Source organism: Lactobacillus sp. ESL0785 (assembly GCF_029395455.1).
GTDB lineage: Bacteria > Bacillota > Bacilli > Lactobacillales > Lactobacillaceae > Lactobacillus.
This window is the reverse complement of record NZ_CP113916.1, coordinates 230,685-288,355: the sequence shown is the minus strand read 5'-3', so window position 1 is coordinate 288,355 and position 57,671 is coordinate 230,685. Positions and strand designations below refer to the sequence as shown.

57 protein-coding genes and 1 riboswitch (2 of these 58 cut by a window edge) are annotated in these 57,671 nt (G+C 36.3%); of the genes, 7 read left to right on the top strand and 50 right to left on the bottom strand.

Annotated features, from left to right (window positions below; translation table 11 throughout):
* The 3 genes from tnpA to OZY43_RS01440 form a co-directional block, all read right to left on the bottom strand.
* Positions 1-110 carry the 5' portion of an IS200/IS605 family transposase gene (gene tnpA, locus OZY43_RS01450; RefSeq protein ID WP_277165302.1) on the bottom strand. It extends 355 nt beyond the left edge of the window, so 110 of the gene's 465 nt are visible here — the first part of the coding sequence; its start codon is at positions 108-110; its stop codon lies off the left edge, out of view.
* A 192-nt stretch (positions 111-302) separates the two neighbouring features.
* On the bottom strand, positions 303-4,466 hold the full coding sequence (gene cas9, locus OZY43_RS01445; RefSeq protein ID WP_277165300.1) for a type II CRISPR RNA-guided endonuclease Cas9: 4,164 nt from the start codon (positions 4,464-4,466) through the stop codon (positions 303-305).
* Between the two features lie 143 nt (positions 4,467-4,609).
* The gene (locus tag OZY43_RS01440) at positions 4,610-5,521 is read right to left on the bottom strand and encodes an L-lactate dehydrogenase (RefSeq protein ID WP_277166311.1); all 912 of its coding nucleotides are present in this window, start codon (positions 5,519-5,521) and stop codon (positions 4,610-4,612) included.
* 202 nt (positions 5,522-5,723) lie between these two features.
* On the opposite strand from OZY43_RS01440, the gene OZY43_RS01435 reads away from it, so the two are divergent.
* On the top strand, positions 5,724-6,755 hold the full coding sequence (locus OZY43_RS01435; RefSeq protein WP_277165286.1) for an acyltransferase family protein: 1,032 nt from the start codon (positions 5,724-5,726) through the stop codon (positions 6,753-6,755).
* Positions 6,756-6,778: 23 nt separating this feature from the next.
* On the opposite strand, the gene OZY43_RS01430 is transcribed toward OZY43_RS01435, so the two are convergent.
* The 3 genes from OZY43_RS01430 to OZY43_RS01420 all read right to left on the bottom strand — a co-directional run bounded on the left by OZY43_RS01430 (position 6,779) and on the right by OZY43_RS01420 (position 9,314).
* Entirely contained in the window at positions 6,779-7,273 is a 495-nt protein-coding gene (locus OZY43_RS01430) for a cupin domain-containing protein (protein ID WP_277165284.1), read from the bottom strand.
* A gap of 81 nt (positions 7,274-7,354) precedes the next feature.
* Positions 7,355-8,203 carry a carboxylating nicotinate-nucleotide diphosphorylase gene (gene nadC / locus OZY43_RS01425; protein WP_277165282.1) on the bottom strand — a complete coding sequence of 283 codons (849 nt, stop codon included), beginning with the start codon at positions 8,201-8,203 and terminating at the stop codon, positions 7,355-7,357.
* 4 nt (positions 8,204-8,207) lie between these two features.
* Positions 8,208-9,314 (bottom strand): MFS transporter, encoded by a 1,107-nt coding sequence (locus tag OZY43_RS01420; protein ID WP_277166308.1) that lies wholly within the window; start codon positions 9,312-9,314, stop codon positions 8,208-8,210.
* A gap of 363 nt (positions 9,315-9,677) precedes the next feature.
* Between OZY43_RS01420 and OZY43_RS01415 the strand changes: the two genes are divergently transcribed.
* Complete coding sequence (locus OZY43_RS01415; RefSeq protein ID WP_277165280.1) at positions 9,678-10,619, top strand: aldo/keto reductase; 942 nt, start codon at positions 9,678-9,680, stop codon at positions 10,617-10,619.
* Between the two features lie 388 nt (positions 10,620-11,007).
* Here the strand turns inward: OZY43_RS01415 and OZY43_RS01410 are convergent, their stop codons facing one another.
* From OZY43_RS01410 to OZY43_RS01390, 5 genes are read right to left on the bottom strand one after another with little or no spacing between them, the layout of a single operon-like run.
* Positions 11,008-11,778, bottom strand: a complete 771-nt coding sequence (locus OZY43_RS01410; protein ID WP_277165278.1) for a class II aldolase/adducin family protein — start codon at positions 11,776-11,778, stop codon at positions 11,008-11,010.
* Positions 11,775-11,987, bottom strand: a complete 213-nt coding sequence (locus OZY43_RS01405) for a hypothetical protein (protein WP_277165276.1) — start codon at positions 11,985-11,987, stop codon at positions 11,775-11,777. The genes OZY43_RS01410 and OZY43_RS01405 overlap by 4 nt, the downstream gene beginning before the upstream one ends.
* 9 nt (positions 11,988-11,996) lie before the next feature.
* On the bottom strand, positions 11,997-13,361 hold the full coding sequence (locus tag OZY43_RS01400; RefSeq protein ID WP_277165274.1) for a PTS transporter subunit IIC: 1,365 nt from the start codon (positions 13,359-13,361) through the stop codon (positions 11,997-11,999).
* Positions 13,362-13,387: 26 nt separating this feature from the next.
* Positions 13,388-13,705, bottom strand: a complete 318-nt coding sequence (locus OZY43_RS01395) for a PTS galactitol transporter subunit IIB (protein ID WP_277165272.1) — start codon at positions 13,703-13,705, stop codon at positions 13,388-13,390.
* On the bottom strand, positions 13,702-14,160 hold the full coding sequence (locus tag OZY43_RS01390) for a PTS sugar transporter subunit IIA (protein ID WP_277165270.1): 459 nt from the start codon (positions 14,158-14,160) through the stop codon (positions 13,702-13,704). Before OZY43_RS01390 ends, OZY43_RS01395 begins: the two co-directional genes overlap by 4 nt.
* A 165-nt stretch (positions 14,161-14,325) precedes the next feature.
* Between OZY43_RS01390 and OZY43_RS01385 the strand changes: the two genes are divergently transcribed.
* Complete coding sequence (locus OZY43_RS01385; RefSeq protein ID WP_277165268.1) at positions 14,326-15,069, top strand: DeoR/GlpR family DNA-binding transcription regulator; 744 nt, start codon at positions 14,326-14,328, stop codon at positions 15,067-15,069.
* Between the two features lie 20 nt (positions 15,070-15,089).
* Positions 15,090-16,043 (top strand): hexose kinase, encoded by a 954-nt coding sequence (locus OZY43_RS01380; RefSeq protein WP_277165266.1) that lies wholly within the window; start codon positions 15,090-15,092, stop codon positions 16,041-16,043.
* A gap of 119 nt (positions 16,044-16,162) precedes the next feature.
* On the opposite strand, the gene OZY43_RS01375 is transcribed toward OZY43_RS01380, so the two are convergent.
* The 5 genes from OZY43_RS01375 to OZY43_RS01355 form a co-directional block, all read right to left on the bottom strand.
* Positions 16,163-17,212, bottom strand: coding sequence for an aldose epimerase family protein (locus tag OZY43_RS01375; protein ID WP_277165264.1), 1,050 nt, complete (start codon positions 17,210-17,212; stop codon positions 16,163-16,165).
* A gap of 81 nt (positions 17,213-17,293) precedes the next feature.
* A complete protein-coding gene (araA, locus tag OZY43_RS01370; protein ID WP_277165262.1) occupies positions 17,294-18,715 on the bottom strand; it encodes an L-arabinose isomerase in 1,422 nt (473 codons plus the stop codon).
* A gap of 76 nt (positions 18,716-18,791) precedes the next feature.
* The gene (locus OZY43_RS01365) at positions 18,792-19,526 is read right to left on the bottom strand and encodes an L-ribulose-5-phosphate 4-epimerase (RefSeq protein ID WP_277165260.1); all 735 of its coding nucleotides are present in this window, start codon (positions 19,524-19,526) and stop codon (positions 18,792-18,794) included.
* Entirely contained in the window at positions 19,526-21,130 is a 1,605-nt protein-coding gene (locus tag OZY43_RS01360) for an FGGY-family carbohydrate kinase (RefSeq protein WP_277165258.1), read from the bottom strand. Before OZY43_RS01360 ends, OZY43_RS01365 begins: the two co-directional genes overlap by 1 nt.
* A gap of 15 nt (positions 21,131-21,145) precedes the next feature.
* Positions 21,146-22,537: a sugar porter family MFS transporter gene (locus tag OZY43_RS01355; RefSeq protein ID WP_277165255.1), complete on the bottom strand. Its 1,392-nt coding sequence runs from the start codon at positions 22,535-22,537 to the stop codon at positions 21,146-21,148.
* A gap of 316 nt (positions 22,538-22,853) precedes the next feature.
* On the opposite strand from OZY43_RS01355, the gene OZY43_RS01350 reads away from it, so the two are divergent.
* A complete protein-coding gene (locus OZY43_RS01350; protein WP_277165253.1) occupies positions 22,854-23,933 on the top strand; it encodes a GntR family transcriptional regulator in 1,080 nt (359 codons plus the stop codon).
* Between the two features lie 156 nt (positions 23,934-24,089).
* Here OZY43_RS01350 and ribH read toward each other — a convergent pair whose 3' ends face one another.
* The 17 genes from ribH to rsmG all read right to left on the bottom strand — a co-directional run bounded on the left by ribH (position 24,090) and on the right by rsmG (position 41,392).
* The gene (ribH, locus tag OZY43_RS01345; RefSeq protein ID WP_277165251.1) at positions 24,090-24,563 is read right to left on the bottom strand and encodes a 6,7-dimethyl-8-ribityllumazine synthase; all 474 of its coding nucleotides are present in this window, start codon (positions 24,561-24,563) and stop codon (positions 24,090-24,092) included.
* A gap of 1 nt (position 24,564) precedes the next feature.
* On the bottom strand, positions 24,565-25,791 hold the full coding sequence (gene ribA, locus OZY43_RS01340; protein ID WP_277165250.1) for a GTP cyclohydrolase II: 1,227 nt from the start codon (positions 25,789-25,791) through the stop codon (positions 24,565-24,567).
* Positions 25,792-25,801: 10 nt separating this feature from the next.
* Complete coding sequence (ribE, locus tag OZY43_RS01335) at positions 25,802-26,407, bottom strand: riboflavin synthase (protein ID WP_277165248.1); 606 nt, start codon at positions 26,405-26,407, stop codon at positions 25,802-25,804.
* Positions 26,408-27,454 carry a bifunctional diaminohydroxyphosphoribosylaminopyrimidine deaminase/5-amino-6-(5-phosphoribosylamino)uracil reductase RibD gene (gene ribD / locus OZY43_RS01330; RefSeq protein WP_277165247.1) on the bottom strand — a complete coding sequence of 349 codons (1,047 nt, stop codon included), beginning with the start codon at positions 27,452-27,454 and terminating at the stop codon, positions 26,408-26,410.
* A gap of 116 nt (positions 27,455-27,570) precedes the next feature.
* Positions 27,571-27,710, bottom strand: a riboswitch (FMN riboswitch).
* Between the two features lie 123 nt (positions 27,711-27,833).
* A complete protein-coding gene (locus tag OZY43_RS01325; protein WP_277165246.1) occupies positions 27,834-28,580 on the bottom strand; it encodes an amino acid racemase in 747 nt (248 codons plus the stop codon).
* A 12-nt stretch (positions 28,581-28,592) separates the two neighbouring features.
* Complete coding sequence (locus tag OZY43_RS01320; protein ID WP_277165245.1) at positions 28,593-30,164, bottom strand: UDP-N-acetylmuramoyl-L-alanyl-D-glutamate--2,6-diaminopimelate ligase; 1,572 nt, start codon at positions 30,162-30,164, stop codon at positions 28,593-28,595.
* A gap of 45 nt (positions 30,165-30,209) precedes the next feature.
* A complete protein-coding gene (locus OZY43_RS01315) occupies positions 30,210-31,364 on the bottom strand; it encodes a HAMP domain-containing sensor histidine kinase (protein ID WP_277165244.1) in 1,155 nt (384 codons plus the stop codon).
* A gap of 4 nt (positions 31,365-31,368) precedes the next feature.
* The gene (locus tag OZY43_RS01310) at positions 31,369-32,055 is read right to left on the bottom strand and encodes a response regulator transcription factor (RefSeq protein ID WP_277165243.1); all 687 of its coding nucleotides are present in this window, start codon (positions 32,053-32,055) and stop codon (positions 31,369-31,371) included.
* 164 nt (positions 32,056-32,219) lie between these two features.
* Positions 32,220-34,082, bottom strand: coding sequence for an ABC transporter ATP-binding protein (locus OZY43_RS01305; RefSeq protein WP_277165242.1), 1,863 nt, complete (start codon positions 34,080-34,082; stop codon positions 32,220-32,222).
* Between the two features lie 9 nt (positions 34,083-34,091).
* The gene (locus OZY43_RS01300; RefSeq protein WP_277165241.1) at positions 34,092-35,816 is read right to left on the bottom strand and encodes an ABC transporter ATP-binding protein; all 1,725 of its coding nucleotides are present in this window, start codon (positions 35,814-35,816) and stop codon (positions 34,092-34,094) included.
* 143 nt (positions 35,817-35,959) lie between these two features.
* Positions 35,960-36,742 carry a DUF1129 family protein gene (locus OZY43_RS01295; RefSeq protein WP_277165239.1) on the bottom strand — a complete coding sequence of 261 codons (783 nt, stop codon included), beginning with the start codon at positions 36,740-36,742 and terminating at the stop codon, positions 35,960-35,962.
* Positions 36,743-36,751: 9 nt separating this feature from the next.
* A complete protein-coding gene (gene ychF / locus OZY43_RS01290; RefSeq protein WP_277165237.1) occupies positions 36,752-37,852 on the bottom strand; it encodes a redox-regulated ATPase YchF in 1,101 nt (366 codons plus the stop codon).
* Between the two features lie 31 nt (positions 37,853-37,883).
* On the bottom strand, positions 37,884-38,153 hold the full coding sequence (locus tag OZY43_RS01285; protein WP_277165235.1) for a DUF951 domain-containing protein: 270 nt from the start codon (positions 38,151-38,153) through the stop codon (positions 37,884-37,886).
* The gene (locus OZY43_RS01280; RefSeq protein ID WP_277165233.1) at positions 38,146-39,033 is read right to left on the bottom strand and encodes a ParB/RepB/Spo0J family partition protein; all 888 of its coding nucleotides are present in this window, start codon (positions 39,031-39,033) and stop codon (positions 38,146-38,148) included. Before OZY43_RS01280 ends, OZY43_RS01285 begins: the two co-directional genes overlap by 8 nt.
* A complete protein-coding gene (locus OZY43_RS01275; protein ID WP_277166305.1) occupies positions 39,011-39,790 on the bottom strand; it encodes an AAA family ATPase in 780 nt (259 codons plus the stop codon). The genes OZY43_RS01280 and OZY43_RS01275 overlap by 23 nt, the downstream gene beginning before the upstream one ends.
* 15 nt (positions 39,791-39,805) lie before the next feature.
* On the bottom strand, positions 39,806-40,654 hold the full coding sequence (noc, locus tag OZY43_RS01270; RefSeq protein ID WP_277165231.1) for a nucleoid occlusion protein: 849 nt from the start codon (positions 40,652-40,654) through the stop codon (positions 39,806-39,808).
* A gap of 15 nt (positions 40,655-40,669) precedes the next feature.
* Positions 40,670-41,392, bottom strand: coding sequence for a 16S rRNA (guanine(527)-N(7))-methyltransferase RsmG (rsmG, locus tag OZY43_RS01265; RefSeq protein ID WP_277165229.1), 723 nt, complete (start codon positions 41,390-41,392; stop codon positions 40,670-40,672).
* A 159-nt stretch (positions 41,393-41,551) separates the two neighbouring features.
* Here rsmG and OZY43_RS01260 point away from each other — a divergent pair, with 159 nt between their 5' ends.
* A complete protein-coding gene (locus OZY43_RS01260; RefSeq protein WP_277165227.1) occupies positions 41,552-42,088 on the top strand; it encodes a CvpA family protein in 537 nt (178 codons plus the stop codon).
* A 60-nt stretch (positions 42,089-42,148) separates the two neighbouring features.
* On the opposite strand, the gene OZY43_RS01255 is transcribed toward OZY43_RS01260, so the two are convergent.
* The 13 genes from OZY43_RS01255 to yaaA all read right to left on the bottom strand — a co-directional run bounded on the left by OZY43_RS01255 (position 42,149) and on the right by yaaA (position 52,231).
* Positions 42,149-43,102, bottom strand: a complete 954-nt coding sequence (locus OZY43_RS01255; RefSeq protein ID WP_277165225.1) for a DUF3324 domain-containing protein — start codon at positions 43,100-43,102, stop codon at positions 42,149-42,151.
* Between the two features lie 71 nt (positions 43,103-43,173).
* On the bottom strand, positions 43,174-43,437 hold the full coding sequence (locus OZY43_RS01250) for a hypothetical protein (RefSeq protein WP_277165223.1): 264 nt from the start codon (positions 43,435-43,437) through the stop codon (positions 43,174-43,176).
* 166 nt (positions 43,438-43,603) lie between these two features.
* Positions 43,604-44,533, bottom strand: a complete 930-nt coding sequence (locus OZY43_RS01245; protein WP_277165221.1) for an FAD:protein FMN transferase — start codon at positions 44,531-44,533, stop codon at positions 43,604-43,606.
* Positions 44,534-44,542: 9 nt separating this feature from the next.
* Positions 44,543-45,316: a tyrosine-protein phosphatase gene (locus tag OZY43_RS01240; protein ID WP_277165219.1), complete on the bottom strand. Its 774-nt coding sequence runs from the start codon at positions 45,314-45,316 to the stop codon at positions 44,543-44,545.
* Between the two features lie 84 nt (positions 45,317-45,400).
* Complete coding sequence (locus tag OZY43_RS01235) at positions 45,401-45,949, bottom strand: NADPH-dependent FMN reductase (protein WP_277165217.1); 549 nt, start codon at positions 45,947-45,949, stop codon at positions 45,401-45,403.
* A gap of 11 nt (positions 45,950-45,960) precedes the next feature.
* Positions 45,961-46,500, bottom strand: coding sequence for an NAD(P)H-dependent oxidoreductase (locus tag OZY43_RS01230; RefSeq protein WP_277165215.1), 540 nt, complete (start codon positions 46,498-46,500; stop codon positions 45,961-45,963).
* Positions 46,501-46,626: 126 nt separating this feature from the next.
* Entirely contained in the window at positions 46,627-47,256 is a 630-nt protein-coding gene (locus OZY43_RS01225; protein ID WP_277165213.1) for a TetR/AcrR family transcriptional regulator, read from the bottom strand.
* Positions 47,257-47,682: 426 nt separating this feature from the next.
* The gene (locus OZY43_RS01220; RefSeq protein WP_277166302.1) at positions 47,683-47,901 is read right to left on the bottom strand and encodes a hypothetical protein; all 219 of its coding nucleotides are present in this window, start codon (positions 47,899-47,901) and stop codon (positions 47,683-47,685) included.
* A gap of 508 nt (positions 47,902-48,409) precedes the next feature.
* Entirely contained in the window at positions 48,410-49,084 is a 675-nt protein-coding gene (locus OZY43_RS01215) for an ABC transporter ATP-binding protein (protein ID WP_277165211.1), read from the bottom strand.
* Position 49,085: 1 nt separating this feature from the next.
* Entirely contained in the window at positions 49,086-50,147 is a 1,062-nt protein-coding gene (locus tag OZY43_RS01210; RefSeq protein ID WP_277165209.1) for an ABC transporter permease, read from the bottom strand.
* The gene (locus tag OZY43_RS01205) at positions 50,147-50,668 is read right to left on the bottom strand and encodes a TetR/AcrR family transcriptional regulator (protein WP_277165207.1); all 522 of its coding nucleotides are present in this window, start codon (positions 50,666-50,668) and stop codon (positions 50,147-50,149) included. Before OZY43_RS01205 ends, OZY43_RS01210 begins: the two co-directional genes overlap by 1 nt.
* A gap of 127 nt (positions 50,669-50,795) precedes the next feature.
* A complete protein-coding gene (locus OZY43_RS01200; protein WP_277165205.1) occupies positions 50,796-51,398 on the bottom strand; it encodes a histidine phosphatase family protein in 603 nt (200 codons plus the stop codon).
* A gap of 65 nt (positions 51,399-51,463) precedes the next feature.
* On the bottom strand, positions 51,464-52,231 hold the full coding sequence (gene yaaA / locus OZY43_RS01195) for a peroxide stress protein YaaA (RefSeq protein ID WP_277165203.1): 768 nt from the start codon (positions 52,229-52,231) through the stop codon (positions 51,464-51,466).
* 63 nt (positions 52,232-52,294) lie between these two features.
* On the opposite strand from yaaA, the gene OZY43_RS01190 reads away from it, so the two are divergent.
* The gene (locus OZY43_RS01190; protein WP_277165202.1) at positions 52,295-52,951 is read left to right on the top strand and encodes a hypothetical protein; all 657 of its coding nucleotides are present in this window, start codon (positions 52,295-52,297) and stop codon (positions 52,949-52,951) included.
* A gap of 46 nt (positions 52,952-52,997) precedes the next feature.
* Here OZY43_RS01190 and OZY43_RS01185 read toward each other — a convergent pair whose 3' ends face one another.
* From OZY43_RS01185 to OZY43_RS01170, 4 genes are all read right to left on the bottom strand, one after another.
* On the bottom strand, positions 52,998-54,398 hold the full coding sequence (locus OZY43_RS01185) for a glycoside hydrolase family 1 protein (protein ID WP_277165200.1): 1,401 nt from the start codon (positions 54,396-54,398) through the stop codon (positions 52,998-53,000).
* Positions 54,385-56,295 carry a beta-glucoside-specific PTS transporter subunit IIABC gene (locus OZY43_RS01180; protein ID WP_277165198.1) on the bottom strand — a complete coding sequence of 637 codons (1,911 nt, stop codon included), beginning with the start codon at positions 56,293-56,295 and terminating at the stop codon, positions 54,385-54,387. Before OZY43_RS01180 ends, OZY43_RS01185 begins: the two co-directional genes overlap by 14 nt.
* 76 nt (positions 56,296-56,371) lie before the next feature.
* Positions 56,372-57,067 carry an L-ribulose-5-phosphate 4-epimerase gene (locus OZY43_RS01175; RefSeq protein ID WP_277165196.1) on the bottom strand — a complete coding sequence of 232 codons (696 nt, stop codon included), beginning with the start codon at positions 57,065-57,067 and terminating at the stop codon, positions 56,372-56,374.
* 12 nt (positions 57,068-57,079) lie between these two features.
* Positions 57,080-57,671, bottom strand: partial view of an L-ribulose-5-phosphate 3-epimerase gene (locus OZY43_RS01170; protein ID WP_277165194.1) — the 3' portion only. 290 nt of this gene lie beyond the right edge of the window; 592 of the gene's 882 nt are visible here — the last part of the coding sequence; its start codon lies off the right edge, out of view — the gene reads right to left on this strand; it ends in the stop codon at positions 57,080-57,082.

The following is a 57,671-nucleotide window of genomic DNA, read 5'->3' as shown; positions in this document are numbered from 1 at the left end:
TCGCGCCGATATTGATTATAAATTATTTTTCTTCTATACTTTGGTGTAAACACAATATGGTATTTACATAACCATTTGGTATGAGCTAAACTATTTAGTTTTTGTGCCATTGTTCTCCTCTTCTTTTTAGATTTTGACTTCGACAATCATATTCTAAAACAAAAGAGGAGTTTTTTGTGGTAACTTTGTGGCTTCCACCTGCATAGCGGGTGGTTTTTTGTTTCGCACGCTACGCGTACTCAACTGGGTCTAAAGATATTAATAATAACGAGCTGGATTTCTTCGGTTCGTTATTTTGCTTTTTATAAATCCTTAATCTTAATTCTCTTTTCAAACAATCCAGTTGGTGATTGAAAAATCAATTTGGCATTTGCTGATAATGTAATACCCGAAGGTGCCTGCATTTGTCCAAAAGATGTACTAAAGCCAATATTTTTCAAATTACCCATAACCGGATTATCATGCAAGCCATTCAAAATTTCAGTTAAAGTAGACTGCTTTTCATCTACTTTTAAAGCTGCAAATTTATTCTTACCATCATGAAGTTTTTCTCTAAATTTATTAATATCATATAATGGTAAAAAGTCATCAACCTTCTTTAAAATTTCGTCGTACGCATTTAATAATGCCTCATTTCGATCTTCTTCTACTGCAAAATTACCTGTCACAATTCGCATTACTTCCGGGGATAAAGTTAATTGCTTTGCGTTATACATATACGTTGAAGAGCCCAACATAAATTTTTTAGCACCATCTTGAACTAATTGTTTGTATGGTACTCGACCTTTAATAATTGTAAAATCTTTTATTCTCTTTTTAACCCTTCCTTTTTTATCCAGCAAAATTGATAGCTTTAAAATCTTGTATAATACTTGATTATATTTACCTTCCTCTTCAGCTTTCTTTAGGTCACCTAAAGCTCGCATAGGAACACCAACAACTTTGTAAACTGTATCCTTAGCCTTATCAATTCTAACAATTGCCATATAAGCATCTGCATTATTGCTATATCCGCCATAAATATCAGGATTTAATCCTTTAGCTTTTGGAATCAAAGATCTTGTTGTTTTAGTATCACGGTCTGATCGTGGAAAGATCGTCATCTTAAACATTGCTTCATCTTGAGTTGAAGTTTGCCGCGATACTAGCATATATTTATAGTTATATGCTTTACGCAGTTTATAAAAAATATCTGCATGCTTATGAAATACCACTTTATCTGTCTTGAACTCATAAATCTCTTCTGGAGCTGGCTCATCTGGCTTATCTTTCCTTAACAGTGGCCAAATAAAGTTAAAAGTTCTAGTACTTCTTATAATATCTTTTTCTAAATCTGGATTTGAACTAAACTTTTTATACTTACCGTAAACAAAGAATGGCTGTAGTTTAGGATAGACTTGATATAAGAAATTGCCACAAACAGTTGATAAATATGCATCAATCGCATGATGATAATCGTTAACTTCCCGACTCTTATATAAATTAAGCCGTTTACGTAAAGCATGATTATAACTAGCCTTAACAACAATAATTTCTGAATTTGGATATTTATTTTGTAATATAATCGAAACCAGCTTAATAATCTGACTTGTTTCAACTAACTGTCGTTTAATAAAACCTGCTTTTTCATATTTATTAAGATGTTCAGGATCCAGTAACAAATTTCTGAGTTTATATTTATTAATTAAGCCTACCTTTTGCCATCTTTTCCACATTTCACTAACAGTAATACCCAAATCATGAACTACTTTCATACCAAAATGCTTATAAGGCACATCATTAGACTTTTCACTATTTAATTTCGACTTGGTTAATACTCGATTATCAAGTGAATCATCTTTAATAAAAGCTTGTGGCAAAATATGATCGATTTGATACCCAGAAGTAATCTCATCAATATTTATTTTTTGACCAGTATAGGCATCACGGCCACCTTGCATAAAATATAAGAAATATTTGTCTTTAACTAATTGACGACTATCCTTGGCATTCTTTAAACTCTCAGTTAAATTTTGATCTACTAATTCTTTTGCTGTATCTTGATAGACTTTAAGTAACTTATTACCACGTTGCTGAGATAATTTAGGATTCTTATCTGCATCCCTAGCAAATTCAATTGCAAATTGCGCTGGTGCTTTACCCCCGGCTGCTTTAGCTATATCATCAACAACCCTAATCACCTGACGAATCGCCTTTTTATTAGCTGGAGATGTATACGCATCTGCTAAAATATCTTCAACATCATTTTCTTTTGCAACCTGCTCATTTTCTTTCTCAATCAAATTTTTAAAATCTGGCTGTGTAACTATTTGCATAAAATTATTCTTACTGTCCCACAGCTGTTCCATAATATTTTGACCACTAGTATCATGGAGACCAATTAATAATTTTCGTGACAAAGCACCCCAACCTTGAAACCGCCAAGTTGATATAGTTTCAAATTGCTCAGCTGTCAACCAATCTAGTTCTTTCAATTTTTCCTGATAAATCTTTTTATCTTCGAAAATAGTTGACCACTCAATGATTTTTTCAAAATCGTTTTGATAGCTAGGATCATCTAATTGTTTAGCAAAAACCTTCTTATTTCGTAAACAATTGTACGTTGCTAGACTAGAATTAAATTTAGTTGGATCTGCTAAGCCTTTAATTTCAACCGTAGTTAATTGCTTATTCTGTTTAATATAATCTACTAATCTTTTAGCAGTAATCGTCTTTTGTTTTTTAAATAAATTATTGTAAAGCTCTTGTTTTAAATCAGGACTAATTTTTTTACCATTGATCCTAATATTATTTAGCTCATTTAATACCGTAAATTTCTGAAATAACAGACTATTAGCAGGTAAAACATCCTCACCTAATAAATAAGTATCCTTAGTTGTCATTCGCTTAATAAATTTATTAGCCGATTCCATCCGATTAACTTTTTGATCAAAATTCCACGGTGTAATTCTGCCAGCTTCTCTGCGCACCATCCAAGCAAAATTTTTACTTGAAGTATTCTTTTGATCATCAGCAGTGATCATTGGACCAACATAATAAGGTACACGAAAGCGAACCAATTCATCTAACTTATACGGTGCTTGGTCTTGATGCTCCTTAACAGGATTTACTTCAGCTAAGAATTGATAGTATTTACTTTGCTTAGCAATAATTTTATCTAATTCTAACTGATGCAACTGATTTGGTATAACACCATTGGCACTAGTTCTTTGCTTAGGCATAAACTCATCACGTTTAATTTCTTGCTCAATTTTTTGTGCTGCCGGAGAGTTATCTAAATTTGCTTCAATTATTTTATAAAAATCTTCCCTGTTTAAGATATTAGTTTTTAATTTTTCTTTGGCATCTAACAACTTACCGTGCCGATTGTTAACATATAAGTCATAAGCTAACCGTAACTTTTGAGTTTTTTCTTTATCTGTTTGACTATCAATTACCTGCTTAAGTAATTGATAATCGCTTCGATGTTGCTCATATTTAGCAATCATCGACTCTGAAAGAGTTTTACCTTCATCAACAATCGTGCTCAAAATTATAGCGCTAAATAATTTATGAATTTCTGCTACAATTGTTTGTTCATTTTCATCAAAGTCAGGTAACAATTCAGCTAATTTTTCATCAGCATCACTATCGCTTAACTTAAATTCCCAAGCCTTCTTATCATTTTTATCAATTTCTTTAAGTAAAATTGTTTCAAATTGTGCTTTATAACCCATAATCGCATTGGCAATCTGCTTAGCTACACTTTTAGTAAGTTTATCTGTAGAATTCGGCATCAATTGGCTAATTTTCTTTACTTTATCTGCCTTATAGCTTGTTTTTGATCTAATTATTTTTTCAATCTCTTGAGAACTTTTATTCTTAAATTGGATTACCTCTTGATCATCAAGTGCTAATTCTTTATAGCAAGCGTTCAGGACCTCAAGCATAGGTCCAACAGCAATTTTAGAAGCATCAAAACTTTTTACAGATGTGTCTTGTAAAAAATTGCCACGATATTTAACAATATGATGAATTGTCAAATAGACTAATCTCAAATCAAATTTCTTATCCTCAGTCATTAATGCATGACGTAAGTGATAAATTGTTGGATACTTACAATAAAATTTTTGATCCTCTTTAGGCGTTGGAAAAATAATTGCACAATATTTTTTTCTATCTTTATCTAGTGGTGAAACCCATGAATCTCGCATTCTAGCTAAAAAATATGGATCCACTTTAGCTAACTGCTGATCAAATATTTCTTCTAATAATTTTAAACGCCACTTTCTACGATTAAGCCGTCGTCTAGTTGTACGAAAACCACGTCTATCAGCAGCTGTTTTTCCTTCGTCAAATAAATGTGAGCCTAATGCCGTTTTACCTTGTAAATGTAAAATATTATTTTTCTTATCAGTTGCGACCCAGCCACAGGAATTAGTTCCAATATCCAAGCCAATAATATAATCGTTTTTAACTTTAGTCATTAAGTACTCCTTTAAATAATAATTATTCAATTTATATAAATCGCTTTCATATATTATATGATAACTCACGAATTTTTAAAGTACCTTAAGTTTTTAAACTAAAAAGGCTAGCAACCCATAAAAGTTTGCTAGCCTTAATTTAATTAAATTTCTTTCTGTGCCTTTTTCTTAATGGTTTCAGCAGTTTGTTTCAATTGCTTCTTTTCCGCATCAGTTAAATTTAATTCAACCTTTTGTACGATACCATCCCTACCAATTACTGCAGGATATGACATGTATGTGCCATATTCTTCTTGATAATTAGATACCGGCATTTCTGTACGCGAGTCGCTTAAGACGGCTTCAACTAAGCGAACAGCGGCAGCCGCAATACCAAAGTTAGTGTATTGCTTACCAGCATAAACAGTATAGCCACCTTGCTTAATTTCTTCGTTCATCTCAGCCAAACTCCAAGAATTATTCTTAGCAGTTTCAATAAATGGCTTTTCCAAGACCTTAACCGTTGACCAAGCAGTAAACTGTGAATCACCGTGTTCACCAAGCGTAAACCCAATAACTGAACGGGGGTCAACTCCGGTCTTTTTACCAACAGCACGCTTCATTCGCGCCGTATCAAGCAGTGTTCCTGTGCCAAAGACATGGTTTTTCGGCAGCCCTGTTAATTCCTGATATAAGCCAGTAATTACGTCAACGGGGTTAGAAATACAAATAATAATCCCGTTAAAGCCACTCTTCTTAATGCCATCAGTAACTGCAGCCATACGGGGCTTATTATAGCGCAACTCGCCGAAACGATCCTTCGCGGACAATTTAATATTGCCCATCGCACTAATAATAATATCTGCATTACCCAGAGCAGAATAATCATTCACGGTAATATTAGTATGATGGTGTAAGTTTGCCATTGCATCTTCAAAATCAAGGGCATCAGCCTTAACTTTTCCCTCATTTTCATCAATTAAAACTAAATCATCTACTAAACCAGCGACAATTAATTGATGTGCAACTGTCGAACCAACATGGCCATCGCCAATAATTCCAATCTTGTTCATAATTATTCTTCCTCCTTATTTACTAAACATCGGTATTTGCCTAAAATAACAGTAGGTCTGTTAATGTAATTTATATTATAAGCCATTAAGTGTTAAAAATAAAATTAATTTTAAAAATGTATTAGAAAGATGAATATAAAAATTGGATACTTCAACTCAAGCAGATCCTGGTGATTACCTTAAAACATTTGCATGTACAGCAGTAATGTTACAATCTGTTTTAGCGTTTATGGTAAAACTTCACCTAACTAAAACTTCACAAATTAATATTGGTTTAATCTATAATTTAGTGAAATTTACAGCGCCAGCTTTTATTTTTGGTATTTTATACACAACCGCACGAACTAATTTACATTCTTCGTGGTCAAATTATCCCGAATATTTAAAAAAACAGTGGCATGCACTGTTTATCCCCAGTATCTTGTGGACAAGTGTGTATTTATTCCTTATGCCTCAACTTCAACAACATGGCTATTTTACTAATTTAATTAGCTGGCTGGTGCAATTTATTAGCGGCAATGCTGCGCCACACCTGTGGTATAACACAATGATGCTGCAATTTATCATCCTTATGCCCTTCTTTTGGCAGCTTCTAACTTGGGTCAAGCAAACCAAACAAAAATGTTGGCTGGTCATATTAAGCACAACCATTGTGTATTTCTTGTGGATATTTGTGTATAACCGTCAAGTTTTCCACGGTCCACATGCAAATTCTTGGTACTACTTTGATCGCCTTTTCCCAAGTTTTCTAATTTATGCTGTTTTAGGTTGCCTAGCTTGGCAATTTCACCAACAATTAGCTCATTTGCTTAGACAGAGCTGGCCGTTATTACTTGTTGCTTGGCTGATCAGCTATAGTTGGCTTAATCGCGAATTATTCAGCTTTGGTTTACCAGTCAAGCTCAGCAATTCTTCCTATTATCAGCTGTCCACAACCTGCTACTGCTTAACAATCATTGGTTTAATTTGTAGTCTTGCCTTCTATCAAATTAGAAAACATCAAATACACATGCTCAAAGTTTTCCACTTTTTAGCAATTTATGCTTACCGTGCATTCTTAAGTCACGTTTTTTGGTTAGAACTTTTGTGGATAACATTAGTGCCAGCATTAAGTAAATTACGTTCGCCCTTATTATTAGCCAGCAGTCTTTACCTGTTGACTTGGATCTTATCTTTTATATCAGCGATTTTTTGTCACAAACTTTGGTTCAAATTAAAAGCGCTCCTAATTAACTAGGAACGCTTTTTTTAATTACAAAATTATTTTTCAGCTACTGTCATTTTGGTAATCACAGCAGACAATTGTGGATATTGTTCTAGTAACTCACTGCGTGTAAATAAAATAAAGTCATGGTAATCAAAACCCGGAGCAACGACACAACTAACAACGCCAAAACCACTACCTGCTATTTCAGCACCAAAGATGGTATTTTGCGGCACACTGTATTGTAAAACCTCACCATTCTTGATATCCTTGCCCAACTTAACCGTCCAGTATTTACCAGATTCACTAATACAATGGATAATAACTGGCTGCCCATCATGATAAAACCAGATTTCGTCATGATTTAACTTGTGTAAATGCGAGGGACTGCTTGAATCAAGCAAAAAAATAATTGACGTGTAACGATACCGTTCGCCATCACTTTCTGGAGCAAAATATTTATCAGGACTATGTGAAATATCTTTAAACCAGCCGCCTTCAGCATGTGGTTCCAAACCCAACTTATTAATATAGTCTTCTTTAGTATTCATAAATTTCATTCCTTTTTCCCAATAAAAGTAATTATTCAGTAAAATCAATTTTACCATTGCCCTAAAAGTTGACTAGACTGTTTAATTAATTACGCCAGATTTATATACGCCTTGAACCAAAAAACTAATGTCAACTGGTGTCACATCGTTAGTCAAGCAGCCCATTGAAAGATAATCAACACCGCAGCCACGATAACTAGCTAAATTAGCCATTGTAATGCCACCAGAAGCTTCAGTTACAATTTCATCTGGCACTAATTCAGACCACTCCTTAATCGTTGCTGGCAATTGGTTGTCAAACATGATTGTTGTTGGTTTAACAGCAATTGCTTCTTGTAATTCTGCCAGCGATTCTACCTCAACCTCAATTGGTGTTAACGGACCTTGAACTGATTGTAATGTCGTAAGTGCCTTTTTAACTCCACCCATTAAGGCTAAATGATTATCCTTCAACATCGCGCCGCCGGTTAAACCAAAACGATGATTAACCCCGCCACCAATTTTAACAGCATACTTATCAAACATCCGTAGACCCGGCGCGGTTTTACGGGTATCAGTAATTCTAATTGTTGCATCATTCAGAGTTTGAATTGCCATATGAGTCATTGTCGCGATGCCACTCATGCGTTGAATTAAATTCAATACAACTCGTTCAGCACTTAAAATCACAGCAGCATCGCCAGTTACCTTACCAATTTGCATACCCTTTTTAATAACCGTACCATCCGCAACTAACGGTTCATACTGAGCTTGACCTAACAAATTGTAAGCAACCTGTGGTACCTGCTGACCACAGATAACCCCATCTTGCTTGGCAACAAAATGACCGCTAATTTTTTTATTAGTTAAAAATTGGGTACTGTAATCACCCTTTTCAAGATCTTCTTTCAAAAAAGTGATTAATTTTTCGCGTAATAATAAGTTATTCATCTTACTATCCTTCCTCAACCGTTGAATGTTCTGGATTAGGAATTAGCAACATCGCAGCAGCCCCAATAACTAAAGAAACCATAAAAATAATAAAAATCGCATTAATGCCTACTTTTTGATCAATTAAAATACCAACCAAAAGCGGCCCAATAACTGCACCAATTCGGCCAATACCTTCAGCAATCCCAGTCATTGTCCCCCGAATTGCCGAATCATAAATACTAGGAGTAATTGCAATAATCGTCCCATAAGCACCCAAATTAAAGAATGATAGGATACAACCACAAATTACTGTTGCAACCGGCGTTTGCGCTTGACCAAATAAAACCGCACCAACTGCAGTGCCAATCATATAGATAGCAAAAATATAACGCAAATTAATTTTTTTGGTCAACCATGCCGCTGTAAAGTAACCGGGTAATTGCGCCACAATAATAATGACAGAATAACCAAAACTATCAACAACACTATTACCCTTGCTAGTCATAATTCCTGGCAGCCACATAAACATACCATAATAACTGAACATTACCATAAACCATGCTAGCCATAGCATTATCGTTTTAAAATTCAAAAATTTACTAATGACAAAATGATGCTTTTTAGCAGTTGGCTTTTTTAATTCTGGCACTTGCTTTCGCACAACAATTGCAAAAAAGGCACTAATCGCAGTAACAATTAATAATCCCCGCCATGACAAAATACCATTTAATGCAAATGACAAGAACGACGCAACTAACCAACCCAAAGCCCAGAAACTATCAGCTAAAATTAACATCCGTGACCGCTTAGCTCCACTGTATAAATCCGAAACATAAGTTGCTGCCACTGGCAGTTCACCGCCAAGCCCCATGCCAACAAAGAAACGAATGATCAAAAAAGAATCAAATCCTTGAGCAAAAGCTAAAATAAAGTTACCAATTGAAAATGTAAGCAGCGACAACATTAACGTGTTCTTACGTCCAATCCGATCAGCTAAGTAACCAAAGAAGAAGCCACCGCAAATCATCCCAATTGTACTAACTGAACTAATTAATCCGGTTTGAGAATTAGTCAATGTCCACTCCTGATGAACAATTGGCATAATAAAGGACAGCAGTCCAACATCCATCGCATCAAACAGCCAAGCTGTTCCCACGATTGCAAAAATAAATCCCTTTTTATGATACACTTTTTTATCCTCACAAATTAAGATAGCTGGTACCCACTATCTTGTTATTATTTATCACTAAACCATCAATTGATAATTCTTGTTAATTGTAGACTTTAAAATGTAAAATTTCAATGCTTTTTATGCTTATTATTCGGATTTTTAAGATTAAGTATAAAGATATTTATTAATAATTCGTATTATTTGCAAGAATTGTTCTATTAAGGAAAATATGTTTCCTTTTTGTAATTAAATATCAGCCTTAATTATTCGCCATACTTTTTGTCTAAAAAAGCTTTATACTAATTGTAAGGAGGTATTCTTATGAAACAAATTAAAATTGGTCAGACAAACTTTACTGGTTCAGCCATTGCTTTAGGTATTATGCGCATGAATGCCTTAACCGTTAATCAAGCCGTGACCGCTCTCGAAACTGCTCATGAAGTTGGAATCAACTGTCTTGACTCGGCTGACATTTACGGACATGGTAAATCTGAGAAAATTTTTGGCAAAGCCTTTAAACAATCTGGTCTTAACCGCGATGACTTTTATATCCAATCCAAAACTGGTATTTACGAGAATTCCGAACTAAATTACAAAACCACCCGGTACGATTTTTCTAAAAAGTACATTATCAATGCTGTTGACGGCATTTTAAACAGAATGGGCATTGACTACCTAGATAGTCTACTTTTGCATCGACCTGATGCCCTGATGGACCCAGCTGAAATTAGTGCTGCCTTTGACGAATTACAAACTTCAGGAAAAGTGCGCCACTTCGGTGTTTCTAACTTTAATCCAATGCAAGTTGCATTGTTGCAACAAGGTATTAGTCAAAAGTTACTGATTAACCAGTTGCAATTTAGCGTTATGCACACGGGGCCAATTGACTTTGGCATTCATACTAATATGACTGATGCACGTAGTATTGACCACGACCGCGGTGTCCTTGACTATTCACGCTTGCACAACATGACCGTTCAAGCTTGGTCACCATTTCAATATGGCCAAATCGAGGGTAACTTTATTGGTAATCCTAAATTCCCACAAGTAAATGCTGCCTTGCAAAAATTAGCCGATCAAAAAGGTGTTTCCAAGAATGCCATTGCGGCGGCATGGATTTTGCGCCATCCTGCTAAAATTCAGGTTATTATCGGCACTATGAATCCAGACCATATTATTGACAGTGCTAAAGGTGCTGACATCGATCTAACCGCACAAGAATGGTATGACATTTACTTAGCTGCAGGTAATGATCTACCGTAAAATTCACTTTGATAATAAATAACAGCAATCTGTATATTCAGATTGTTGCTATTTTTTTGAGGTTAACAACTGTTAGCAATATTCAATTTTCGGCAATACTTGGTAATTATGCGCTGACTTAAGTTAATTTCTTTAGCCGCAAATGCAATTTTATCTAATTGTTATTGCAATTTTTTCATCATTAAATTCACCTGCTAAAAAATTACTTAAATTTTATATATTTATCTTTGTGTAACTTAACTTATTCAAACAATAACTATCAATAAATTACACCAAAAAACCTGATCAAAATGATCAGGTTTTGCACAATTAATCTTGATAAATAGTTGCATTCAATAAAAAAATATTATATTGTCAAAGTGGTCAAACTTTGTAAGAAGGGCACTTTTTAGTCGCCCTTTTTATTTTGAGCTGTTTTTTTATTATAAAGTGCTTTTCCGGCCTTAACATCTTCCCAAGTTCCAATTTTAGTATCTTCAGAATAATATCCATCCAATACTCCAATTTGTTGGAAAACAGTTTGCTTATATGCAACTTTAGCATTATATTCGGTAATATCTACATCGGCTAAAGATTTATGGAGTGCTGTTAATGGATCCATATCCTTACCACCTGAAGTAAACAATGTACCATGAGAATTCAACAGAAAACCATTTCTTAAAGCTTTAGAACCTAACTTCTTAATTTCACCAGCAACATATTGGGCCAGTTCTTCTGTACACATGGGGTGCCAGTCAAGCGTTCTAATTTCTTTAAGTTTTTGTGTAGCTTCTGTAACATTTGGCATATTCAAGCCACTTGTTCCCCAAAACATACACTGATCTGCATGTGAGTGAAAAACACATTTAATATCTGGATTGGTATCATAAATTGCTTCATGCATATTAATCTCACGAGTAACTTTGCCATTACCTGAAATTACTCTACGCGTATGTGGTTCAATAACCAAAATTTGATCAGCATTTAGATAACCCATATATGCTTCTGACATCATTGTTGGTGTCATAACATAATAATTTTTACCCGTTTCGTCTTGAACCTTAATACTAATATTGCCACCAACAATATTAGTGTCTCGACGTTCCATAACTTCACGAACAACTTTTGCTAAGTCTTCCCGTTCATATTCAAAAGGAATTCTTCCTGCAGGATATTTCATAAATTATTTTTCCTCCTCATATCATTTTTAGCAATAAAACTTTTTTTAATAAAAAGAACATCACTTCCCTTCTTATTAATAAGCATCCCTAAAATAATAACGAAAATATTAAGCCAATAATTTTTAGAAATAAGTGCCAAACTAAATAAACCAAAAGTTAAAAAAGACAAACAAGTCCAAAAGATTTTTTTACTTGAGCTTTTTCTCATTTGTAACTCCTATTCTGTTTTAGCAGTAGGTTTTTGATACTTTAAAGCTGGAATCGGATTCTTTTTAAATGATCTATATAGCCACCAGAAAATAGCAAGTAAGGCAATCAATCCTATAATAGCCCAAATATTGCCACGTCCAGCCCAAGCCATTGCATATCTTAACTCAGGAGCTTCAATTGAACTCCATGAGACCTGAGATCCAGCTGGTACCTTAATGGAAGTACTCGATTTAGCTAATTTAGTAAAAATATTAGCAAAGTATGATGCACCGTATAAGAAAACCGGTTCATAAATAACGCCTAAAACCAGCATTCTTAGTAAATTGCCACCTGTAAGTAACAATCCACCAACACCAATACAGTAATTAATAACACCAGCAATTGGTAAAATAGTATTCCCAGGTAAAATAGCAGCATAAATAATTGATACAGGAATCATTAGAACCATTGTTACCCATAATTCCGTACTTTGACCTAAAATAGGCCAATCTAAACCGATGACAAATGTTCTACCTTTAACATGCTTTTTCATAAAGTCACTCATAGTTGAACCAAATGGTGTCAAAGCATCCATAAAGAACTTAGCCATTACTGGAAAAATCGCCATTACCGCACCTACAGTGACCGCGAGATTAAGTGCGTCACCAATACTATATCTTCCTGCTAAAGCTAAAATCAGACCAATAATCGATCCCATAACTACAGGCTCACTAAAAACACCTATTTTTCTCTTTAAAGCAGTAGCATCCCATTCACGATTAAAAATAGGAATGTAATCCATCAATTTATTAATTGGCGACATAATAACAGCAGTAAATGCTTCAATATGTGTAACAGTTACACCTTCATAACCAAGCATATTAGCGATTTCTTTGCTCCACATATCACCTAGTTTCAAGCAAATTACCACTTGAAGAGCACCACAGATAAAGCCCCAAATTAAACTACCTGAAATTTGATAAACCATATAACCAGTTAATGCAACGCCCCAAACATTCCACATGTCAGCGTTCATCGTATCAGTCATCTTAGCAAGTAGCATAACAATGTTAACTACAATTTCCACTGCAAAAAATAGAAAGGCCAATGTCCAACTCCATGTAATTGAAGCAGCGCCCGTCCAACCAAAATCAACAGCTGGTAAATTAATACCTGTATACTTTGCCAATGCTTTTGCAGCTGGACTAACAGTTTGTGTCAATTGATTAATTGCCATTGACATGCCAATAAATCCAGTTCCTAAATAAAGTCCAGAAGTAACTGCTTTAGAAGGCTTCATACCAAAAATCAATCCCAAAATCATAATTAAAATTGGAATCAAAACCTGGGCTCCGACACTTAAAATTCCTTGAACTATCGCGTTCCAATCCATTCAAATCATCTCCTTGTGACTTGTTATTAAGCTTGTCTTACAATATCTGCTATTTTTTGATTGGCTTCCTCTTGACCCATACCAGTTAACCATGGTAACCCTACCATGCCAACGACATTATTTTTATCGAGTGCTTCTTGTAACTCACCATCTGCAGGTGCAATTCCGACATAAACAATAACATTAGCATCATTTTCAACAGAACCCTTAGCTTCTGCAACTGGTTCGGGCGTTGCTTTAGCTATTTGATCCAAACCTTGTTCAGCTAAGTAATCATTTATTTTATTGGCAACTTGTGGACTAGTAGCAACTCCTGTACCACAACAAACTAAGATAGTCTTCATTTTAATAATCCCTCAAACTTTCCTTTAACTAATTGAAGCATTCTTTCTGAAGCTTCTGTTTTCTTAAATTGCTCTACAAAATTTTCATCTTGAAAAGCAGATATTATTTTTGCTAAAAGTTCTGGTTGCTTATTACCATTCTTTAAGCCTAAAAACAAAAAATTATTGGCTGTCATTTCTGCGCTATCTCCCATTTGCTTAAGAACTAATGGCTGATTAGTCCGAGCAATATAAATAAATGGATTATTAACATATTGCGGATCAACATGTGGCAAGGCAAGAGAAATCTGTGGAAACTTTAATCCAGTTGGATAAGACAATTCTCTCTTTTCTAAATTTGAAATATATCCCAAATTAGCATAATTTAAGTTAATTGCTCTTGACCCTACTAAATCAAATAGTTGTTCTTCAGTTTTTACAGAAATATTTAAATCAATTAAATTTTGATAAAACATTGCGAAACCTCCCTTCTTTATTTGTATACGTTTTCAATATAATCTTAAACTCAAACAATGTCAACCTAATTTTAACAAAGATAAACACAAAATAACTTTTATTGTTTAAAAATGTTTGATATACTTATCGTGCAACAAGGAATTCTATAAAAAAGAAGTGATTTTTTGAGTCTACAAGAAAAAAGATTAACAGAAATCAATGATCTTCTAAACAAGACCGGTTTCATGACAACAGTTGATATTGCAAAAAATTTACAAGTTTCTTCAATGACTATCAGACGAGATTTAAAAAAATTGGAAGAACAAGGTAAGATAACCAGAATTTATGGTGGTGCGCAAAGTAATAATCAACCGGAATCTACAACAAATGAAAAATTAAAGAAAAATATTACTGAAAAAAAAGAAATCGCCAAATTACTAGCCAATCAAATTGACAATAATTCAACGATCTTTTTAGGAGCAGGTACAACTTTATTAATGGCTGTTCCTTTATTGGTTCGTAAGAACCTTACTTTTGTGACCAATAGTTTGCCAGCATTTAACGAAATAAATAAAAATGATTGTCGCTTATTGCTAACAGGTGGTGAATTACACCGAAATACTGAGGAATTTTTAGGTGTTAAAGCTGAAAATATATTTAAAGGTTTAAATTTAGATTATGCTTTATGTTCAACTAACGGAATCAGTGATAATCGTGTAACAACCAGTACTATTCCAGAAGGCAATATTCAAAACATTGCAATTGAACATTCTGAAAAATCATTTATTATAGCTGATCATAGTAAACTAAATCATTCAGATATTATTACTTTTCAAAGATTAGATAAATTTGACTGTCTTGTAACAGACCCTGAAGTTACAAAGGAAGATATCACCAATTACTCACGATATATTAAAATGATTTATTAATTAGAAAACAGGCAATAACAATGGATATTACAATTACAGTTAACCCTTCAGTAGATCGGTTATACCAACTTAAAGAATTAAAAGTAGGTTCTCTTAACAGAGTACAGCTAATTAAAAAGATGGTCGGTGGCAAAGGAATTAATGCCGCACGTGTAGCGGCAAATTTAGGAGCAAAAACAACAGCAACTGGTTTTTTAGCAGGTTACAATGGACAATACATTTTAGAACAAGCACATAATGATCAATACATAGCAAATTTTATTAAAACAAATGGAAATACCAGAAATTGTTACACATTAATTCAAGACGATAACAATAAAACAGAAATTAATGAACACGGTGATTTTTTAAATTTAGATCGATTTGAAAGTTTACTTAAAACTATTAAGACACTAATACAAAATAATCATGTTTCAGCAATATCTTTAAATGGTAGTCTACCTCCAACCAAAATTAATAATTTTTATCCTAAGATTATCGCTTTAATCAGGCAAACAGATCCTAATATTAAAATTATTTTAGATACATCTGGTCAAGCATTAACAGACGTTTTAACAAGTAAAAATTTACCAGATTTTATTAAACCTAACGAACAAGAAGCTGCTGAATTATTAGCAGCAACAGTAACTCGTGATTGTCATAAACTTAAAAAAGAAATCACACATGGAATTTTAAATAAAGTTAATAATATTATTGTTTCTTTAGGAGACAAAGGTGCTCTTGTAAAGCATCAACAGCAATTTTATCAAGTTAAATTCAAGCCAGTAAAAGTAGTTAATACCGAGGGTTCTGGAGACTCTGTAGTTGGTGGTTTACTTTATGCTTTAGATCAAAAGTTAGATTTTTTATCTACAATTCGTTGGGCTATAGCAGCAGGTACTGCTAATGCCATGGAAACCAAAACAGGTTTTGTTCAACGAGAACGTGTTATAGATATAATGAAGTCAATTGAGTTAATACCAGTTACTGATTAAAAATATCTTTAACTACAAAAAACTACATACCAAAAAAGCACATTGATATTTTAAACAAATATCAATGTGCTTTAATTTTATTAAAAATCAATTTCATCTACTCTAAGTATTTCAAATAGCTATCTCTCATAATTCAAATGATATTTAATCGTATATGTTTTTTCTTCACCTTTTGCTAATTTTATTGCTGAAAATAGCCCATCACCCTTAGATGGAGCCAGTGTCTGTGGTTCAAGAGCAATTCCCTCATATCGCTTACCGATACCATTAGTTCTTACAAAATTCATATTTTGTTGCGTAAATGAATTTGCTGTAAAAACAACCAAGCCATTTCTAGCAGATTCAATTGCAACACTAATTTTAGATAATGGATCAGATAATACTGCAACTAGGTTATCTTTATCAGGTTCAACAGCAAAAATATCATCAAAACCCTTTTCTGCTGTATCATTCATTGCCGCAATAGCTTTATCTAAACTGGTTGGTTGGCGAAAATCAAAGGGCGTATCTGCAACGGTTACTCTATCAGCTAATGGAATTTTATTACTATCCAGTTTTTGAATTTGCTTAGCATTTATTTTTAACAAATGTTCCTTGACAGTATCATTTTTGCCCAAATTAAAATAAATATGTTGTGTAGGATTAAACAGTGTATCAGCCGTACTAATGGCACAAAATTTAATCTCAATAACATCATCCGCTGACAAAGAATACAAAATTTTAATTCGCATCTTACCTGGATAACCATCTCCTTCTTGAAGATGACTCATTTCAATAACATCATTGCCCGCAATTTGAATGATTTTTCCTTGCCAAATTTGACTATTAAAGCCATTAGTACCACCATGCAAATTAGTTTTTCCTTCATTCTGTGGTAGTTGTATTGATTGACCAGCAAGAATGATATTACCATTTTTAATTCTACCAGCTGTTCGGCCAATTGCCATACAAACGTAGTAAGGATTAGCAAGATAATCCTTACTATGATAATAGTTTAAAACTATATTCTGTACTCCTGTTTCACTCGGTATGTTAATTTCATAAATTGTTGCACCAAGTGTTAAAAGTGACAGAGTTACACCATTCTGATTAGTTAAACTAAGTTTTTGAATTTTATGTCCCTGATACTCATCAAAGTCTTTAATTGAACCAACAACTTTATTTTCCATTTTTACACCTCAAATTATAAAGGACTGACTTAACAGTATTACTGCAAATCAGTCCTAAATCAAAATTATCAAATTGACATTTTATTCAATATCACATAAGTCAACACCATAAAGTGCTGCCAAATCATGAACTTGATCCTCATTAGCAGCAAATGACATCACCGTATGGTGACCACCACCTGCTTGGATCCACTTAGTAGCACCTGCTTTAAGACCGAGCTTTGGTGTCCACATTTGTTTAGCAACAGGTAAATACGGCGTTTCCTCAGCCTTATGGCCGACAACTGGATAAGTTACGAGCTTAAAGTTGTGACGGAAATCAGCTAAAGTTACATCGACAGCATCACCCTCACCGCCAGAAAATACTAGACGAGCAGGATCATCCTTACCACCAATATCAAGTGGATGAACTTCAACCCGTGGCTTTTCTGAAGCAATTGATGGATCAACTTCAAGCATATGTGATCCCAAAATTGCTTCATGACCTTTACGTAAATCAAGAGTATAGTCTTCCATGAAGGCAGTCTTTGTATTATGGGTCATAATCTTAAAGATACGCAATAATCCTGCGGTCTTCCAGTCACCTTCACCAGCAAAGCCATAACCGTCCCGCATCATTAATTGAGCTGATAAACCTTGCAATTGTTTCATGCCATGCAAATCTTCAAAGTTTGACGTAAAGGCAGTATAATTACCACGCTCTAAGAAGCGTTTCATTGCAATATATTGTCTTAACTGATAACGAACTGTATCTTCAAAATCTTTCTTAGCCATATCACCTTGAACTAAGATATATTTTGACTTCAAGTCAGCATATTCATCATCAATTTCGGATTCTTTAACCTTGTTCATTTCAGCAACTAGATCGCCAATACCATAATAGTCAACGGTCCAACCTAATTGGATTTGTGCCTGAATCTTGTCACCTTCAGTTACAGCAACATTACGCATATTATCGCCAAACCGACAAATCTTAGTCTTAAATGACTCGTCATAAGCAACGGCTACATCTTCCCAATCAGCAATTTGCTTTAATACTTCTGGATCTTGCCAATGGCCGTAAATTACCTTGTTATGCTTATTTAACCGTGCATTAATATAACCATATTCGCGATCGCCATGAGCACTTTGATTCAAATTCATGTAATCAAAATCCATCGTATCATACGGAATATAATTCAAATATTGCGTAGCAAAATGCAGTAATGGCTTTTGTAATAGTTGCGTACCTCGAATCCAATTCTTAGCTGGAGAAAAAGTATGCATCCAAGTAATTACACCGGCCACATTATCATTGTAATTTGCCTCTTTCATAAACTTAGTAATTTCATCAGCAGTTGTCAAAACTTGCTTGAACACAATTTTATATGGCAAATTACCTTTTTCATTTAAACCAGCTACAATTTTCTTAGTATCTTCTGCAACTTCACGCAATGCTTCTTCACCATAAAGATGCTGGCTACCTGCAGCAAACCAAAATTCATATTTAGGAATTGTTAACATAATTAAAACCTCTCAATCAAATAAAATAAACCAATTAAAACCTTTATCTTTATATACCCTTTTCAATTATCAGCTATCACTTCCCATTCCGCTTCGCATGCGTTTTTGATTGGGCATTGTCTTGACCATAATAGGCATTCTGACCATGCTTACGGTAATAATGCTTATCTAATAAATACTGCGGCAACTCACTATTAGCATGCGTTAATTGCAATGTGTGGTAATCCTCTTCAGCTACTACTTCTAACACCTTGGCATTGTAAACTGCTTGGGCTGGCGTTGACCCCCAACAAAATGGGCCATGTTGACTAACTAGTGAACCAGGCGTTGCTTCATAATCTAAGCCACGTTCTTTAAAGGTACGGATAATAGCTTTACCAGTGTTGCCTTCATAATCCTCTTCAATTTCAGCTTTAGTTAATGCATCAGCTGCTGGAATCGCATTGTAAAAAGTATCAGCATGTGTTGTATTCATAGCTGGAATATCCATTTTAGCCGCCGCAAAGGATACTGCCCACGGTGAATGCGTATGCACAATTCCACCAATTTTTGGAAATTCATTATATAAAATCGTATGTGTTGGTGTATCACTTGAAGGGTTCATTTTGCCTTCTACTACTTCACCTTTCAAGTTAACAACTACCATATCTTCAGGCTTCATTTGATCATATTCGACACCTGATGGTTTAATAACAAACAAGCCGCTGTCACGATCAATTCCAGAAACATTACCCCAAGTAAAAGTTACTAAATCAAGTTTAGGCAGCTGCATATTAGCTTCATAAACCGTTTGTTTTAACTTTTCTAACATTAGTTCTCCTCGTCTTTCAATATCTCCGCACGATTTTCAAGATCAAGCGCTAACTTATAACGATCAATATATTTCTGTGCACCCTCAACGCCTTTAGGTTCCGGACTTAATGCCATTGTTTCTGAATTAAGGAAGACTTGATCATCTAAATAATCAGCAAGTGGTACATCAGCCTGCATCTCACTATATTTAGCCAGCACTGCCATTCCCCAAGGACCACCTACACTAGCATTAACCATCACTGAAATTGGCATATTTAAAATATTAGATAAAACTTGCTGCCCAACTACTGGTGTCTTAAAGAGTCCACCTTGAGCAATCATGACGTCAGTTTTAACATTTTCTTCATCTGTCAAAACATCCATCCCAATCTTTAATGGTGCATAGGCTGAATAAAGTTGTGCCAACATAAAGTTCGCTAAAGTAAAGTGACTATTAGGTATTCTAACCAATAATGGTCGACCCTCGTCAGTATTAGTTACTGGTTCACCTGAAAAGTAACTGTAATTAACCAGTCCACCAGCATCAGGATCAGATTTAGTAGTATTTAAAAATAAAGTACTATAAAGCTCATTAGAATTTAGATTTTGTCCTAAACTAGCCGCAAATTCCTTAAAAATATTGGCCCAAGCATTAATATCTGATGAACAATTATTAATGTGTACCATTGCGACCGGTAAACCATCTGGCGTTGCCACAATATCAATATCACGGTGTACTTTCTTTAATGGTTTATCTAAAACCACCATTGAAAATTCTGAAGTTCCTACCGAAATGTTACCAGTTCTTAATCGAACACTATTGGTACTAATCATTCCCGTGCCAGCATCACCTTCAGGTGGGGCCATTACACTGCCTGCTTGCAAAGTTCCAGTCGGATCAAGCAATTTCGCACCACGCTCAGTTAAATAACCAGCAATCTGACCGGCTTTCATAATCTTGGGCAAAATATCTTCAATTTTCCACTGATATTTTTTAACTAGTGGTAAATTGCTAAACTGCTGTAACATTTTTGAATTGAAACTTCCTGTTTTATCAACAGGAAACATACCAGAAGCATCACCAACACCAATATTCTTTTTACCCGATAGTTGCCAGTGAACATAACCGGCTAAGGTAGTAATGTAAGCTATCTCCTTAACATGCTCTTCACCTTGCAAAATTGCGTGATATAAATGTGCAATACTCCATCTAAGCGGAATATTAAAATTAAATAAGTGGGTCAACTCATTGGCTGCATCAGCAGTAATCGTGTTACGCCAAGTCCTAAATGGTACAAGTAAATGATCATGATGATCAAATGCTAAATAGCCATGCATCATGGCACTAATTCCAATTGCACCAATTTTTTCAAGCTTAACATGAAACTTACTGCTAACGTTGGCCGCAAGTTGTTGGTAACTTGCTCTTAAACCAGACCAAATTTCTTTATCTGAATATGTCCAGATACCATCTTTTAAACTGTTTTCCCATTGAAAAGTACCTGTCGCAATCGGTTTAAACTGATTGTCGATTAGTACTGCCTTAATTTGTGTTGAGCCAAATTCAATTCCTAAAGCAGTTTTTCCTGACTGAATTAATTCAGCTGTATCAGTAATATTCATTTTTTCATCCCCCAACTACTTTGCTTCTTTTAAGCCATGATTCATTCCTTCTTCTTCAATTTCCTCTAAAGTATGACCTTTAGTCTCTGGAACAAAGAAACGAACGAATAAAACACCCAAAATACAAATAACTCCAAAAATTGCGAAAACCATTTCTTGTGACATTGATGCTGTCATCATTGGAAATAACAGCCCTACCGCCCAGGAACCAATCCAGTTAAGCGATGAAGCAAGACCTGAAGCACGACCACGAATAGCCAGTGGGAAAATTTCGCCAACTAATACCCAAGTTAGTGGTGCCCAAGTAAACGAATAAAACGCAACATAGATACATAAGAACACAACAATCATCATTGGATTAGAATGTGGATTAATACTATTAATGATCGATGGCAATAAAAATGATAATCCCATAATTAAGCCACCAATCATTAACAAGGACCGACGTTTAAATTTTTCAGCAATTGCAATGTACACGAGTGAACCAACAACTAAAATAATCCCTTGAATAATTGGCCACATTAATGCTGAACTAGCAGCATTACCAGTAGCTTTTTCAACAATTAAAGGAATATAGTAAAAAATTGCATTAGCACCTTGAAATTGTTGAAAAGCTGCTACGCCAACACCTGCAATAACTAAATAACGATATTTACCACTAAATAAAGATCCCCAAGTAGTCTTTTCCGATGCCGCATTTTCTTTTGCCGATGCAGCTTTGATTTCCTCAATTTCACTTTCAATCTCTTTATCATCTTTTCTGATGTATGAGAGAACCTGTCGTGCCTCTGCTTCTTCACCATTCTTAATTAAAAAACGTGGTGATTCTGGTAAACGTAAAACACCGCAAAAAAGAATAATTGCTGGAACTGCCGCTAGCCCTAGCATAAGTCGCCAATTCCAAGGTTCAGGTAATCCTTTAAGCAAAAAATCCATAATGTAAGAAAGCAACATCCCAGAAGTAATCATCGTTTGATTTAACCCAGACAAACTTCCTCGAGCATTTGCAGGGGCCATTTCTGACATATATGCTGGAACTAACGCTGATGCAGCACCCACGGCTAGTCCAAGCAAAATTCTTATAATTATTAAATAAATCGAGCCATTATGCGGAGCAATCATTGACATTATTGAAAACAACGCAAAAATAATTGCCGAAACTAGGATCATTTTTCTTCTACCAAATTTATCAGAAAGTTGTCCAGCAGCGGCACCACCAAAAATAGCACCAAACATTACGGCTGAAGTAATCCACCCGACAATTGAAGCATTTGTTAAACTCCAATCTTTTTGCAAAAAGGGTAACGCTCCTGTCATAACACCAATATCATAACCGAATAAAATTCCACCAAAAGAACCAAAAAAATATATATATTTACTTGGTATTTTCTTTGTCTTTGCTACCACTTAAATTCTCCTCCGATCTTATACATTTCTGTAAGCATTTTCATTATAGCCTATTTATCTTATATAGCAATATCTTTTATAATTCATTCGAATAAATATAAGCGCATAAAAGTTGATAAAATACTTATATAGTGTATCCTTTAACCGCTTTTATAAAAATATTTATTTTTTATTGACACCTAAAAATAAAATAATTTAAAATAACTTGTGATATAATTACCTGTATTATCAACGTTTCTACATTACTATTTAAAGATAGTATTTTGTTTTTAATAGTTTACTATTTAATTTCAAACAAATTTAGGAGTATCACTTAATGAAAAGCGATTATTTAGTAATCAAAGAGAGCCTCAAAAAAGAAATAACTTTTGGTAATTTTAAAGTTAATCAAAAATTACCAACTGAAACAGAACTAATGCAGCAATTTAACAAATCACGTTATGCTGTACGTAAAGCACTCACTGCCTTGCAAGATGAACATCTAATTTATAAAGTTCAAGGTAGTGGGATGTTTATCCAAGACTGGAATAAGAAATGGCAAGTTAATCCAGAAAGTAAAACCATTGGCTTAATTTGCACCCATATTGCTGATTACATTTTCCCTAAAATCATTTCTCAAATTGATTCCAAAATTAGCGAGCAAGATTATTCACTTCTCTTGGCCAACACACATAATCAACCGAAAAAAGAACGTGAAAGTCTCATTAAAATGCTTGATTCTCAAGTCGCTGGCTTAATTGTTGAACCCAGTGAAAGTGCTAAGCCTAGCCCCAATTTAGATATTTATCAATATATTGCTAAAAGCAAAATCCCACTGTTGTTTATTAATGCTGAGTATCCAGAATTAAATTTTCCATCAATTGTTAACGACGATTGTGCTGCTGAGAAAAAATTAATTGAATATTTACTAAAGTTAGGTCATCAACATATTTTAGGTATTTTTCAGGTTGACGATCTTCAAGGTGTCCACAGAATGAATGGTTTTGTACGTGCATACCAAGAAATTGGGACTGACCTTGCGGACAGTAATATTATTATGTATAGTTCACATGATCGCTTTAACATTATCAGCAAAAAAATAAGCTTTTATTTACATAATGATCAACGACCCACTGCCATTGCTTGCTACAATGATAGTCTTGCTTTATTAGTACTTGACATGTTAAAAAAAGCAAATATCAAAGTTCCTAAAGATATTTCTTTAGTAGGCTTTGATAACTTTGATTCTGCCGCTTACTTAAATCCTAGTTTAACAACCATGAACTATGAACGTACTTCAGTCGGACAAGAAGCTGGTCGTGGAATATTAAAATTAATTCAAAAAAATCATATTCATTCTATTGTTCATCATCCTAAACTGAAATTACGAGCTTCTGTAATAAATCTCAAAGAATAGTAAGAATAGTATAAGGCACTTAATATTAATTAAGTGCAGCTATCTAAAAATGACACCAATGTCAATTTTTCGATTTCGACAACTAAATCATCCAAAAAAAGCCATGACTTCTTCTTAGTCATGGCTTTTAAACATGTATTTATGTAAGTGGCGATATTATAAATTATTAATCTGTTCTTCTAAACTTAACACTTCTAAAATATCAGTTGCACATTCTGCACCCTTATTACCGGATTTACCACCAGCACGATCAGTTGCTTGGGCAACAGTATCGGTCATCAAAACGCCAAACATTACCGGCACTGGACCATTAGCCGTTGCCGCTGCTAATTGTGATGCAGTACCTTCACAAACGTAAGTATAATGGTCAGTTTCACCGCGAATAACCGCACCCAAAGCGATAATGCCATCAACCTTGCCGCTTTTAGCCAAGCAGTTAACTGTCCGCGAGATTTCATACGCGCCCGGGACATGAACAACAACAATATTGTCACTAGCTACACCAGACATCTCTAACTGCTCAATAGCCCCACTAAGCAAGCGATCAGTTACAACACCATTGAATTTGGCAACCACAATTCCAATTTTTTTATCTTGTCCAGCCACCAATTTTCCTGTAATTTCTTTCATTTTAATCTACCTCATTTAAAATATGGTTCATTTCGTGCTTTTTGGTACTCAGATATTGTCTGTTTTCCTCAGTGAGACCAACTTCCATCGGAATACGTTCAACTACTTTAACGCCAAAGTTTTCCAGCTGTTCTACTTTATCTGGATTGTTAGTCATTAATTTAACTTCTGTGATGCCTTTTTGGCGTAAAATTTCGCCAGCAACATTATAACGTCTTGCATCAACTGGCAATCCTAATTGCTGGTTAGCTTCTACCGTGTTCATGCCTTCATCCTGCAACTTATATGCGCGTAATTTATTTTCAAGACCAATTCCACGGCCTTCTTGACGCAAGTATAAGACCGCACCTGAACCATTTTCTTCAATTTTAGTCAACGCTTCTGCTAATTGAGCGCCACAATCACAACGTTTGGAACCAAAAACATCTCCAGTTAAACATTCACTGTGCAGCCGCAGTAAAAGTGGTTCTCCTGCTTTAACTTCACCCTTACTAATTAGCAGTGTTGGTTGCTTTTCCGGATGTTTATTATCTTTAAAGCCTTCAAGTTGAAAATGACCATATTTAGTTGGAAAATCCACTTTAGTAACGGATGCAATTGCCAAATCTTTATTCTCTTGCCGTTTACGATATTCAATTAATTCTTCAATTGTTAAGTAAGGAATGCCTATTCCTTCTGCTAATGCCTTCAAGTCCTTACGCCGGGCCATCGTGCCGTCTTTTTTAATGCATTCACAGATAAAGCCAACTGGCGCAACCCCAGCTAAGCGTGCTAAGTCTAATGCTGCTTCAGTATGACCAGTTCGCTCTAAAACGCCACCTTCTTTAGCAACTAATGGGAAAACGTGGCCGGGATGATAAAAGTCTGCCCATTGACTATCTGGATTTGCCAACTTTTTAATTGTCTTAGCCCGATCAAAAGCAGAGATACCTGTTGTCGTCTCGATTGAATCAACACTCATCGTAAAGGCGGTGCCAAAAGTATCATTTGAACCTGTTTCAAGTGGGCTCAGCTGCAAACGGTCAGCGTACGCCTTACTCATTGGCACACATAACAACCCACGCGCTTTGGTAATCATTGTGTTAACCATTTGCGGTGTTACTTTTTCCGCTAAGCCAATCATATCGCCTTCAGATTCACGCTGCGGTGAATCTGCCACAATAACCAAGCCGCCATTTCTCATATGGTCAAGAATTTTGGCCATTTTTTCGTTTAATTCGTCCTTCATTTTTATCCTCCTAAAATTCTTTTTTCCAAGCCTGAATTTGCTTAACTGCATAACGACCAATCATATCAACCTCGATGTTAACGTGATCGCCAACTTGGCAATTAGCTAACGTAGTATTCGCAATCGTAAATGGAATTAGGCTAACACCAAAGACATCATTTTCTGCCATTGTAACTGTCAAACTAATGCCATCAATTGCAATTGAACCCTTTTCAACAATATATGGATCATACTTGTGGGGCACCTGGAAACGTAATTCGATGGAATTTTCTGTTTCAGTACGCTTAATTAATTCCGCTGTTGTATCAACATGTCCAGCAACAATATGACCATCAAGCGTGCCATTTGTACTAACAGATGGTTCCAAATTAACTAAACTGCCTTTGATTAGCTTACCTAAATTTGTCCGCTTCATCGTTTCGGGCATGACATCAACAGTAAACTCATCATTCTTCCATTCAGTTACCGTCAAACAAATACCGTTGACCGCAATACTTGCTCCAAGTGGCAGATTTTTTTGTGCCATTTTCGCTGAAGTAATCCCTAACTTCGCGTGCTTTTCTGTAATATCTAAACGCGTAATTTTGCCTGTACCCTGAATTATTCCTGTAAACATTTATTTTCTCCTTGCACAAATACGCACATCTTGACCTAATTGGTGGACATCAAGAAGTTGATACTGCTGTTTTTTAGTTAAAGCCGCACCAACAGCTGCTGGTAAGCCGGCACCACCTAATACTTGTGGAGCGATATAAGTAATAATTTTATCTGCTAAATCAGCGGCAATAAATTCGGCTTGAATTTGACTACCACCTTCAACTAGCAATGACTGAATTTCTCGCTGCGCTAGCAAGTCCACAATTTTTTCTGGTGTCCATTTTTCAGCTGTCAGGCATTCAACGTTTTCGCCTAACTTTTTGGCTAACGGCCGCTCACTCAAAAGCAAAATCTGACCTGGCAATTGGAATAATTGCTTAGTAAAATCAAGTTGATTGACATCCCGCGTGACAACAATCCTAATTGGCGGAATTGGCAAATTTTTAATTCTAACTGTTAGCTGCGGATCATCAATACGTAAGGTATTAGCCCCAATTAAAATTGCTTGCTGATTGCAGCGCAACTTTTGCACATCAATTTGGGCCTTGTCACCCGTCAAAAGTGTCCGGCTTTGCCCGGCTTCATTAATTTTGCCGTCAAGCGACATTGCATACTTGAGTGTCACAAACGGACGCTTTTTTTGATAGAAAAAGTTATAACGTTCATATAACTGGTCCACACCACCGATTACCGCAGTTTCAAGGCCGTACTCTTCTAAATATTGCATTCCTTTACCGCCAACAACTTGATGCGGATCAACTTGACCAACAACCACACGTTTAATACCTGCAGCCACGACCTTTTGACAGCACGGAGGCTGCTTACCGTAATGACTGCACGGCTCTAACGTTACATACAAGGTCGCTTCTTCTGCCAATTTCGGATCAGCTAAATGTGACAAGGTGTTAATTTCTGCGTGTTCTTTACCATATTGGTGGTGATAACCAGTTGCTAAGACTTGTCCGTCTTTAACCAAAACCGCGCCAACAAGCGGATTAGTCCAAGTCATTCCTTGCGCTTTTAATGCTTCATGGACCGCCATTTGCATATAATCTGTATCCTGCACTATTTTCACTTCCTAAATATCAAAAAAAGACCCCGTTGATTATTTCAACGAGGTCCAATTATTAACCAAATATGATTTCCGCAGTCTAAACTGACGCGAGTCAAATATTAGCTTAATTTATTCTTCTCCCATCCAGACTTTAACTGTCGGTGCTAGACTCACACTAGCTCCACCGCGATGTACGCGGGTCACGGACTTCAACCTTCTTTAAGTTGTCACCGTCGGTCAGGAATTACACCCTGCCCCGAAGAAACCGTATTCAATTACTCTGATAATACACTAAACGATAATAGTGAAATTGTCAATCACTTTTATAGAATCGCTTACATTATTTTCCTAAAAAAGAAGAGTCTGTCTTCCTAGGCTCTTCTTTTAAATTTTAATATAAATATTTCTTTGTTACTTCTTTAGGATCCATGCCCGACCGGATTTTCAACGACAATTCAATCGCCACGTCAGCAATAATCGATTGCGGATCAATTACATTATACGGATGATCTGGCGCTTTTTCCTGAGCTAGCGATAATTCTGTACAACCAAGTAAAATCACATTACAGCCATACTTATCATGCATTAGTTGCAAAATATGGTGGTATAGCTCACGATTGACTACACCCTTTTCCTTGATATTGGCATAAATTAGTTCGGTCACTAACGGCTGAATTTCTGGACCACCAAGCTCAACTTGTCGTCCAACTGCTTGAATTTCATCAGCATACAAGTGATCGTAAATCGAACCTTCAGTAGCAATTAACCCAATTTTAGCTTCATCCGGATATTGCTCAATAAACTGATGCACGGCAATGCGCATCATATGCAAAAAAGGAATATCTGTTAACTTAGCCAAATCATCATAAAAATAATGAGCAGTATTACATGGCATAACAAAAAAGTCAGGCTTTAACTTTGCTTGGCCTAATACATCAGCACGCAAATCAACCAAACAATTAGGTTGAGTATGATCCTTGATATACGCTGTTCGATCAGGAATTTGCGCATCATTCACTAGAATATAATTTAAATAATCTTGATCTTTGGTAATTTTTACCCGGTGATTCAGTAGCCGCACATAACTTTCAGTGGCAATTGTTCCCATGCCACCAATAATACTAAAAAAGTGCTTCATTTTTTTACTCTTTTACTTATTAAAATGTTCTTTTTGACCTTCTAATTCGTCAATTACTCGTTGAGCAACAACAATATCAGATGGATACGGCGTATCAACTCCGCGTACTTTTTGGAAACCATCAGCACCCTTGCCGCAAATTAACACAACATCACCAGTGTGAGCCATGCTAATTGCCTCATGAATTGCTTTCATTCGGTCTAACTCAATTGTAACTTCAACCTTAGTATGATCAATACCAGCATTAATCTCTTGTGCAATATCATTAGGATCTTCAAACCCCGGATCGTCAGCTGTCAAAAAGGCCTTGTCTGCATAAGCATTCAAACTTTGACTAAAACCCGGTCTGCGTGATACACCCTTATCACCTGGAGCACCAACTACCACAATAATTTTTGGATTATTAAATTCACGTTGCATAAAGCCCATTAAAGCCATCATCGATGCCTTGTTATGAGCATAATCAACTACCACAAGACCATGGTCTTGCGTCACTTCTGTTTGCATTCTGCCGGGAACAGTTACCGTGCTAATTCCCTTAGCAGCAGCAGTATAATCCATTCCAGCCAGACCTGCACCGATAATTGCAGCTGTTCCGTTTGATTCGTTAAAATCACCCAGCATTTTTAACTTGTAATCGCCAGCGATTTTTAACGCTTTTGCCTTGTCACTAGCACACAAAACTTGAAATCTTGTTTCTGCCAAATCACTCTCTTCAGACGAATAGCGAAAATCAATTGGCTGTTTCAGATTAGGATTAGAAAATTTTTCATCAGCAAATAAATAAATACTGTCTGGATCAGTGGTCGTTGTTGCCGCCGCATAAATTTCAGCAAAATGGTCACTTTGAGCATTAATAATACACTTACGCGCATTAACCATCAGCTGCAATTTGCAATGCAAATAGTCCGCAAAGTTAGGATGTTCATTAGGACCAATATGATCTGGCGTAATATTGAGGAAAAAGCCCAAGTCATAAGTTAAACCGAAAACCCGATTCTTTTTATAAGCTTGACTAGAAACTTCCATTACCAAGTGCGTCATCCCATTATCAACGGCACGACGCATATCCCGGAATAAATCCAATGATTCAGGTGTTGTTAAACTCGACTTAAAACTATCTTCAGGCTTAGTACCAACGACATCATTAACTGAAGAAATAAGTGCCGTTCTACCACCATTAATTTGGTCCAGCATCCCCTTTAAGAAATATGCCGTAGTCGTCTTACCCTTGGTGCCGGTAATGGCCACAACAAATAAATCATCTTGTGGAAAGCGGAAAAAGGCTGCCGACAATAAGGCCATTGCCTTAGAAACGTCGCGCACAATTAGCGCATGCATTCCTTTGCCTTCTGGATAAGGCTGCTCGGCAACATAACAATTAGCGCCGTTATCCTTAGCCATTGATAAGTAAGTCGGTCGAAAGCCTACACCCTTGCAAAAAAACAAGGTATTTGTTTGAATGTCGCGTGAATCATAGGAAACATACTCCATCTTGGTTGCAACCGTGTCCTGAACAGCACTTGACTTTAGTAAGTGATGTTCTTTTAAAATTAAAATACAGGTATTTAAGGAAATACTCATTCTATGCCCCTCTGTTTTTTTATCTCAGTCAAAATTATAACACAGCTAGCTGCTGATTTTTGCATTCTTTGGGTTTAATGGCAATTGAATGATAAACCGTGTCCAATGATCATCAGACTCACAACGGATCTTGCCATGGTGCAAATCAATAATACTCTTGGTAATTGACAAGCCTAAGCCCGTCCCACCAGTCTTAGTATTGCGTGAAGTTTCTACTCGATAAAAACGTTCAAAAATCTTTTTTAGTGAGGCCTGAGGAATTTTAGCACCATTATTTTCAACTCGTAACTCAACTTCAGTATCATTAACTAAATTCGCAATGAGCTTAATTTGTGTTGCTCCTGTGCCATATTTTAAGGCGTTCGTAATTAAATTGTTATAAACGCGAACCAATTTTTCTGGATCGGCTTGAATTGTTAAATTCTGTGGCCGTACTTCAATTTTAAATTCAACGTTTTTTTCTTGAGCCTCAAATTCAAATCCAGCCTCAACTTGCTCCAACATTGAAAAAATATGCAGTGGTGACAAATTAAGTTTAATATTAGTTGATTTTAGAGTTGTATATTCCAGTAAGTCATGTGCTAATGATTTCATTTGTTCTGCTTTTGTATAAGCAATATTCAAATACTTCTGCTGGTCTTCCGGATTAGAAACGCCAGTTTTCAATAAACCTAAATAACCAATAATTGACGTTAACGGCGTACGAATATCATGCGAAACATTACTGATTAATTCATCCTTGGATTGTTCAATTGCCTTTTCTTCATTAATTGCGCTGACCGTACTAGCAACCAACGAGTTAATCGAATCGATTACTTTCTGTAAATCAGTCTTAACCTTAAAGGAAATATAATGATCAAAATGCCCTTGAGCAATATAATGCAACTCCGAAATCACGTGCCGCAATTGCATTTGATGATAACGACGAATTAGCCGCCAATATAGCACAATTAGATCAGCTAACCCCATAATCATGAGCAGAATATTCTGCCACGACCAGATAAGATGTCCGCCATAAAAAGTAATTGTTTTCTTTAAGAAGTAAATACCATTAATTAAATTTTTGTTTTGTAAAATTGTCAGATTAATTAAGATAATAATTGACAAATTAAGCAATAACAACAAAACGACGGTAATTACACCTTCCGCAAATAATTCGCTCTTTTCCGTGGCAGTTAACTTAACACGTTCTTTTTTCATTTAGTTAAGCCTCAACTTTGTAGCCGACACCCCAAACAGTCTGAATAACATCTTCACCGCCAGTTGCTTTTTGAATTTTATCGCGCAAATGTGACACATGAACCATCACAGTCTTAGCTGAAACAATTGACTCTTGTTGCCAAACACGCTCAAAAATCTCATCAGCTGAAAAAACCCGGTTAGGATGACTGGCAAGCAAATATAAAATGCCAAACTCAAGTGCCGTTAATTGAATATCCTTGCCATCAATCGTTTTCACTTCATGAGAGTCCCGGTTAATCACTAATGGTCCTACTTCCAAAACATCAGGTTTTTCATCCTTAACCTGCTTTTGACTACGGCGCAAAAGTGAACGCACCCGAGCCATTACTTCTAGCGGGTTAAACGGTTTGGAAACATAATCGTCAGCACCAGTAATCAGACCTTGAATTTTATCCATATCACCGGTTTTAGCCGAAACAATAATAATTGGAATATCGGAATCCTTACGTACTTCTTTAATCACATCAATCCCGCTCATATTTGGCATCATGACATCCAAAATCATCAAAGCAATATCCGGCGTTGTTGTCAAACGTGTAATGGCTTCTTTACCACTATATGCCGCAATGGGTGTGTAGCCCTCATTTTTTAAGTAAATGCTCAATAATTCAACAATTTCTTTATCGTCATCAACAACTAAAATTTTCATCGGGCGAATTCCTCCCTTTTCGTTCATTTAATTTCTATTAGTCATAGTGTAACAGAACCTATGACTAATATTTTAATCATTTTTCGCGGTTAAACATACTAATCAGGCATAATTTTATCTTTTTATTAAAAAAGAGCTGAGAAGCTCTCAACTCTTTTATAAAATTATTCGATTTCCTTCTTACCAGTGTATAACTCGTAATAGTAGCCCTTTTCCTTAAGCAATTTATCATGATTACCAGCTTCAATAATATGACCATGATCAAGCACTAAAATCAAATCTGAATTAACAATTGTGGATAACCGGTGCGCAATAACGAAACTTGTCCGGCCAGCTAATAAGTTATCCATTCCGGCCTGAACCAATTTTTCAGTTTGCGTATCAATACTAGAAGTAGCTTCATCCAAAATCATTACTGGCTCATCAGCAATCATTGCCCGTGCGATACTGAGCAGTTGCATCTGTCCTTGAGACAAATCGCCACCGTTACCATCAATTACCGTCTTGTAACCTTCATCTAAATGATGAATAAACTCATCAGCATGTGATAAACGAGCTGCTTGATAAACATCATCATCACTAGCCTCTGGATTACCAAAACGAATATTGTCCATAATAGTTCCAGTAAACATGTGCGTATCTTGCAACACAATCGAAAGTGACCTTCTTAAGTCATCCTTTTTAATCCGTGTAATTGGAATACCATCATAAGTAATTGTTCCAGACGCAATTTCATAAAAACGATTAATCATGTTTGAAATTGTCGTCTTACCAGCACCTGTTTCACCAACTAAGGCAACCTTCATTCCCGGCTTCGCATCAATGGAAATATTGTACAAAATTTGCTTATTAGGTGAATAGCTAAAGTTAACATCATCAAACACAATGTGACCCTTAACTGTGACCCGTTTAACAGAACCATCTTTTTGCGGCACATTCCAGTACCATGTTCCCTTGACATCTTCATCCTTAGAAATCGTGACGTCGCCATTATCGACTTCAACTGCTTGATCTTCCAAATTAAAGATTCTTTCGGCACCAGCTAAAGCCATCACAATCGAATTAAGCTGTTGTGATATTTGCGCAATTGGCATTGCGAATTGCTTAGATAGCTGTAAGAAAGCACCAATTACCCCAAGTGACAACGGTGCAATTCGATTAATCGCTACAGCTCCACCAAGAACCGCAATTAAAACATACAGCAAATTCCCAATGTTACCCATGATTGGGAACAAAACTGTGGCGTAAGTATTCGCCTTACCAGAAGCTTCTTTTAGACTTTCATTATATTGATCAAAGTCTGCTTCAATTTGTGGCTCATGACTGAAGACCTTGATAACCTTTAAACCGTTCAACATTTCTTCATTATAACCATTAACTTGCCCCAACTCCTTTTGCTGAAGTTGGAAAAAGTGTGAAGAACGAACCGTTAAGAACCGGACAACTCCAATTGATAGCGCAAAAATAATCAACGTAAAGATTGTTAATTGCCAACTTAAACTGATCATTGCTGCTAACACAAAAATCAAATTCAATGCCGAGTTCATAAACTGCGGAATTGATTGTGAAATCATCTGCATCAAAGTATCAATATCGTTAGTATACCGACTCATGATGTCACCATAATCGTTTTGGTCGAAATATGAAATCGGTAATTGCTCCATATGCGCAAACATTTCGTTACGGACTCTGTACTGCGTCTTTTGCGCTAACACAGCCATCAACATTGCAAAAAGATAATTAGAAATAAAACCGATGGCATAAACGCCAAACATAATCTCAATCGCATGTAACAACGGCATAAAATTAGGCTGTGCTTCTTTAGTCAACGGAATAATGTAATCATTAATTAACCGTTCAATAAATAATGAACCTAAGACATTAGCACCAGCTGCTAAAACAATTGCAATTGTTGATGTAATCAACATCCACGGGCTAGTTGTTGCAACCAACTTAAGCAAACGCCACAAAGTAGTGGAGCGTTTCGCGTAACTTTTTGCTTCTTTATTTTCTACTGCTTTATCCAAATCGCTCACCTACTTCTTTTGCTCTTCTTGGAACTTCGCAATTGAACTATAAAGTTCATTTGTCTTCATCAGTTCATCATGAGTTCCAATATCTTGGATTTTACCTTCATCCATAACCACAATTCGGTCGGCATCCTTAATCGAAACAATTCTTTGTGAAATAATAATTTTAGTCGTTTCTGGCATATCCTTGGTCAAAGACTCTCGAATTTCCCGTTCAGTTTGAGTATCAACAGCAGACGTTGAATCATCGAGAATCAAAATCTTTGGCTTCTTTAAAAGCGCCCGCGCAATAGTAATTCTTTGCTTTTGCCCACCAGACACGTTGGTTCCACCTTGTTCAACCATTGTGTCATACTTATCAGGCATTTCTTGAATAAAATCATCAGCATGCGCAACTTTAGCTGCCTTCAAGATTTCTTCATCAGTGGCGTTTTCATTACCCCACTTTAAATTCTCTTTAATGGTGCCAGAAAACAATACATTATTTTGCAAAACCATAGCAACATTATCACGCAAAGTCTTCAAATCATAGGATTTAACATTATGACCTGATACCCTTACAGCACCAGAATCTGTATCATAAAGCCGCGGAATCATTGCAACCAGTGTTGATTTAGATGAACCGGTTTTACCAATCATTCCGATGGTTTCACCCGGTTTGATATGCAAATTAATATTACTTAAAGCCAAGGCCTTATCGTCTTGATCATACTTGAAATTAACATGATCAAAAATAACTTCCCCATTGTTAATATGCTTAAGTGGCTTATGTGGATTCTCAATTGATGGCTTTTCATTAATAACGTCAGCAATTCTGCGGCCACTGGCACCAGAAATAACCAATTGAGTAAAAATCATTGCCAAAATATTTAAACTGTTTAAAACAGAGTTAGAATATGAAAACATTGAAATCAATTGCCCGGTTTGTAAACTACCGCCAACAATTTCTTTTGCACCAAACCAACAAATAGCTAAGTTAGAAATGTTTAAAACTGCTATTACGATTAATGAGTTTAATGACATAATCTTTTGTGCAGTTGAGAACAGTTTATAAATGAAACCCGAGGACTTCTTAAATTCAGCTGTTTGTGGCTTTTCTTGAACATAGGTTTTAACTTCGCGAATACCACGAATGTTTTCCCGAACAACCTGATTCATCCGGTCATAGCCCCTAAAGATTTTCGGGAAGTACGGATATACACTTCTAATAATTATTGCCAGCAACAAGACAAAGATCGGAGCAATTACAACGAAAATTAGTGACAGACGCGGACTAATAATTACGGACATAATTACGGAAACAATCAGCATCATTGGTGCTCTAACCGCAATTCTGATAAGCATTTGATAAGCCATCTGAATATTGTTTACATCAGTTGTCATCCGCGTTACCAAACTGGCACTAGAAAACTTATCAATATTCTCAAACGAATAATCTTGAACATGATAAAACATGTCCTTACGCAAATTAGCAGCAAAACCAGAAGCGGCATGAGCCGATACATAACTAGCACTAGCACCTAAAACCAGCGAAATAATCGTCAAAACAAGAAGGATCATACCCCATTTAGTGATATATGCCATATTCCCCTTCATAATCCCGTTATCGATTAAAATACCGACTAAATACGGAATTAACATTTCAATGATAACTTCACCAGTAACAAATAATGGCGACAGTAAAGACAGTTTCTTATACTGCCTAATTGATTTACGCAGTGTGTTAATCATTAAATACCTCTTTCTCTAAGTTACTATAAATATATTTTCATTCACGCAAAAAGCTTCAAAAAAGGATAAACAGACTTAACTGCCTGCTTATCCTTTTTAACATTTGATAGTTTAGTATAGACCTTTTAACACTAAAAAGCACACTATTTGTTTTTTGGCGCTGGTGTAAAGACTGAACCAATAATTTGATAATGCCGTCTGAAAAGCCAACGAATTCCATATGCCACAATGGCAATAATAATATTGGCTGTACCAGACAAGACAGGGTTAATAACGCGTAAAGCCGGAATTGAGAGGATCCAAATTAGGACAAAAAGTACAACTAGCATGGCAACCATTCCTAAAATCAACTTAGTCCACGGAATTTTCTTATTTTTACTACCACTTGGCAATACCCATTCATTATACTTGGTCATAAAGACACCCATTGTTGCCCCAACAATTAACAGTGTTAAAATTCCCATTTGAGAATTATATTTTTGCTCATTTGAGAATAAACCAATAACACCAAACAGACCAACAAAAATTGCAATATAAACTAGTGCACCATCAACTGCTGATTGCCAAAAAGGTACATCAGCTGCAGTCTTCTTCTTTGGCTTGAGCATATCAGCTGCCTTTAATTTTGGTGACAGATTGTAATATGTACTGGCTGGCTGACCATGGTGTTGGGCAATAACTAATTGCGGCAATAATTCATCCACTTTAGCAGCAGCTTCTGCTTGACTCATCTTACCTTGTACTGCCAACTCTTTTTGCAACCGAAAAATATAGTCAGCATTCTTATTACTTAACTCCCCACGTAATTCTTCTGGGGACAGTTGCTTTAATTGATCATCTTTATTTTGACTTTCAATCTTATCCTTTAGTTTTTCCTGCTTATTAGTATCAATTTTTGCTTGTACTTCTTTTTTTTCTTCTGCCATTATTTTATCCTAAACATTAAATCTAAATTCAATAATGTCACCGTCTTGAACTTCATAATCCTTGCCTTCAAGACGCAACTTACCTGCTTCTTTAACCTTTTGCATTGTTTCAAATTGGTCCAAATCTGCATACGACACAACTTCAGCCCGAATAAAGCCCCTTTCAAAGTCTGAATGAATGACACCGGCAACTTGTGGTGCTTTCATCCCTTCATGGAATGTCCACGCCCGTGTTTCTGGGCCACCAGCTGTGAAGAAGGTCCGTAAGCCTAAAATATGATAAGCAGCCCGAATTAAACGATCAAGTCCAGATTCAGTTACACCTTCAGCTTCCAAGAATTCCGCCTTTTCGTCATCATCAAGACCGGCAATCTCTTCTTCAGTAGCTGCAGAAATGCCCAAGCATTCTGCATTTTCACTAACCGCATGCTTTTTAACAATTTGATAAAACTGATCGCTCTCTGGATCAGCCATTGAGTCCTCTGCAATATTAGCAACATAAATAACAGGCTTATCTGTTAACAAGAAGAAACCTTTAACAATTTTAGCTTCATCTTCAGTAAAATCAATCGACCGTACTGCCTTACCTTCTTCTAAAACCGGCTTAATCTTTTGTAAGACAGCATATTCAGCCTTAGCCTCCTTATCATTTTGCTGAGCAATTTTCTTTACCTTGTTAATCCGCCGATTAACAGCATCAAGATCAGCAATTGCCAATTCTAAATTGATCGTATTAATGTCTTCTTCGGGATCAACTTTACCAGTAACTGAGGTAATATTGTCGTCTTCAAACGCCCGCACAACGTGAATAATCGCATCTGTTTGCCGAATATTTTCTAGGAATTTATTACCTAGACCTTCACCTTTAGAAGCACCTTTAACTAATCCAGCAATATCAGTAAATTCAAAAGTTGTGTGCACAATCTTCTTAGCAGGAATTAATTCCTGAATCCGTGCCAACCGTTTGTCTGGCACTTCAACCATACCTACATTAGGTTCAATTGTCGCAAACGGGTAATTAGCCATTTCGGCTCCAGCTTTAGTAATCGCATTAAACAAGGTTGACTTACCAACATTTGGCAAGCCGACAATTCCAGCAGTTAATGACATTTTTATCCTCTTTTTCTTTTTAAATTATTACTTACTCTTCGTTAAAATCTGGTCTTAGAATTTCATCCTCAGGGACATAAAACTCTTTTTTATGATTAACCGGATCATTTGCCTTTGTCAAAATCTTTTTCAAATTATGAGTGAACTTACCACGCGGCATTAATACCACATGGCCACATCCCATGCACTTAAGTCTAATATCAGCACCTAAACGTAAAACTTCCCAATCGTTAGTCTTACAAGCATGTGGCTTTTTCATTTGCACAGTCTCGCCCAAATTATAAACAATTTCTTTATTCATCAAGATCAACACCTAGCACATCAAGAATACGGTTTAATTCATCAACTGAACTAAAACCAATTGACAAGTGACCTTTACCCTTTTTACTTTCAGAAATATTGACACTTGAGCCTAATTTATCAGCAAGTTGATGTTCACTCGCACGAATAAACGCTGACTTTTGCACCGCCTGTTTGCTTGATTTTTTAGCATTTATTCGAGCAACTAAAGCCTCAACTTTACGTACCGGCATACCTTCTTTGACAACCCGCTTAGCAACTTCGTCAATCTTATCCTTATTCTTCAAGCCAAGTAATGTCCGCGCTTGTCCCATCGAGAGTTTGCCATGTTGAAGCAAATGTTTCGTCTTAGTAGGTAAAGTTAATAACCGCAAATAATTAGCAATATACGGCCGTGACTTACCCATCCGCTTGGAAACTTCTTCTTGCGTTAAGCCTAAATTCTTCTGCAGCATTTCGTAAGCCTGAGCCTCTTCAAGCGGCGTCAAATCCTCACGCTGCAAGTTTTCTAAGACCGCAACTTCCATCATTTGACTTTCATCAAAATCACGCACAATTGCAGGTACAGTTGTCTTTTTAGCTAATTTTGAAGCCCGATACCGCCGCTCACCTGCGATAATTTCGTAGCCATTAACTGACTTACGCACAATAATCGGTTGAAAAACACCATTTTCCTTAATTGAGTCCGATAATTCCTTCAAGGCTTTATCATCAAAATTTTTCCGTGGTTGGTAGGGATTGGGGCGAATTTCACTTAAATCAAGATCAAGGATTTCTTCTTCTACTTCCTCAACCTGTGGTTCATCCTCAAACAAGGCTTCAATACCACGACCAAGGCCACCTTTTCTCTTCGCTTCTTTACTTTTTGAGTCTCTTGCCATGATTCTTTAACACCTCTTTTGCCAAATCATCGTATACTTCTGCTCCCCGCGAGCTAGGTGCATATTCTGTAATTGCCTCACCATAGCTTGGCGCTTCTGCCAACTTAGTAATCCGCGGAATAATCGTCTTGTATACTTTGTCAGTAAAGTAAGATTGTACTTCTTTGACCACTTCTGCACCCAGATTTGTCCGCGCATCTAGCATTGTCATCAGGACACCTTCGACACCTAAATCTTTGTTAAAGTGCTTCTGCACTAACCGAATTGTGTTAAGCAGCTGGCTTAACCCTTCCATAGCATAATATTCACTTTGCACAGGAATTAAAATTGAATCCGAGGCTGTAAAAGCGTTAATCGATAACTGACCAAGAGATGGTGGACAGTCAATAAAAATAAAATCATAGTTACCACTTACAGTGTCCAAAGCCGCTTTTAGTCGTGTTTCACGAGCCATCATACTAATCAACTCTGTTTCGGCACCAGACAAGTTAATCGTTGCCGGTACCAAATCTAGCCGCTTAGTTGAAGTATGGAAAATCGTATCTTTAATCGGAACATCATTAATCAAAACACTATAAATATCTTCATCAATTTCCGATTTTTCAATTCCTAAGCCCGAGGTTGCATTACCTTGCGGGTCAATATCGACAATTAAAACGTGATAGCCACGTTCTGCAATCGAAGCAGCCAAATTAATGGTTGTAGTTGTTTTACCAACGCCACCTTTTTGGTTAGCAACAGAAATTACACTCACCATATTTTCCATGCCTTCCTACTTTCTTTTCAATTCAATTGTAATCATATAATCGTTAGGATCATTATTTTCCTTGACCTTTACCTTAATGCCAGATTCCTTAGCCAACTTAACTGCCCGCTTAATTGTATTAATCTGCACCTTTAAGTCCTTAGGAATCCGGTTGACAGCGCGCTTAGTTCGTTCACTTTTTTCTTTATCTTTAGCGCGTTTGTCCTTATTGATAAAGTAGTCGTCGACGTCTTTAACAATTTCTTCGGTTGCATTAACGTTTAAATTATTAGCTAAAATTTCATCCAAAACGCGACCCTGATCTTTTTCACTTAAACCAACAAGGCAACGGCCGTGACGTGATGAAATCTGCCCACTTGCCAAATAACTTTGCACTTTAGGCGTTAATTTAAGCAGCCGCAATTTATTCGCGATATAAGACTGCGATTTGCCAATATTTTTAGCTAAAGCCGTCTGCGTTAAATTATTCAACTTCATCAAATTATCATAAGCTTGCGCTTCATCAATTGGATTTAAGTCTTCGCGTTGCAAATTTTCAATTAAAGCAAAGGACGCCGCTTGACCATCATCCATATTATTAACAATTGCCGGAATGGTTTTCCAAGCCAGCTGCTTAGCTGCCCGATACCGCCGCTCACCTGCAATAATCTCATAATTCTCGCCTTTTTCACGCACGACGATTGGCTGCAGTAAGCCATCTTTATCAAGTGTTGATGCTAACTCACGAATTGACTCATCAGAAAATTCGCGGCGTGGTTGATGAGAATTGGCTTTAATCTTGGTTAAGTCAAGATCCTTAATTTGCTTATCTTTAGGAACTTCATCATGATGTCGTAAAGAAGAAAAAATTGACATATTGAGTCCTCCTGCTTAATGAATTGGTTTACGGTGCGGAGTCCCCGCTTGCCGCGGATACTTCTTAGGTGTCACCTGTACTTTGTGCACAAGAATTAAAGTCCGCTCTTCAGTACTATTTGGCAGTTGCAGTTCTTGTAAGTCAACTACCTTACCACCAAGCAGTTTTACCGCTTTTTTCGCATCCTTTAACTCACTTTCAGCCTTGGGACCCTTTAACGCAATAAAATAGCCTTGCTTCTTAACTAGCGGCAGACAATATTCGCTTAGAACCGCCATATTGGCCACTGCTCGCGCCGTAACTAGATCAAACTGCTCACGGTACTGCTTATTTTGACCAACATCTTCAGCGCGGCCATGAACTAAATTAACGCCTTCCAGATTTAATTTTTCACATAAATCTTGTAAAAAGGTTAATCTTTTGCCTAGCGAGTCAACAATTGTTACTTGCAGCTGTGGCATCAAAATCTTAAGTGGAATTGATGGAAAACCAGCTCCGGCCCCAACATCACATAAAGTTGCATCTGCCTTAAAAACGCTACTAAAAACAAATAACGGCGTAATACTATCGAAGAAATGCTTTAAATAAACATCATCTTCAGCAGTAATCCGCGTCAGATTAACATGTTCGTTTGCCGCAACTAAACTAGTAAAATAAAGTTTAAATTGTTTGATTTGCTTTTCACTTAACTTAAAATTATGTTTTGATAATTCTTGGACAAATTGTTCAGGATTCATTTTTCACCCGTGAAACCTTGTTTCACACTCTATAAATTTAACGCCAAAAACAGCTTATTGTAAAGCCATTACATCTCTTTAATTATGAAGTATTTTTAGGCAATCGTCAAAGTCTAAATGCGCAAAAATAAGCTATAATAGACAGCAAAGGAGATCAATATGATTGTTACTTTAATTGTCATCGCCTACTTGGCCCTAAAAACCTACAAAGGTTACCAAACAGGTTTTACCAAACTGATTATTAATTTAATCTTTGCAGCGATTGTTTTCATCGTTGCCATTTTATTCCAGAATCCAGTAGGTAACTGGCTTTATGGCCAAATTACCGGACAAAATATTCAGACAACCTTAACTCCAGGAACTAATTTAATTCTTTTTCGCTTTATTGCTTTCTTTATTTTGTTATTTGTTGGCAAAATGATCAGCAAGCTTTTTAAAGGTTGGCTGCCAAATAAAAATCCCCATGCAACCAATTTTGGCAGTATCCTTGACGGTGTCTTAGGTGCTATCGTATCATTTGTTGCCAGTTACTTTTTCGTTTATATTATTCTCTCAATGCTTAACACATTGCAGAATCCATGGTTCATCCAGCAAACTTTGGATTCATCATTCTTACGGTTCATTATTTATTACACACCGGGATTATCCAATGGTATGTTCAATAGCATCTTTAGTATCAGCCGGACTACTGCTTAATTTTAACTAATAAAAAGCTCTTAACGTTATCTTGTTAAGAGCTCTTTTTTATTATCTAACCTACTTTTTACTATGATATCTGCTCAAGTAATACATTCCGCTAAACAAAATTACTAACAAGCTAATACCGCCAATAACTGCCAACCACAACCAATTTTTAAACTTTGATTTTGGCTGAACCTGTTCTCCTGTAGCGTGAGCTACTTTTGCGTCAATCCGCAAGTGACGTTTAAATTTCCAATGACGTTTACCCGATTTAACTGTTACCAGCAGTTGATAATTGCCACTTGGCACATTTTTATCAAGTAAAATGTGCTGATTAAAATAACTTAGTGGTGCCATTGCCATGTTTCTTCTATTTTGCTCAAAGACAGTTTCTTGAGTCAACGGATCAATCAGCTTTACTTTGAAATATAGTTGTCCAAACATCGTTGGTGTTACATTGGCAATTCGCGCTACGATAAAGGCATTAGCATATTTAACTTCAGTTGTTGCCTTTTCTAAAGTCAACTTGGCATGAATTATTTGGTTACTTTCCCGCAATACTACCGGAATGGCATAAGCATAAACATTCTGATAGTCAATTGCCAGATTTTCTTTTGCACTATTCTTATCAGTCCGCTTCATCGCTACTTGTAAAACATAAAAGCCACCTGCAATTACACCCACAAACTTCTTTTTGGGGATTGTAATCGTATAAGTCTTGATTACACTAGTTTCGGGATGAAGAACGATTTGCTTAGGTCCAGTAGTCATTTTAGCAAAATCATTTTTACCGAAATAACGTTGTCCAGGATTAGTAAGATTATACTGTACTAGACCATTATCACCAGTAAAAGCCGGATTGGCAGCAACTTTGAGGCGCTGCATTTTAGAACTATTATTGGCAAAAATCAATTTAACATGGATTATCTCTCGAGGCTTAACCTTGCGCTCAATATAAGTAGTATCATTGCCTGCAACTTTAACAGAAAAACTTGCTGCGGCTTTGACAGATTGCTTGCCTCCAAACAAGCAACATAGCAATATAAGCAGCATGAATAAACTGAAAAGCCGAGGCTTTTGGTTGGCAGTAATCTTCATGATTACTTAGCTGATTGAGTTGCTAAAGCTGCAGCCCCATTTAAAGTCCAAGTTATTGTACCAGCATAACCGCCAACAAATACCGGGTTATTTTTCGCTAATATAATCGAAGTATTGTTCCCTGTTAAAGAAATCACAGTGATGCCCTCAGTATTACTGCTGTTAGTTGTACTATCATTAGCTGCAGCATGAACAGTACTGATTGAAGACACACACCATGCAGCTAATATCGGTATTACAGCAATTGAAATTATTTTCTTTTTCATAAATATTCCTTTCTTAACTTCATACTAAGGTATGCATATTATAACTTCATTTTAAATACCTGTAAGTGATTTTAGCAATTTTAATGCCTATTTTGTTAAGAATATATAATGTTTTTAGCTAAATTAATGCATGCAAAAAGGAACTGGATTGCAGTTCCCCCTAAATTTATTTATCAAAATTATCATATTCAACATGACCATCATTATATACAAAGATTGCACCAATACGATCAGGATCATCGTGCCAGCCCTTAAGTGGGTGTCCCGCAAAAAATAGTCGCTTACACTCAATTTCTGCTTCAACTGAATCCTTGGTAAAAGTTGTTACACCCGCTAAATCCGTTTCTACTGGATAACCCGTCCGTGGGTCAATTAGATGATGATACTTATGACCATCAACTACTAAATAACGTTCATACGTACCACTTGTCACTGCTGAACACTTAGAAACCATTACAGAAGTAATATTATTACCGCGTTTTTTCTTAGGGTCTTGCACCCCAACTGACCACTGACCACTTATCCTTTTAGGTGAATCACCTACCAGCAAAATGTTTCCACCAAGATTAATAATTCCAGCATTAACACCATATGCATGCCAAAAATCACGAATTCTGTCGGCAATCCAGCCTTTAGCAATTCCACCAAGATCCAGTTCCATTCCTTCTTCAGTTAAAAAAACTGCCTGATTATCATCATCGAGTTCAACATTAAACGGATCAATTAACTTCATTTTTTCTTTAATCTGGGCAGCAGTAGGCACATGTGCATCCTTAAAGCCAATCGACCACAACTTAACAACTGGTCCAATTAAGGCGTTAAAGCCAAAATTAGCTCGACTCTCTTTAACCGCCAGCTTAATTAGGCTATAAGTACCGCTCGAAACTTGGACTGAATGTTTGCCAGCGGCATGATTAACCGACATCACTTCAGATACGTCACGGTTAACAGTCAACAAATCTTCATAGTGATCAATTAAGTCAAAAGACTTATTAATAATATCATTATCTTGTGTTCCAAAAATTTGCAAGGTAATTGCCGTCCCTAAAGCATGGTGATGGCCAACTGCCTGTTCTAATGCTAAATCATCAATCATTTTCTGTCCCTACTTTTCCAGATACTGCTCTCTAATAGTATCCTGCATCTCTTGATCAATGCCAACTTCATGTTCAATATACGAATCCAAACTACCATAATTTTTATTAATTGCGATTAAACTAGTATCTAAAAAGGCATCGGCCACTGATCCTAAAATTCGCATATTAGCACGAAAATTATCGTTTTCACCAGCTAGTTTAAAACGCTGGTCACGAATAGCACGGTAATCATTCAACAGATAATTTGAATATAAGTAATCCTGCCGGATAACTTCTGGTGCTACACCCAAAACATGCAAAATCATTAACGTTACTAATCCTGTCCGATCCTTACCTTCTGAACAATGGTATAAGACCGCACCTTCAGTAGTTTCAGCCATTAATTTTAAAATTTGATGAAAACTTGCCTGTGTTGTCTTAGTTAAAACATGTTCGCGATATCTTTTGTACATCATTTCTAAGCTAGCATATTGATCAGCTCGATAACGAGCAAAATTTTGTGCCTCATTGCCGCCATCAACTGCTAACGGGCAATGATAATGTAAAACACCGCTAATTTCTTGGTCAGGATTAATTTGACATTCGGCGGGTGAACGTAAGTCAATGACCTTAGTCAACCCGTAATCAAGTAAAAATTGGCAATCATGCGCCGTTATTTTACTAATATTACCCGTTCTTAATAAACGATGTGTTTTTATCTTATGACCATTAAGACCAACATATCCTCCTAAATCACGCGGGTTGCGCACAGATTTCACTGGTAAAATTACGGGACTTGCCATATAAGCATCCTTTCTAGCACAAAAATAACCGGATAGTACTCCTACCCGGTTATTTTACTCTACGCAAAGCATTCTCGCAAAACTTTATTTAGTTGCTTGCTTAACAAAATTGAAGAAGTTATCCATCATGCCATCCAATGACTTGATAGTTGCTTCATCAGTTAATTCGCCAGTTTCTTTATCAAACTTGCTTGCAGCACCACCAATTAAAACTTCGTTACCTGGAAGAACGTTAGCGCTCATATCAGGTGAAAGTAAAATTTCACGCATATCTTCTTGGGCACGACTACTGCCTTGAACGCCATAAGAAGCACCAGCTACAGCAACTGGCTTCATCTTCATTACGTTAGGACCAGCATGTGAACCAAGCCATTCCAATGCACTCTTTAATGGTGCTGGAATTGTATGATCATATTCTGGAGTGGTAATAATAATACCATCTGCAGCCTTGATGTCTTCAATCCAAGCCTTAATTGTATCGTCAGCCATTTGCGTTCTGCAGAATGGGGTTAACTTATCAATTTCTTTTACTTCAATATCAGCTTTATCACCATAACGCTTAGCAATAAAGTTTGCTAAAAAGCGGTTATATGAAAAATCTGCATTTGTACCAACAATTGCTAATAATTTCATTCTTGGTCCTCCTACTTAGTAACTTGTGCGTACCATTCGTCAACTTCGTCAAAGAATTGACCTAAGAATTTAATAGTGCCTTCATCAGTTAAGTCACCATTATCATCAAATTGTTTTGGTCCGTTACCCATCATAAATTCATCACCGTTAAAGACATGTGCGCCAAAGCCAGGTGCAGTAAGTAAACTCTTTAACCGACTTTGTGAACGCGCAGCACCTTGTGGCATTGGTGAAGTTGACACAATTACAACTGGCTTGTTCTTAAATGGGTGTTCAGCACTTGATAACCATTCAAGAGCGCTACTCAAAGCACTTGTTACAGAGTGTTGTTGCTCAGGTGAACCAATTAAAACTAAATCACTAGCTTCAATTTCTTTAGCCAAAGCTTGAACTGATTCAGGTTCATCTTGACCTTCTTTAAACATTGGCAAGCCTTTCACAGTTGCCGGTTTAAAATCATATCTATCAGCAAAATGCTTAGAAATATATTTAAGCAATGCTTCATTAAACGAATTATTGGCGTTTGAGCCAGATAATGCAAGGATTTTCATAAAAACCCACCTTTCAAAAAACTAATTTCTATTTCAATTATAAACTATATAAAAAATTTTTAACATAATCTTGCATTTTAGTTTTAAACAAAAAAGCAGCTACCAGCTATTATCCTAGCCAATAACTTATTTTTTCTTTGATTTTTTAGCTTTTGTCTTTTTATTTTCAAGGTTAAATAATGGAACTGTTTGCGTTTTACTCAACCAATCATTTAAAATTGCATCATTAATTTGAGCTACCAAAACGTTCTCAATCTGCGTTTGCGTAAAAGTAGCAATTTCATTAACAATTAGTGATGCAATTCCTACAGTAGTAATCCAATTTGCGACAACAATATTTTGGATTTTTTCTTCACTATATTCAGTATCAGCATATTGTTCTTTGAATTTTTCAATTCCCAAACTAATTAACGTATCAGAAATTATCTTACTGCCAAACTTGCCATCAACAAACATTGCCCGAAAAAGATTTTCGTGCTCCTTAGCAAAATCAATATACGATAAATCCATATCAATTAATGGCTTACCTGTATACTTTTTTTGCAAAACCTTATCCCTTAAGTTAGTAGCGATTCTACTTAAAACCTCTTTACGAAGCTCATCCATACTACTGAATTCCAAATATAAGGGTTGCGTTGAAAAGTGACCCGCCTTAGCAATATTACGTGCAGTAAGGCTTTCAATTCCTTCCTTAACAACTATTTTATTGGCAATATTTAAAATCTTATTTCTTCCTATTTCTTTCTTTCTAGCCATTGGTTTTTCCCTAACTAACTTCAGTAATTTTACTTTTAATCCATCTTATTCTTGCCAATACCTAGCTAAGCCTATAATTCCAATTAAAATGTTAGACCTAAATTGCAATAATAAGTTAAATATCCACATTAATTAAATTAATAAATGTAATCCAATCTGCGGACAAATAATTCGTTTGATTGCGGTAAAACCGGATTTTCTTAAGTAAATTAGTGTATCATTCTTAAATCTTATAAATTTAGTTTAAAATACCGTCTTTAATACATTTACTTTGAAAACAAAACGCCTAATCATTAATAACTGACGTTTTTCCTTTACCTTTATTACATTTTATCAAAGAAATCCAACACATCTTTTATTTTTAATCAACTGAAGTATTAAACTACATTTTCTATTAAAACGTTAGATAATATTGTGACCCAATACTTATCTATTTTCCAGAAATTGATCATAGTAAGTAGAAACCATGTTGCTCAGCTCAGCCTTACTCAATCCTTGAGCTGCACAAAAAGAGAAGAAAGCGGCGGACAAAATATACCCCCGCTCTCTATCGTCTGTTAAATTCTCGGAAAATTTCATATTAATACTATGATTCTGATAATCAGTTGATACTTCAATTGATTTATTTTCTGGTATTTCGTTCATTTCTACCTCAGCTTTAAAATAAAACCAAATAACCTTCATATCCTGCTAAACTATCACCACAACAGCTCAATGGATAAAAGTACAAATTACATAATACAAAAACATACACTCATTTATAACTCGTTTGTTATTTTAGTGAAACAAATATTTTCACTACCAAATTATCTAATCACTTGAAAGCCTACCCTAAATTTTCCCTTTTTAGACGCGACTTCCACCATGATTTATAAAAAATAACAAATTAATTATCTATTATTTAGAATAGTAAACTTAAAACTGCTTTGTCAAGAGCAAAACGCTTTCTGATTTTTAAATTAATTGCCGTTATCAGTGTATAAACGTCTAATAAGACTGCTAAATTAGTTTTAATAACACTTTTGTTTTTAAATAAAAAATTATACTAATTTTTTTGCTGGTTTTAATTGCCCAACAAAAAATCTGCAATTTTCAAATTTTGTGAAAATTGCAGATTTTAAATAAAATTAATTTAGTAATTACCGCTTTTTTATTATTTCTTTTGAACCATTTCACCATCCATCATTTCATAAATATGGTCAGCATATTTTTCTAGACGGGGATCATGAGTTACTAACAAAACAGCCTTAGCATAATTCTTAGCTAAGTCTCTAAATAATTGTCCAACTTCTTCAACGTTTTTACTATCAAGCGAAGCAGTAGGCTCATCGGCTAGCAGAATTTCGGGATTTGCATATAATGCTCGCGCAATTGCAGCCCGCTGTTGTTGACCACCAGATAATTCATTCGGATATTTATTAATCAGGGAGGTAATTCCCAGTTGCTCAAGCAATTTTTGCAGTGTTGCATGACTAATATTCCCTTGCTTCTTAACCCGATCAACTAATTCGAATTGCTCTTTAATTGTCAAAAATGGCACTAAATTATAAGCTTGCAAGACAAAACCAATTTGCGTTAACCGTAATTTGTTACTTTGCTTCGTCGAAATTTGGGCGATATCTTGACCATTAATCAAAACCTGTCCAGACGTTGGCTTTTGCAACGAACCCGCAATTGTTAGAAAAGTACTTTTACCAGCACCAGATGGTCCCATAATTAAAACAACTTCACCTTTATTAGCTGTAAAATCAATGTTTTTAAGTGCCTTAACTTCTGCGGCACCTTTACCATAAATCTTTTGCACGTTTTTTAATTCAATGACTGCCATCTTATTCACCTATTGCCTTTGCTGGATCTACTTTTAAAATTGATCTAACTGGAATTAAACTACCAATAATTCCTGTCAAGAGCATACCGCCAGCACCACTTAACATAATCGTCGGTGTAAAGCTCATTGGAACAGCTGCTGGTAATGCCTTAGCAGTTAACCACATTGCTAAAAGTCCAATTATCACGCCAACAACAACGAGAATAATTGATTGACTAATTGTCGCTTTCACTAACGTACTGCTAGGAATTCCTTGAGCACGCATCACAGCAAAATTGTGCATTTTTTGCATTGTTAGAATATATAAAAATACTGCAATAATAATTAAGGAAATAACGAATAAAAAACCAATCATTAATTCAAATGTCATATTTTGTGCTGTATATCCCGGCAGTTTATTAATAAAGGTCTTAATTGGATAAGTTTTACCGTTTTCATGATTATATTGATAATCACTATTCCGTGAAATAATAGCGGAAGCCGCCATATTAGGCATTCCTTGGCGCAAGGTCTTCCATGCACTAAGCGAACCGTAGATAATTGGAGCAATATTAATCTTAGCGTTTTTAGCAAAGCCAACAATTGTATATTTCTGCTTTGAGCCGTTCAATTCTAACTTATCGCCAATTTGATAACCCTTGATTTTAAAAGCCTGATCAGCAACTACTTCGTGACTGGTTTTTGCTCTGCGCCCAGCAATCATTTCCTGATCAGCATAAATAAATTGGGTTTTCTTCAAACCGATAAATTGCGCAGAAATTTGCGGCCGCTTTTTATTCTTGACAACGACTGCAGTTTGTCCAAGCAAAGCCTCATCTTTACCAATTGTTGCTTTTTGCAAATCTGACTTTGTTAGAACTGATTGATTCATACTAACATTAGCATTTTTATTCAAAACCACTTGCCGAGCATTCCACGATTCAAGTGCTTGTGTATTTTCACTAGCTAATCCAATTGATAATGATGATAAAATAAAAATTAAGTAACTAATTAAGAAGATCATCAAAATAATCAAACCATAGCGCAATTTTTCTCGTTTAATTTCTTTAATTGCTAAAAACATTAGTTAGTTCCCTTCTGCAATAGCTGTAAACTCGCCTTAAAGCGAGCCAAAATCTTGTCCTTTTGTTGCGGCACCGCTAAAATCGCCCGAATTGCCTCATGGCTGAGGACCATTGCACTCCAATTTTGCGGATCTAAATCCAGTTGTTGCTTACTTTGAGCAGTCTGTGCGAGCACACTCTCGTTATATAACACATGCAGCCTAATTAAAGCACCATACCTACTGACATCTGCCTCTTGAACAAAGTTAACCACATTTGAATAAAAAGTTTGCGGATTGAATTGGACTGACAACTTTACATTAGTATGAATTTCCTGCATGGCAATCCGATATAAATACCGATATGCATCAAATAAATCCTTAAAGTACTTATAAAAAGCACCCCGAGCAATTTGGGCTGCCTTCACAATTCGCGCTACCTGTGCTTCTTGCAGCGGATAGTGACTGAATTCATCAAGCAAAGCTTGCATAACTACTTCTTTTTTTGCCTGAGGCAAGTTAATAAAAGTTGCCTTAACCAATTCAATTCTCCCCCTTCTTATTCAAGTGACACCATGTCACTTGAATAAGAGAATAACATTACTTTTAACTAATCGTCAATTAATACGCAAAAAAAGCAGGGTACTTAATAATACCTTGCTTTTTTAATTAAAACGCTAAAACTTGGTTATAGTAATTTAATCTTGGTACATGATCACGATATGAAATTTTCCCTAATGCACAATTTTTCATTGTATCAAAATAATTTAAGTCGCCACCCGTAAAATAATGGGCAAACATCATCCGGATTAACGTTCCATGACAAACAACCAAAATCTTCTTATCGGGATACTTCTGCACCATATCATCCAAAAATTCACCGCAGCGTTTATTCAATTCCGCGTTACTTTCGCCACTTGGAGCGTACTTAACATAATTTTTATTGGCCTTGCCCCAAGGATCAATTGCATCAGGATATTTTTGACCCAATTCCGATAGCAATTGTCCATCCCATTCACCAAAGTTAAATTCAATTAACCGCTTATCCAAATTAATCTTTTTCTGTCCTTTAGTAAAAATCTGGGCTGTTTCCAATGCTCGCTTCATTGGACTTGAAAAAACAATATCAAAACTTGACGGATCAAAGTTCGCTGCCGCTCTTTTTGCATATGCTCTTCCAGCTTCATCCAAGTCATGATCAAATAGTGATCCCTGAATACGACCCGTTTTATTTAAATCTGTTTGACCGTGACGAACAAAAACAATTTCCATAACTAAACCTCACCTTTTTAATAGGTATATTTTACTATTTAACACACGATTACACTAGCCGCTTTTTAACGTCTTTTGAAGTCAAATTTTGTCCGAAATACATATGTATCTGCAGTACTAGCAGCTGGAATAAAATGAAAGCCGAAGTCACTAAAAGTTTGCAATTCTTCCGGATTAGTTAATTGCTTTTCAGCAATAAAACGAGTCATCTCACCACGAGCCATCTTGGCATGAACACCTACTGTCCGCCATTGATCGTTCTTTAATTCTTGAAAATCAATGCTAATCATCCGACGCTCGCCTGTTAAATAAGGCGTAATATTTTTAGAATATTCCTTAGATGCTAAGTTAATTAAAATTGTTTCTTCATTAAATAAGTTATCAGCAATTATTGATCCCCAAAACTTATATAAATTTGGTTGCTTAAAGCCTTGCACTTTATTCTTCATTTCTAAGCGATATGGCCAGACACCATCAAACGGCCGTAAAACACCGTACAGTCCTGATAGAATACGAACATTATCTTGCAAGTAATCTAAAGCTGGCACGGTAAATAAATCAGCCGCCATATATTGGTACTGAATTCCCGAATAAGAAATTACCGCTGGCGTCAAATTTTGTGTTTGCGCTAAATTCAAGTTTGCAATCTGCTGGGCACCTTCCTTAGTTGTCCGCTCACTCCCCTGCCAAATCGCCTGAAGCTGCTTTAAATTACACTGTTTGAGAAAGTCTACTAATTCTTGTGCCTGCGGCAAAAACTGTGGTGTTGACCGCACAGGAAAAGCTTCACGATTAACTTGCATTTTCATTGCTGGAGAGATAATAATTTTCATTTTTCGTAATTTCCTTCTTTTAGAGTTAAACTTAATAATATTAATTTATTAAGGAGAGATTTGATGAATCCTGATTTTGCTATCGTCTTAAATTTTAAACTAAAAGATACTAAAAAGGTTAATGCCGACCTCCTAGTTAAAACGGCTCGCGATATTGGTGCCCGTGCTGTCAGCGCTGATAGTGCCCAAACAGCTATGCAAGCTGCCTGTGCCAAATATACAATTACCTTGGCTGCAGACCAAGCAGGCCAAGATCTGACTGCAGATAACGTAATTAATGAGCTGGTTACTAACCGCAAAAAAGGGCAAGCAACCATCATTAATGTTAACATTACTGAAAGTGGTACCTTAACTGCTGCCAGCCAAGCCGTTCTTGAACAGATCAACAACTGGATGCACATGTTTGGCCACGCCTTTAATGAAAGCAAGCCATGCAGTTTAACCACTGATGGTAACAGTTTCGTCCTGCAAAACCGCCACATGCCTTACCAAAAATATCTTTTTGTTAAAAGTCCATTACCTAAGCAAATTACAGTTTCTGGTTTAACGCAAGAGCCTAACCGCGTTGAATGGATTGAAAAACGGGTTGACTTAAAGTTTAATTATGAAAATAATGAGTTAGTAATTGACCTTGCCGACCCGGTGGACAGCTTTCCTTGGCAAGTCTTACGGATTCAAGAACACCGTCCAGAAGACGATATTAAAGAAACAAAATTTTAATAGCCTAAAAAACTACATTTGCCAGCCGGTAAATGTAGTTTTTCATTTATTCTAAACCATTATTCTGAATAACCTTTTGATACCAATAAAAACTATCTTTTGGAATTCGCCGCAGCTGCTTTAAATTAAAGTCCGTTCTATCAACATAGATAAAGCCATAACGTTTTTTAAAGCCCTGATGCGAACTCAAAATATCCATAACTGACCACGGACAATAACCAAATAACTCGACCCCATCTTGAATTGCATCATAACAAGCTGCAATATGAGCCTTGAGATAATCAATCCGATATTGGTCATGAATTTTACCATCGGCAGTCAATTCGTCAACTGTTCCCAAACCATTTTCAGTAATAATCATCGGCAAACGATACTTTTGATAATATTCATTCAAAACCAGGCGCAAGCCCAGCGGGTCAATTTGTGCACCATACTCAGTTGCTTTGAGATGCACATTCTTTTTAATTTTAAAATAACCATACAAGTCAAAATCAATATCACTTACACGCTGACCCACTGGATGCTCAGCATCTGCTGGCAAATACTCTGCCGCTAAAGTTCGGTAATAATTTACTGCAATAAAATCAGGCTTAGCTGCCTGCAAAACTTTGCTGTCATCAGCCATAGTTTGGGGATAGATTCCCTGCTGTCGCAAAAAATATTCATAATAACCCGGATATTTGCCAAAGCAATACATTTCTAAGGCATAGTTAGTTTTAAAATTATCATTCATCTTAGCGGCCCAGACATCAAGTGGCTTATCACTAATCGGATACGTCATCGTTGAAGAAATTGCAGGGCCGATCTTACCATTAACAACTAGTTGGTGGCAATCATTCATGACATACGCACAAGCCAAGAACATATGATAATCCATCTGAGCACGAACTTGCTCAACTTGGGCAGCTGGAACAGCAGTCATATTCATCCGTTCATTAACCCGCACCATCAAGTTTTGCTCATTAATTACCTGCCAATTTTGCACGCGATCGCCAAAGGCTTTAAAGCAAACTTGCGCATACCGCCGAAAAGCACTAACACAATCGCGACTAGCCCAACCTTGATACTTTTTAACTAAAGCCAAGGGTAAGTCAAAATGATACAGCGTCACAAAAGGAATAATCTCATTAGCTAGACATTCATCAATCACACGATTATAAAAGTCAATTCCGGACTGATTAATTGCACCATCACCATCCGGAATAATCCGCGTCCACGCAATTGAAAAGCGGTAAACTTTCATGCCCATCTGCTTCATCAATTTAATATCTGACTGGTAATGATGATAAAAATCACTGGCTACCTTAGTATCTGCTTGCTCACCAGAATGCTTAAACGAATTATAATCGGCAATAGATTCACCTTTGCCAGCTTCATTCCAAGCGCCTTCAATTTGAAAAGCTGAAGATGAGGCACCCCACCAAAAGTCTTGCCTAAATTTTTTCATTAGTTATTTTACCCTTAAATTCCATTAATTCACTATTCTCTGTTACTTGATTTTCATCAGTAATTGTCACCTCAGCATCTGCGGCAGCATTCGTGATGATTACCGGTGTCGTCAAGTCATATCCTGCTTGCTTGATTTTAGCACAATCAAAGCTAACAATAGGATCTCCCTTCTTCAAATGGGCACCAACTTCAGTATGACTGGTAAAATACTTTCCTTTAAGTTCAACCGTGTCGCGACCAATATGAATTAAAATTTGCACACCGTTATCCAATAACAAGCCAATAGCATGCATTGTCGGATATAATACCTGAACCTCACAATCGCTTGGTGCCACAATTTCACCTTTAGTCGGCAAAATAGCCACACCTTTGCCCATTGCTCCTGACGCAAAGACTTCGTCGTTAATCTGTCCTAAGGTAATTACTTTACCAGCAAGCGGCGCGGTGATTTGAACATCTTCTTCAACTTCTACCGGAATATTGGTTAATTCATCATTATTTTCACCAGTTAGTTCTTCAGGTAAATCTTTAAAACCACAGACAACAGTTAAAATACAAGCACCAAAGAAAGCAATCGCACACCCAAGTAAATAGCAGACAAAGCCCTTTAAACCGCTGCTAGCATAGACGGGAATCGTTAATATCCCTTGATTAGCAAAAGCATTACCAAAGGAACCGCCCCAGCCCATAAGTGCGCCACCTAAGGCACCACTGATAATTGCATAGACCATTGGCTTTTTAAGTCGTAAGTTAGCCCCATAAATTGCCGGCTCAGTAATACCAAACAAAGCGGTAACCGTTGCCGAAGCCGAAACTGTCTTCATATTCTTATTTTTAGTCTTCAAAAAGACACCAAAAGCTGCCCCAGCTTGAGAAAAATTAGCTGCTCCAGCAAAAGCCAACAAGTTCTGATGACCGGTCTTAGCAACATCATTAATCCCAATCGGAATAATAGCTCTATGAGCACCAAACACAACCAAAACGCACCAAATACCACCAATAAAGGCTCCAAGTAAGATTGGACTAAAGTGCATGATGTAGTAGTAAAGCCAATTAATAAAGTTCCCGATATAAATACCAATGGGACCAAAAAGCATCAAAGTTGCCGGCACCATAATTAACAAACAAAGTGTGGGCACCATGATAATTTTTAAGACATCTGGCATGATCTTATCAATAAAGCGTTCTAAGTAAGCCAAGATAAAGACCGCAATAATAATTGGAATTACTGATGAAGTATAGCTGGCCTTAGTAATTGGCAAGCCAAACAGTGTAACTGTAGCCTTGCCCGTCATTAGCGTCACAATTGACGGATAACAAAGCGTAGCCGCAATTACCATTGCGATATATTCATTGGTTTTAAAAACCTTAGCTGAAGATCTAGCCAAAATAATCGGCATAAAGTAAAACAACGCATCAGAAGCTGCACTTAAAATAATGTAAGTATTCAACTTCGTAATATCTGTATGATAAACATTAGTGGCAATAATTACAGCGACAGCTAAAATTCCTTTAATCATCCCCGAAGCCGCAATTGCCGGTACTGTCGGAGTAAAGATAGCCGCAATTGTGTTAAGAATTTTCGTTCCTAAGCCAACTTTATCCTTCGCTGTTGTACTACTTTCAGCTGCAGCATCATTGGATGCCGGCTGACCCAACAGTGGTTCAATTTCAACGTATGTCTTACCAACATTATTGCCAAGCACAACTTGAAACTGGCCGTTAGCCTTCATTACCTGAATTACTCCGTTTAAATGACTAATTTTCTCAGGCTTTGCCTTGCTATCATCCTTTAAAACAAAGCGCAACCTTGTAAAGCATCGCTCCAAACTAACTACATTATTTTTGCCGCCGACATTAGTCAAAATGTCTTGAGCCAAAGCTTTAAAATCCATAATTTTTACCTTTCTGGAAAATTAATATTTTATTCAATAATAGCTTTTTAAATATCTCAACTTTACTGCTATTACCTTATTTTTGTCCATAATAAGCATTCGGACCATGTTTACGATAATAATGTTTATCTAGTAAATATTGTGGTAATTCTGAATTTTGGTGAGTTAATTCTAGAGTATGAAAATCTTCTTCAGCTACAACTTCTAAAACTTTAGCATTATAAACAGCTTTCTTAGGATTCTCTCCCCAAGCAAACGGACCGTGTTGACTAACCAAAGCTGCTGGTGTTGCTTCATAATCTAAGTGCCGCTCTTTAAAGGTTCTGACAATTGTCTTACCTGTATTACCTTCATAGTCTTCTTCAATTTCTTCCTTAGTCAGAGCATCGGCTGCTGGAACTGCCGTGTAAAAAGTATCCGCATGTGTTGTGTTTAAAGCTGGAATGTCCATCTTCGCGGCCGCAAACGAAACAGCCCACGGTGAGTGGGTATGCACAATACCACCAATCTTAGGGAAATGATTATACAAATAAGTATGCGTTGGTGTATCACTTGACGGATTCTTATCGCCTTCAACTACCTCACCTTTTAAATTAATAACGACCAGATCGTCTGGTTTTAATTCCTCGTAAGGTACCCCTGAAGGTTTAATCACATATAAGCCAGCTTCACGATCAATACCGGATACGTTCCCCCAAGTAAAAGTCACCAAATCGAGTTTTGGTAGTGACATATTAGCCTGATAAACTTCTTCTTTTAACTTTTCGAGCATTTTATTTTCTCCTTATTTAACTGCTTCTTGCGTAATTCCTACTTGCATAAAAATCTTATCAAAGAAGCTCTTGGCCGCCTTAACTTCATCAATGGCATTGGCATCACCATTGTCACCTGACCACATTTCAATTGTAAAGCTACCATTATAATCTAAGCGCACTAGTTCACGTAATAACCCCACAAAGTCAACACAGCCAGCCCCAAATGGGACATTTTTAAACTGACCCTTAAAAGTTGGCGTAACCTTTTGACTATCTTTTAAATGGATTGCACAAATTGTATCAATGTAATTTTCAAGTTCAGCGGGAACGTCATTTTCTGGCCAGGCACTTAAATTGCCCAAGTCTGGATAAGCCTGCAGCCAAGGACTCTTCGTTAATTGATGATAGTGCGCAATTTTAGACAAATTATTAATAAACGGATCATCCATCGTCTCAATTGACAACATAATATTTTTCTTAGCTGCCATATGGACACACTTAATTAAGTTTTCCACATAGTACTCACGTGATAAAGCGGTTTTTTGTTCATAATAAACATCATAACCAGCCATTTGGATATTATGGATGCCCAAATCTACGCAAAGATCAACTGCCTTTTGC

Coding starts and splice junctions, on each gene's coding strand:
- OZY43_RS01360 (WP_277165258.1), bottom strand. CDS start 21,130: ATGAATATTACTGATACAGCTGAATTAATTCAGTCAGGAAAAACTGCT.
- ribH (WP_277165251.1), bottom strand. CDS start 24,563: ATGAAAGAAATTACAGGAAAATTGGTGGCTGGACAAGATAAAAAAATT.
- OZY43_RS01390 (WP_277165270.1), bottom strand. CDS start 14,160: ATGTTTTATCAAAATTTAATTGATTTAAATATTTCTGTAAAAACTGAA.
- OZY43_RS01315 (WP_277165244.1), bottom strand. CDS start 31,364: ATGAAAAAAGAACGTGTTAAGTTAACTGCCACGGAAAAGAGCGAATTA.
- rsmG (WP_277165229.1), bottom strand. CDS start 41,392: ATGAATCCTGAACAATTTGTCCAAGAATTATCAAAACATAATTTTAAG.
- OZY43_RS01400 (WP_277165274.1), bottom strand. CDS start 13,361: ATGGATTGGAACGCGATAGTTCAAGGAATTTTAAGTGTCGGAGCCCAG.
- OZY43_RS01395 (WP_277165272.1), bottom strand. CDS start 13,705: ATGAAGACTATCTTAGTTTGTTGTGGTACAGGAGTTGCTACTAGTCCA.
- OZY43_RS01380 (WP_277165266.1), top strand. CDS start 15,090: ATGGATATTACAATTACAGTTAACCCTTCAGTAGATCGGTTATACCAA.
- OZY43_RS01230 (WP_277165215.1), bottom strand. CDS start 46,500: ATGAAAATCCTTGCATTATCTGGCTCAAACGCCAATAATTCGTTTAAT.
- OZY43_RS01215 (WP_277165211.1), bottom strand. CDS start 49,084: ATGGCAGTCATTGAATTAAAAAACGTGCAAAAGATTTATGGTAAAGGT.
- OZY43_RS01200 (WP_277165205.1), bottom strand. CDS start 51,398: ATGGAAATTGTTTTTGTTCGTCACGGTCAAACAGATTTAAATAAAACG.
- OZY43_RS01275 (WP_277166305.1), bottom strand. CDS start 39,790: ATGGTGAGTGTAATTTCTGTTGCTAACCAAAAAGGTGGCGTTGGTAAA.
- OZY43_RS01320 (WP_277165245.1), bottom strand. CDS start 30,164: ATGAGTATTTCCTTAAATACCTGTATTTTAATTTTAAAAGAACATCAC.
- OZY43_RS01430 (WP_277165284.1), bottom strand. CDS start 7,273: ATGAATACTAAAGAAGACTATATTAATAAGTTGGGTTTGGAACCACAT.
- cas9 (WP_277165300.1), bottom strand. CDS start 4,466: ATGACTAAAGTTAAAAACGATTATATTATTGGCTTGGATATTGGAACT.
- OZY43_RS01240 (WP_277165219.1), bottom strand. CDS start 45,316: ATGGCAAGTCCCGTAATTTTACCAGTGAAATCTGTGCGCAACCCGCGT.
- OZY43_RS01435 (WP_277165286.1), top strand. CDS start 5,724: ATGTTACAATCTGTTTTAGCGTTTATGGTAAAACTTCACCTAACTAAA.
- OZY43_RS01310 (WP_277165243.1), bottom strand. CDS start 32,055: ATGAAAATTTTAGTTGTTGATGACGATAAAGAAATTGTTGAATTATTG.
- OZY43_RS01220 (WP_277166302.1), bottom strand. CDS start 47,901: ATGAACGAAATACCAGAAAATAAATCAATTGAAGTATCAACTGATTAT.
- ribE (WP_277165248.1), bottom strand. CDS start 26,407: ATGTTTACAGGAATAATTCAGGGTACAGGCAAAATTACGCGTTTAGAT.
- OZY43_RS01190 (WP_277165202.1), top strand. CDS start 52,295: ATGAATCCTGATTTTGCTATCGTCTTAAATTTTAAACTAAAAGATACT.
- yaaA (WP_277165203.1), bottom strand. CDS start 52,231: ATGAAAATTATTATCTCTCCAGCAATGAAAATGCAAGTTAATCGTGAA.
- OZY43_RS01350 (WP_277165253.1), top strand. CDS start 22,854: ATGAAAAGCGATTATTTAGTAATCAAAGAGAGCCTCAAAAAAGAAATA.
- OZY43_RS01410 (WP_277165278.1), bottom strand. CDS start 11,778: ATGAAATATCCTGCAGGAAGAATTCCTTTTGAATATGAACGGGAAGAC.
- OZY43_RS01180 (WP_277165198.1), bottom strand. CDS start 56,295: ATGGATTTTAAAGCTTTGGCTCAAGACATTTTGACTAATGTCGGCGGC.
- OZY43_RS01250 (WP_277165223.1), bottom strand. CDS start 43,437: ATGAAAAAGAAAATAATTTCAATTGCTGTAATACCGATATTAGCTGCA.
- OZY43_RS01235 (WP_277165217.1), bottom strand. CDS start 45,949: ATGAAATTATTAGCAATTGTTGGTACAAATGCAGATTTTTCATATAAC.
- OZY43_RS01260 (WP_277165227.1), top strand. CDS start 41,552: ATGATTGTTACTTTAATTGTCATCGCCTACTTGGCCCTAAAAACCTAC.
- noc (WP_277165231.1), bottom strand. CDS start 40,654: ATGTCAATTTTTTCTTCTTTACGACATCATGATGAAGTTCCTAAAGAT.
- OZY43_RS01210 (WP_277165209.1), bottom strand. CDS start 50,147: ATGTTTTTAGCAATTAAAGAAATTAAACGAGAAAAATTGCGCTATGGT.
- OZY43_RS01300 (WP_277165241.1), bottom strand. CDS start 35,816: ATGATTAACACACTGCGTAAATCAATTAGGCAGTATAAGAAACTGTCT.
- OZY43_RS01295 (WP_277165239.1), bottom strand. CDS start 36,742: ATGGCAGAAGAAAAAAAAGAAGTACAAGCAAAAATTGATACTAATAAG.
- OZY43_RS01280 (WP_277165233.1), bottom strand. CDS start 39,033: ATGGCAAGAGACTCAAAAAGTAAAGAAGCGAAGAGAAAAGGTGGCCTT.
- nadC (WP_277165282.1), bottom strand. CDS start 8,203: ATGAATAACTTATTATTACGCGAAAAATTAATCACTTTTTTGAAAGAA.
- OZY43_RS01225 (WP_277165213.1), bottom strand. CDS start 47,256: ATGGCTAGAAAGAAAGAAATAGGAAGAAATAAGATTTTAAATATTGCC.
- ribA (WP_277165250.1), bottom strand. CDS start 25,791: ATGAAGGACGAATTAAACGAAAAAATGGCCAAAATTCTTGACCATATG.
- OZY43_RS01185 (WP_277165200.1), bottom strand. CDS start 54,398: ATGAAAAAATTTAGGCAAGACTTTTGGTGGGGTGCCTCATCTTCAGCT.
- OZY43_RS01175 (WP_277165196.1), bottom strand. CDS start 57,067: ATGCTCGAAAAGTTAAAAGAAGAAGTTTATCAGGCTAATATGTCACTA.
- OZY43_RS01375 (WP_277165264.1), bottom strand. CDS start 17,212: ATGGAAAATAAAGTTGTTGGTTCAATTAAAGACTTTGATGAGTATCAG.
- ychF (WP_277165237.1), bottom strand. CDS start 37,852: ATGTCATTAACTGCTGGAATTGTCGGCTTGCCAAATGTTGGTAAGTCA.
- OZY43_RS01420 (WP_277166308.1), bottom strand. CDS start 9,314: ATGGATGTTGGACTGCTGTCCTTTATTATGCCAATTGTTCATCAGGAG.
- OZY43_RS01415 (WP_277165280.1), top strand. CDS start 9,678: ATGAAACAAATTAAAATTGGTCAGACAAACTTTACTGGTTCAGCCATT.
- OZY43_RS01405 (WP_277165276.1), bottom strand. CDS start 11,987: ATGAGAAAAAGCTCAAGTAAAAAAATCTTTTGGACTTGTTTGTCTTTT.
- OZY43_RS01325 (WP_277165246.1), bottom strand. CDS start 28,580: ATGAAGCACTTTTTTAGTATTATTGGTGGCATGGGAACAATTGCCACT.
- OZY43_RS01285 (WP_277165235.1), bottom strand. CDS start 38,153: ATGAATAAAGAAATTGTTTATAATTTGGGCGAGACTGTGCAAATGAAA.
- araA (WP_277165262.1), bottom strand. CDS start 18,715: ATGTTAACAATTCCTAAATATGAATTTTGGTTTGCTGCAGGTAGCCAG.
- OZY43_RS01245 (WP_277165221.1), bottom strand. CDS start 44,533: ATGATTGATGATTTAGCATTAGAACAGGCAGTTGGCCATCACCATGCT.
- OZY43_RS01365 (WP_277165260.1), bottom strand. CDS start 19,526: ATGTTAGAAAAGTTAAAACAAACGGTTTATGAAGCTAATATGCAGCTG.